Here is a 56,788-nt window from a genome sequence, read left to right as displayed (position 1 = left end):
GCACCAGGTGCGAGAGCACGTCGAGCCACGCGGGCCCCAGTGTCATCGGCAGCATCAGGCCCGACAGGAGCATCATCGGCATCGTCATGGCGTCGACCGCCGGCCCGAACTCTCGGCTCCTGTACGGCGACGGGGGCGGTGCCGGCCGGGGAGGGGCCCGCGGCCGGTGACGGCGAGAAACGCGTCCTGGAGGTCGCGTCGACGCAGCCGCCGTACTTCCGCTTCGGCGCGGCCGGTGTGCCGTCCGTGGCGATCACCGACGAGCCGGCGACGGGACTCGACCCCCGGCCGGGCCGGCCTGCGGGACCTGATCCGGCGCCTGCGCGACGAGCGGGGCACGACGGTACTTCCTGACCATCCACTACCTCGACGAGGCCGACGCCCTCGCCGACCGTGCCGTGATCATCGGCCGTCAGAAGCTCGCGGGCCGCGCCCCGGCCGGGGAGTCGCGCAAGATGCCGCTGCCCCTCGACGACGTCGAGGAGCCGTTGGGGGAGAGGGTGCTCAACTACGCCGTACGAGGCGCCCCGTGAGCCGTGCCGGTGTGATGTCCGTCATGTGAGACGTGACGCGCATTACTTACCGGTCACACGGACCCTCCCGGGCGCTAGGGTCCGCCGGAGAGCCATACGTAAACAGCGGGTAAGCATCACAAGGGGAGTCGTCAGTGGCACGGAAGCTCGCCGTCATCGGGGCCGGTCTCATGGGTTCCGGCATCGCCCAGGTCTCCGCCCAGGCGGGCTGGGACGTCGTCCTGCGCGACGTCACCGACGAGGCACTCAGGCGTGGCACCGACGGCATCAAGGCCTCGTACGACAAGTTCGTGAGCAAGGGCAGGCTGGAGGCGGGCGACGCCGAGGCCGCCCTCGCCCGGATCACCGCGACCACCGACATGGACGCCGCCGCGGACGCCGACGTCGTCGTCGAGGCCGTCTTCGAGAAGCTGGACGTCAAGCACGAGATCTTCCGCACCCTGGACAAGATCGTGCGCCCGGACGCCGTGCTCGCGTCCAACACCTCCGCCATCCCGATCACCAAGATCGCGGCCGGCACGGAGCACCCGGAGCGGGTCGTCGGCACGCACTTCTTCTCGCCGGTCCCGATGATGCAGCTGTGCGAACTGGTCCGCGGCTACAAGACCAGCGACGAGACGCTCGCCACCGCGCGGGAGTTCGCCGAGTCGGTCGGCAAGACCTGCATCGTCGTCAACCGCGACGTGGCCGGCTTCGTCACCACCCGGCTCATCTCGGCGCTCGTCGTCGAGGCCGCCAAGCTGTACGAGTCGGGCGTCGCCTCGGCCGAGGACATCGACCTCGCCTGCAAGCTGGGCTTCGGCCACGCCATGGGCCCGCTGGCCACCGCCGACCTCACCGGTGTCGACATCCTCCTGCACGCCACGAGCAACATCTACACCGAGAGCCAGGACGAGAAGTTCGCCCCACCGGAGCTGATGCGCCGGATGGTTGACGCCGGTGACATCGGACGCAAGAGCGGGCAGGGCTTCTACAAGCACTGAAACGGCGCACACCCCTGAGACATCACACCTCGGGGTGAATTCGGTATCGGTTCGCTTACAAGCAGCAACCGCGCCGCCACAGAAGCAGTCAGACGTTGCACAGCCACCGTCATGGAGTACGTCACCGCACTCACGGGAGCGCATATGCACATCAGGGGCGACCACGCCGAGGTGGTCGTCGGGGGCCGCCTCGACGTCCGCACCGCGGCGGACGCCCGTACGGTCCTGCACTCGGCCGTCGACGACGGCGACGGCGACCTCGTCCTCGACCTGTCCGAACTGGACTCGTGGGACGCCACCGGACTCGGGGTCATCATGGGTGCCCACCGGCGGGCCGGCCGCTGCGGCCGGCGGCTGGTGCTGCGCGGCGTACCGCCGCAGATGCAGCGCCTGCTGGTGGCCACCCGGCTGCACCGGATCCTGGCGATCGAGGGCGGCATCGGCGTGGAGTCCCTGCCCCGGGTGTGACCCCTCGGATGGCGGCGTCACCAGGGCCGGAGGAGACCGGGCAGCTCACGGCGAATCGCCCGACGCACCCAATCCTCACAAGACCGTGACGTCTCGGACCCCATGGCACCCCGGGCTGTCGTGAATACTGACCGACGGTTTAAGGTTCGGTCGCCCGCGTCTGATCCACCCTCGTGCGGGCCCGGACCAGAAGCGACAGCGCGGTGTGCGGCAAGGCCGGGAGGGGCTCTACGCACCCGATGCTTTTGGGGGGCTTGAACCTATGGACCCGAACAACCGGGGACCCGAGGAGTACGGCCACGACGGCGACGGCAACGCGCCGCGCCAGCGCCCGCCCAGGGACTCCCTCACATCCGACTTCGGCCAGCACGCGCCCGCACTCGCCCGCACCGTGCAGCTGGTCTCCGGCGACCTCCTGCTCACCGTCAACCCCGTCGACGGCAGCGAGATAGAACTCTGCCCGCCCGGCGAACGCCCCGGCAGACCCGAGAAGCTGAGCCCGGCCCAGCGCACCGAGGTGGCCCGCGCCGCCGCTCCACCGGTGCCGCCAGGACCGAGCCGGCCCACCCTGCCGCTCCTGGGCCGCCAGGACGAACGCGAGCGCCTGGTAAGGCTGCTCGCCCGCGGCCGCTCCGTGCGCCTCACCGGCCCCGGCGGCTCCGGACGCAGCACACTCCTCGACATCGTCGCCGAGGACTGCGCGGACCTCGCCCCCGACGGCGTCGTCCGCCTGACCGGCTTCCACCGCACCGCGGCCGATCTGCTGCACGACCTCTTCCACGCCGTCCACGGTGCGCCGCTGCACCGGCCGGAACAGGACGAACTTCTCGCCCGCGTCGGGGAGATCGGGGCGGTCGTCGTCCTCGACGACATCGAGATCGGCGGCGCGGCACTCGACGAGCTGCTGGACGCCACCCCCGAGTGCGCCTTCCTCCTCGCCGCCACGCCGGACGTGCCCGCGCCGTCGGCCGAGGCCGCGATCGAGGAGGTCTTCCTCGACGGCCTCGACCGCGCCGGCGGCCTGGAGCTGCTGGAGCACGCCGTCGGGCGGCCGCTCACCGAGGACGAGGCCAACTGGGCCGGCGACCTCTGGTTCGAGTCCGAGGGCCTGCCGCTGCGGTTCGTGCAGGCCGGCGCCCTGCTGCGGCAGCGCGACCGGCTGCGCGCCGGCGCCGACGCACTCGACGAGTTCGGTGTCTTCCAGGACATCCCCGCCGACGAGCCCTTCGACGCCGTCCCGGGTCCGCCCGTCGGCGAGGACGTCCCCCTGCCCTCGCTCGCCGAGGGCGCCGCACCCGCGGCACTGCTCGCCTCCCGGCTCAGCGCCTCCGCCCGCGCCACCCTGCGGTTCGCGGTGGCCCTCGGAGGTGAGGTGCCCCACCAGGCGCACCTGCCCGCCCTGGTCGGCGACACCCACGCCGACGCCGCGCTCGGCGAGTTGCTGGGCTGCGCGCTCGTCTCCCCGGTCGGGGCCCGCTACCGGCTCGCCGCCGGGGTGCAGACCCAGCTGGAGGCCGCCGGATACGCGGACGACCCCGAGGGCCACGCCCTGACCGCCACCCGGCACTACGCCTGGTGGGCCGGGCATCCCTCGGTCACCCCCGAGCGGGTGTGCGTCGAGGCGGACGCCGTGCTCACCGCGCTGAGTTCCCTCGTACCGGCGACGGTGGCGCCCGCCGAGGGTGAGGACAGTCCGGCCGTGCAGCTGGCCCGCGCGGCCGCGCCCGCCTTCGCCGCGGGCCTGCACTGGAGTGCCTGGGAACGGGCGCTGCGCTCCGGCGCGGAGGCCGCCCGGCTCGCCGGGGACGTCGCCGAACAGGCCTACTTCCACCACGAGCTGGGCATCCTCGCCCTCTGCGAGGGGCGGCTGGACCGGGCCCGCGCCGAGCTGGAGGCGTCCATCGGGCTGCGCGGCGCCCTCGCCGACAAGCGCGGTACCGTGGCCGGCCGTCGCGCCCTCGCCCTGGTGACCGACCGGGAGGGCACGGCCCCCGCCGTCCGGACGCCGCTCACGCTCGGCACCACCGCCGGTGACGAGGTGCCCGACGCCCGCCACGAGGAGTCCGTGTCGCCGCCCGGCGGTGTCCCGGCGGTGCCGGCGGACTTCCCGCCTCCGCAACGGCCCGACGGCGCCCCGGACCTCGTCACCCACCGCTCCACGCCCGGAGCGGCGTCCGGGCGCGGCCGGGGCGGCGGTCTGCGCGGCCTCGCCCGGCGCAACCTCGTCGCGACCGGCGCGGGCGCGCTGCTCGTGGCGGTGCTCGGCACGGTCGTGACGCTCGGCGCCACCTCCAGCAACGACGCCGAGAGCCCGTCCGATCAGGTCGGCGTCAACCCGTCGGTGAGCCAGGGCCCCGGCGACGACAGCCTGGGCGCGGACAAGGCGGACCAGGACGACGACGGGGGCAGCGGGGCGACCGGCCGGCCGACGGATCCAGGGCCCGACGGCACCTTCGGCACGACGGACGATCCGACGCCGGAGGACCCGGGCACGGGTTCGGGAGCGGGGGAGCCGTCCGACGAGCCGAGCGGTACGCACCAGCCCGGCGGTGGGTCACCGGGATCGCCTTCGACCTCGCCCTCGAAGCCGCCGTCCACGCCCTCGAAGCCGCCGACGTCCCCCGGGACGCCGACCGGCGGTCCGACGCCGTCCGAGTCGCCCACGACGAGCACCAGCCCGTCGCCCACGCCGACGGACCCGTCGCCGACGGACTCCACCACGGCCGGCAGCCCCGTCACCTCCGGTAGCCCGGCGTCCAGCGCGGCGGGCGCGCCGAGCAGCCCGGAACAGCTGATCTGAGACCGCCGGCACGACAGGGCCGGGTCCGCACGAACGGACCCGGCCCTCGTCGCCGCGCGGCGTTCCGTACGGAACGCCGTCACGGGAAGCCGCTCGGGAAGCGCTCAGAACAGCCGCAGCTTGTCGTCCTCGATCCCCCGCAGGGCGTCGTAGTCCAGCACCTGGCAGCCGATCCCGCGGTCCGCCGCCAGCACGCGTGCCTGCGGCTTGATCTCCTGGGCGGCGAAGATGCCCCGGACCGGCGCCAGATGGGGATCGCGGTTCAGCAGCTCCAGATAGCGGGTGAGCTGTTCCACACCGTCGATCTCGCCGCGCCGCTTGATCTCCACCGCGACGGTCCGGCCGTCGGCGTCCCGGCACAGGATGTCGACCGGGCCGATGGCCGTCATGTACTCGCGGCGGATCAGCGTGTAGCCGTCGCCGAGGGCCTCGATGCGGTCGGCGAGCAGTTCCTGGAGGTGCGCTTCCACGCCGTCCTTGATCAGGCCTGGGTCGACGCCCAGTTCGTGCGAGGAGTCGTGCAGGACTTCTTCCATCGTGATGATCAGCTTCTCGCCCGCCTTGTTGACGACGGTCCAGACGCCGGCCTCCTCACCGGTGCCCTCCTTCAGCGTGCAGGGCGGCGACATCCAGTTCAGGGGCTTGTAGGCCCGGTCGTCCGCGTGGATCGAGACGCTGCCGTCCGCCTTGACCAGGATCAGACGGGGGGCGGTGGGCAGGTGAGCGGTGAGCCGGCCCGCGTAGTCGACGGAGCATCGGGCAATGACGAGACGCATGGTCGGCAACGCTACTCGACGGGCTCCTGTGCACGCGATTCGCCCTGGAAGACCCGTGTTCGCCTCTGGCCGATTGTGTGCCCACCGGGATCTGCCTGTGTGTGCATTCTTCTGGTGCGGTCACCGTCCGTTGCCTACCGTATTAAACGGGAGGTCGTGATGCGTGTACACAGCGTGTTCGCTTTGCGTGCTCCCTCATCTGTCCGGCAACCCCTGCTGGTTGGGGGTGCGAGAGGAGAACCCATGTCGCTCGACGTCTCACCGGCCCTACTCGAACAGGCCGAGCGAGGCGAGGTCGACGAAGCTGAATTCGTCGACTGCGTCCGGACCTCCCTGCCCTACGCATGGGAGATGATCAGCTCCCTGGCGGTCCAGCTGAAGGTGGACGGCGGAGAGTTCGCCGACAACCAGACGCCCCCGCCGGACGAGCAGGCACGTGGGCAGCTGCTGCGTGCGCTCGCGAGTGACGCCATCCGCGGTGCCCTGCAGCGGCACTTCGGTGTGCGGCTGGCCTTCCAGAACTGCCACCGTGTGGCGGTGTTCCCGCTGGACGCCTCGGCGGACGAGAGGCTGGCCCGCTTCACCTCGATCCGGGGCCAACTGCTGAACCAGTCCCCGGAGCTGCGGGACTGCTGAGGGGGGTGAACCGCTTGCTTGCCGCTCCGTACGCGGGAGGTGCGATCTGTACCGGAGCGGCAAGCCTCCCGCGCCGCGAAGGCGTTCACGTCAGCTGAGGCAGCACCTCGGCGCCCAGCCGCCGTACGTTCTCCTCCGTGGCCGCCAGGTCGCCGGAGCCCTCGACGAGCAGGGCGAAGCGGGAGACGCCCGTACGCTCGCTGGTGGCCGCCAGCCGGTCGGCGCAACTCCGGGGGGTGCCCACCGGGTGCAGCCCGCAGAGCAGTTCAGTGTACGCCAGCGGATCGCGCATCCGGCGCTCCCGGCCGTCCACCGTGACATGGGCGTCGAGACCCTGTTTCAGCCATCCCGGCATCGCCTTCAGCAGCGTCTCGGCCGCGTCGCTGCGACTGTCCGCGATCTGGCAGACGCCGGCCGAGACATGGGCCGCGCGGCGGATCTCGTCCCCCGGCCGCCCCGCCGCGCGCGCGTGCTGCCGCCACAGGGCGACCATCTCGGCCTTTTCCTCGTCCCCGACATGCATGCCGAGCAACATCGGCAGCCCGCGCTCGGCGGCCATCCGTACACTCGCCGGGGAGGTGCACGCGACGAGCACCTCCGGTCCCGCGGTCTCCGTCAGGCACTCCGAGGGCCTTGGCACCACGGGGACTTCACGGAAGGCGTAGCGGCCGCCGGGTCCCTCCACCGCCGGCTCGCGCAGCCAGCGCAGGAGCAGGTCCAGTGACTGCGGATACTCCTTCTCGTACGCCTCCAGCCCGGCGCCGAAGACCTCCAGGTCCACCCACGGACCACCGCGCCCGACGCCCAGCGTGAGCCGGCCGCCGCTCGTCACGTGCAGCAGCGCGGCCTGTTCCCCGAGGGCCACCGGGTGCGTGGTGGGCAGCACACTGACCGCCGTACCGACACGGATACGGTGGGTGCGGCCCAGCACCAGGGCGGCCAGAGTGATCGCCGACGGGCAGGTGCCGTACGGCACGAAGTGGTGCTCGGCCAGCCACACCGAGTCGAGCCCCGCCTCCTCGGTGAGCTCCGCCGAGCGGACCGCCCGGTACAGCGCCTCCCCCTGGCCCTGACCCGGGAACTGGGCCGCCAGCACGAATGTTCCTACGCGCATCGCTCTTCCTGCTTCCTTGGCTCCGACACGGAGCTCCCCCACCCGGCATAACCGTCTGACACGTGCCGAGGACACGGCCCGGCGAAGAGATTTGCGGATTGTCGGCAGAATGAACGGCCGGAGAGGGGGACTTGTCAGGTTCGTCGCTTTCCGCGTACCCGTCCGCGGGCCGCGTAGGCTGGACGTGACCCGGTTCCTGTATAGCTCCGTGAGGTGTCCCGTGTCCCCGCGTCGCAACCGCCCGAAGGGTCCCCAGGCCGCCGGCCCGTCCGGCCGGAGCGCCGAGGACGACCCCCGCGGCCGCTACGGCGGCTGGCAGACCTCGCAGGACTGGCAGGGCGAGGACTGGAGCGTGCGCCATGTGGCGGGGGCCAGTTCCGAGGGCAAGACGTACCGCTGCCCCGGCTGCGACCAGCTGATTCCGTCCGCCGTACCGCATGTGGTGGCCTGGCCGGAACACGCGGGGGTGGACGACCGCCGGCACTGGCACAAGGCGTGCTGGAACGCGCGGGACCGCCGCACCACGCGGGTGCAGCGGTCCCGTAACGCGCCGAGGTTCTAGCGGACTCGGTCCTGTGTTCCAGGTGTCGTCCCGGGCGCCGTACGGCACCCGGAGCCGCCCGCCGTCCTACACGTCCCGCCTCTCCAGCAGGGCGTAGGCGCCGGCGAACGCGGCGGCCGTCACACCGAGCATGATCCACAGCGGGTCCCAGCCGGACGGGCCGGACTCGGTCAGCGAGTTGGCGTAGAAGATGCTCAGCTGGTTCGGGATCGAGTACTCGAACAGGGCCTGGCGGACGTCCTCCAGCGAGGACGCGAACATGAACATCGCGATGACCAGCGGGGCCAGCACCGCCGCGATCATGATGGTGATGGCGCCCGCCGAGTGCCGGACGATCGAGCCGACGAGCAGCGAGAGCAGTCCGAGCAGCGCGATGTAGAGCGAGACGCCGACCGTCCCCTTCAGCCACTCCTCGCCCGCGGGCTCCCGGGCGGCGCTCACCATGCCGACCTGTACGAAGGCGACGAGGCCGGCGGCGACCAGCGTGACCACGAAGGCGAGCGCGAAGAACACGATCGCCTTCGCCACGAGCACCCGCGACCGCGGCGGGCACGCGGTCATCGTCGTCCGGATCATCCCGGTGCCGTACTCGGAGGCGGTGGTCAGCACGCCCAGCGTGATGATGCACATGCTGCCGAGCAGCAGTCCGAAGAAGCCGAGGGACAGCGCGGACTCCCCACCGAGATCCGACTCCGTGGAGGTGTTCGCAGCGACCAGCGCTCCGGCGAGCAGCCCGATGCCGACGACCAGCAGCACGAACACGCCCAGCGTCCACATCGTGGAGCGCACCGACTTGATCTTCGTCCACTCCGAGGCGAGCGCGTGCCCGAGATGGGTGCGGACGACGGGGATCGGCGAGGTGTAGCCGGAGTGCTGCGCGCCGGGCGCGGCCTGCGGCATGGGGGGCTGGGGCGTGCTCATCGGGCGTCCTCGGGCTTGGGCTCGTGGGAGGGGGTGGCGGGGGAGGAGGCGGGCGGCTGGGCGGCGGGCGGGGCAGCCGGGGGCTGCCCCGGCGCCGCGGGCTGGGCGGCGTACGGCTGTGGGGCGGCCTGTGCGGCCGCCTGCGGCGCCTGCTGGGCGTACGGGTTCTGCGGGCCCGCGCCGGGCGCGCCGGAGGCGGAGGGAGCGCCGTACGGCCCCGGGGGCACCGCTCCGGACTGGCCCGGCGGCATCGCGAACGGCTGCCCGCCCTGCTGGGGCGGCGGCGGGGCGTACCAGCCAGGCTGGCCCTGGCCCGGCACCGGCATCGGCTGCTGCGCGCCCTGCGGCGACGGCTGCTGGAGCCCGGCCCGCTGGTCGACCGTCGAGCGGTAGTCGACGGCGGCCTGGGTCATCCGCATGTACGCCTCCTCCAGCGAGGCCTGGTGCGGCGACAGCTCCCACAGCCGGACGTCGGTCTCGTGCGCGATGTCGCTGATGCGCGGCAGCGGCAGGCCGGTCACCCGCAGCGCGCCGTCCTGCTCGGGCAGCACATGGGCGCCCGCCTCGGCGAGCGCCGAGGACAGCTTCTCGCGCTGCTGGGGCTCGGTGTCGGGTGTGCGTACGCGCGCGAAGCCCGCGGAGTTGGCCGCGATGAAGTCCCGCACGCTCATGTCGGCGAGCAGCTGCCCACGCCCGATGACGATCAGGTGGTCGGCGGTCAGCGCCATCTCGCTCATCAGGTGCGAGGAGACGAAGACGGTACGGCCCTCCGCCGCGAGCGACTTCATCAGGTTCCGCACCCAGAGGATGCCCTCGGGGTCGAGGCCGTTGACCGGCTCGTCGAAGAGCAGCACCTGCGGGTCGCCGAGCAGCGCGGCGGCGATGCCGAGCCGCTGGCCCATGCCGAGGGAGAAGCCCTTGGAACGCCGCCCGGCCACGTCCTGCAGGCCGACCACGCCGAGCACCTCGTCGACCCGCCGGGCCGGGATGCCGGACAGCTGGGCCAGGGACAGCAGGTGGTTGCGGGCGGTCCGGCCGCCGTGCACCGCCTTGGCGTCCAGCAGGGCGCCGACATGACGGGGCGCGTTCGGCAGCTTGCGGTAGGGGAAGCCGCCGATGGTCACCTTCCCCGCCGTCGGATTGTCCAGCCCGAGGATCATCCGCATCGTCGTCGACTTGCCCGAGCCGTTCGGGCCGAGGAAGCCGGTGACGGCACCGGGCCGCACCCGGAAGGAAAGGTTGTACACCGCGGTCTTGTCGCCGTAGCGCTTGGTCAGGCCGTCTGCCTCGATCATGCTCCGCACCCATCGAATGGTTCAGGACAGCGGGGCACACGCCCCCGTAAGGGTTAGGAGGATACCGAGGCGCTGACGGTTCCCTCCAAGAGCGGGTGAAAGACGGGGCGAACCTCCGGGGTCGCTAAGCGTCCCGCCGCTTCAGCAGCACGTAACCGCCGGTCAGAGCCGCGACCACCCACAGCACCATGATCCCCAGCCCGCCCCAGGGGCCGTACGGACTGTCGTCCCCCACCGGGGTCACCACCTGCATGATCCTGCTGCCCGCCTGGTCGGGCAGGTACTGGCCGAGCTTCTTCGTCGCCGAGACGTTGCCGAGGATGTTGGAGATCAGGAAGAAGAACGGCATCAGGATGCCCAGCGACAGCATCGGCGAGCGCAGCATCGCGGCGACGCCCATCGAGAACATGGCGATGAGGGTCATGTACAGCCCGCCGCCGATCACCGCGCGCAGCACCCCCTGGTCGCCGAGGTCCGCTCTCAGGTCGCCCAGCATGGCCTGCCCGAGGAAGAAGGCGGCGAAGCCGGTGGCCATGCCGACGGCCAGGGCGAGCAGCGTCGCGACAGCGATCTTGCTGAACAGGAAGGTGCCGCGCTGTGGCACGGCGGCCAGCGAGGTGCGGATCATGCCGGAGCTGTACTCGTTCGACACGACGAGCACCCCGAAGACGATCATCGCCAGCTGACCGAGGCTCATGCCCGCGAAGCTGATGAACGTCGCGTCGAAGGAGAGCCGGCCGGCCTCGTCCATGTTCTCGAACTCGCTCCTCGACAGTGCCGAGATCAGCATGCCGAGCGCGATGGTGACGACCACGGCGAGGGACAGCGTCCACACCGTGGACGCGACGGAGCGGATCTTCGTCCACTCCGACCGGATGACCTGGGTCGCCGCCATGTCAGTCCTTCCTCCATCCGTCGCCCCACTGCTGCCCGGCCGCCGGGTCGGCGTGCGCGTGGTACTCCACCGATTCCGCCGTCAGCCGCATGAACGCCTCCTCCAGCGAGGCCTGCTGGGTGCTCAGCTCGTGCAGCACGATCTGGTGCTGCGCCGCCAGCTCCCCGATCCGCTCCGGTTCGCCGGCGTCCACCTCGAAGGCCCCGCTGCCGGTCTCCACCACCGTCAGTCCGGCGCCGTGCAGCACATCGAGGAGCCGTTCCCGCTGCGGGGTGCGGATCCGGACGCAACTGCGCGAGTTCTGCGCGATGAAGTCGGTCATGGACATGTCCGCGAGCAGCCGGCCCTGTCCGATCACGACGAGATGATCGGCCGTCAGCGCCATCTCGCTCATCAGGTGGGAGGAGACGAAGACCGTACGGCCCTGTGCGGCCAGCGTCTTCATCAGCGTGCGGATCCAGTGGATGCCCTCGGGGTCGAGCCCGTTGACCGGCTCGTCGAACATCAGGATCCGCGGGTCGCCGAGCAGCGCGCCCGCGATGCCGAGCCGCTGCCCCATGCCCAGGGAGAAGCCCCTGGCCTTCTTCCTCGCGACCGCGGTGAGGCCGACGGTGTCGAGCACCTCGTGCACCCGCCGGCCGGGGATACCGTTGGCCTGGGCCAGACACAGCAGATGGTGGTAGGCGGAGCGGCCGCCGTGCACGGCCTTGGCGTCGAGCAGGGCGCCGATGCACGTCATCGGGTCCTTGAGCTGGTCGTAGTGCTTGCCGTCGATCCGGACGTCCCCGGCGGTCGGGTGGTCCAGGCCCAGAATCATGCGCATGGTGGTGGACTTGCCCGCGCCGTTGGGACCGAGGAAGCCGGTGACGATGCCCGGTCTGACGGTGAAGGTCAGCTGGTTCACGGCCACCTTCTCGCCGTACCGCTTGGTCAGCCCGGTCAGCTCGATCATGCGGCCACGCTAAAACGGCACAAAGCCCTCTGCCACCTCAGTGGCAGAGGGCTTCGCAGGTGTTCAGCAGCTGTATGCCGGGTGGTTACCGGGACTGCTGCGCGGGCACTCCCCGGGAGACCGGCTCGTCCTCGCCCGGCGTACCGGCCGCGGCCACCGCGGCGCCGGTGAGCGTGGCGAGCATCTCGCGCACGTTCGTCAGCTGGGCGTTGATCGAGTCGCGGCGGTTGGTGAGGGCGGCCAGCTCGCGCTCGGATTCCGAACGGATGCGGTCGGCCTTGGCGTTGGCGTCGGCCACGATGTCCTCGGCCTGGCGCTGGGCGGTCTCCACCGTCTGGCGGGCGCGGCGCTCGGCGTCGGTGCGGAGCTTCTCGGCCTCCAGGCGCAGCTGCTCGGCGCGGTGCTCGATCTCGGCGAGGCGCTTCTCGGCCTTGGCCTGACGGGACGCCAGGTCGCGCTCGGACTGCTCGCGGCGCTTGGCGAGGTTCGTCTCGAAGTCGGCGGCGGCCTGCGCGGCCTTCGCGCGGGTCTCCTCGAAGAGCGCGTCCGCCTCCTCCCGCTTGGACTGCGCGTCCTTCTGCGCCTCGGCGCGCAGCTGGGAGGCGTCGCTCTTGGCCTTCTCGACGATCCGGACGCCCTCGTCCTCGGCCTTGGCCTTGCGCTCCGCCGCGAACGACTCGGCGTCGTTGCGCACCTGCTGGGACGCCGACTCGGCGAGCTCGCGGTGCTGCTCGGCCGCGCGCCGTGCCTCCTCGCGCAGGTCCTTGGCCTCTTCCTCGGCGAGGCGGAGGATCTTCTCGACACGCGCGCCGAGACCCGCGTACGACGGCTCGGCGTCGGTGACGGCGGCCTGGGCGTTCTGCGTCTCGAGGTGGAGTTCCTCGATGCGCTTTTCCAGAGCGGTGATGCGGGAGAGAGCGCTGTCACGGTCGGAGACGAGCTTGGAGATACGTTCGTCCACCTGAGCGCGGTCGTACCCACGCCGCACAAGCTCGAAGCCGTAGGGGGAAGTGTCGCTCATGGGGTTCCTGTCGAATGAGACCGGTGAGGTGATAGGTGGAATCCTAGGGGCCGAAGCGGTGTGTCATCGAGCGGATGCGTGTTTGATCTGGAGAATGACACCCCTTTTGAGTGGCTAACCGCAGGAGTACTTGCCAAAGGGCAAGCCAAAGTCTTGGTCAAAGCACCCGGAACACACCGGAATCGCCCCACGGAGGCTAGCCTTCCGGCGACTTGCCACCCGATCGGGGGGCGCCGACCGTCGCGCCGGCCTTGACCGCGCCGTCCTTGCCCGCTGACGGCGTCTCAAAGGACTCCAGCGCCTCCAGCACGTCCTGCACGCGGGAGATCTCGGCGTTGATGTCCTCGCGGCGGCGCACCAGGACCTCCAGCTCGCGCTTGCCCTCCTCGACCGTGCGCCTGGCCTCCTGGATCGCCTCGGCCTTCAGCTCCTCGGCCTCCTTCACGAGCGCCGACTTCTTCTGCTCGGCCTCCTTCAGCAGGCCCTCCGCCTTCTTGACGGCGGCGATGCGCACCTTGCCGGCCTCGGAGTTGGCCTCCGACACCAGCTCCTTGGCCTTCGCCTGCGCCTTGGCGAGCTGCTCCTCGGCGGCCTTGATGAGCGCGTCGCAGCGGTCGCCGGTCGACTTCATGGTCTCGGCGGCCTCCCGGCGGGCGCGCTCGTGCAACTCCTCGATCTCCGCGGTGATCCGCGCCCGCAGCTCCTCCGCCCGCTCCCTTATGGCGGTCGCGTCCCGGCGCGCGCCGACGAGCAGTTCGTCCGCGTCCGTACGGGCCTTCTCCACCCGCCCGTTGCCCTCGACCGTCGCCTCGGACACCAGCCGGTCGGCCTCCTTGCGGGCCGCGCCCACCATGGTGTCGGCCTGCGCCTCGGCGTCCGCGGTCGTCTTCAGCGCCTGCTGCTGCGCCTCGGTGAGCAGTTTGTCGGCCTCGGCGGTGGTCTCCGTGATGAGCGTGTCGACCTGCTCGGCCGCCTCGGAACGCCGCTTGTTGGCGTCCTTGCGTGCCTCGTCCAGGGTGCGCTCGGCCTCCTCGCGCGCCGCCGTCGTGACCCCCTCCGCCTCCTGGGCGGCCTCCGCCTTGACCCGCTCGGCCTCGGTGCGGATCCGCTCGGCGTGCTGCTGCGCCGACCCGACCGTTCTCGCGGCCTCGGCACGCAGCCGCTCCGCCTCGCCGCTCGCGTCCCCGACCAGCTTCTCGGCCTTCGCGAGCGCCTCGCTGCGCACCCGCTCGGCCTCGGCGACGGTCTCCGTCTGCAGCCGCTCGGCCTCGCTGCGTGCCTCGGTGATGAGGGTGTCCGCCTGCGTCGCGGCGTCCGACCGGATGCGGTTGGCGTCCTCGCGGGCGTCCGCACGCGTGCGTGCCGCCGCCTGGTCGGCCTCGGCGATCGCGTCCGACGCCTCGGTGCGCAGCCGCTGGGCGTGCTCGGCCGCTTCGGCGCGCAGCCGCTCGGCCTCGGCGATCGCCTCCGTCATGGTGCGCTCGGCCAGCGCCTTGGCGGCCTCCGACTCCTCGCTCGCCTCCCGCCGGACCCGGCCCGCGTCCTCGGCGGCGCGCTCCCGCTCGGCGTAGGCGTCGGCCCGGACCCGGTCCGCCTCCTCCTGAGCCTCCCGGCGGGTGCGGTCCGCCGCGTGCTCCGCGGCGTTGCGCAGTCCGGCGATCTCCTCCTGCGCCTGCTCGTGCAGCCCGGCGACCGAGTCGCGCACCTGCTGGGCGTGGAGCTCCGCCGCCGACACCATCTCGGTGGCGCGCCGGTCGGCCTCCTCCACCAGGCGTACGGCCGCCGCCTGCGCCTCCTCCACGCGCTTGCGCGCCGAGGCCAGCAGCTCCTCGCTCTGCTCGCGAGCCCGCTCGCGCTCCTGGTCGGCCTCCTGGCGGGCCGCGCCGAGGAGTTCCTCGGCCTCGCGGCGGCGCCGGGCGGCCTCCTCCTGCGCGGCGGCCAGCGTCTCGGAGGCCTCCTGCGCCAGCCGCTCGGCCGCGGCCTGCGCCTCGGCCCGCACCCGGTCGGCGGTGTCCTGCGCCTCCGACTTCAGCCGCTCGGCCTCCGAAGCGGCCTCCGAGCGCAGGCGTACGGCGACGGCCTCGCCCTCGGCCCGGGACGCGGACGCGTCGGACGCCGCCTCGGCGCGCAGCCGTTCGGCCTCCGCCTCGGCCTGTGCCCGCAGAGTGCGGATCCGCTCGGCCGACTCGGCGCGCAGCCGCTCGCCCTCCTCAGCGGCCTCGCGGCGGATCCGCCCGGCCTCCTCGCGGGCGTCGGTCAGCGCCTGCTCGGCGGCGGCGAGCCGGGTCTCCGCATCCGTGTGCAGCCGCGTCAGCTCCTCGGCGGCCTCCGCGCGGCGGGTCTCCACGGCCCGCTCGGTCTCCTCGCGCAGCTCACGCGCGGCCTGCTCGGCGTCGTTGCGGATGCCCTGGGACTGCTCCAGGACCTCCGCGCGGTGCCGCTCGGCCTCCTTGCGGGTGCGCTCCAGCGTCTCCTCGGCCTGCCGGCGCAGCGTGGTCGCCCGCTCGATGGCCTCGGTGCGGACCTTCTCGCTGTCGGTGGTCGCGCTCTGCCGCAGCTCGTCGGCGTCGGCCTTCGCCTTGGCGAGCAGTTCCTCGGCTGTCCTGGCCGCCTCCTCGATCTGCGCCACGGCCTGCTTGCGGGCCTCCGCGCGGATCTTCTCGCCCTCGTCGACCGCCTCGGCGCGCAGCTGCTCGGCCTCGCCCCGCAGCCGCCGAGCCTCCTCCTGGAGCTCGACGGTCTTGGCGCGGTACTCCTTGGTGTCGTCCTTCGCGGCGCCCTTGAGCTGCTCGGCGATGTCGTGCGCCTCGGCGCGCAGCCGGTCCGCCTCGGTCTCCGCCTCACGGCGGATGCGTTCGGCCTCCTCGGTGGCCGCCCTGGTGGTCTTCTTCGCGTCCTCCGACGCCTTGTTGAGGACCTCCTCGGCGGTCCTCGCCGCCTTGGACAGCTGGCTCGCGGTCTCCTCGGCGGTGGCCGAGCGGGCCTTCTCGCCCGCCTCCGCGACGATCTTCTCGGCCTCGGCGCGGGCGTCCGCGACGACCTGCTCGGCCTCCGCCCTGGTGGCCTCCGCCTCCTTGGTCGCCTCGCTGACGAGCCGGGCGACCTGCTCCTTGGCGGTGCGCGTGCGCGTCTCGTTCGCCGCCTCGGCGCCGGAGAGGGCCTTGGCCGCGGCCTCCTTGGCCTCGGTGACCAGCTTCTCCGCCTCGGACTGCGCCTTGCGCAGCGCCTCCTCGGCCTCCGCCATCCGCGCCTCGGCGGCCCGGCTGAGCTCGGCGGCCTGGCGGCGGGCCGCGTCGGACTCCGAGACGGTCGACGTCCGCAGCTGCTCGGCGTGCTCGGTGGCCTCCTGGGCCTGCGTGGAGGCGGCGTTCAGCAGCCGCTCGGCATCCGTACGGGCCCGGCGCAGCAGTTGCTCGGCCTCCGCGCGGGCGGCCTCGGCCTCGCTCCGCAGACGCTGGCGGGCCTCGGCGGTCAGCCGCTCGGCCTCCGCGCGGGCGGCCGCCATGGCCTGCTCCGCCTCGGTCCTGGACTCCTCCAGCAGGCGCCGGGCCTGCTGCTCGGTGCGGGAACGCAGCTGCTCGGCCCAGGCCACGTTCTCGTTGACGTGGGACTCGACGGTCTGCCGGCGTTCGGCGAGCTCCTGGTCGAGCTGCTGCCGGCGGGAGACGGCCTCGGCGTGCAGCTCGGCCTGGAGGCGGGCCGCCTGCTCGGCGTGCTCCTGGAGGATCCGCTGGGTCTGCGCCCGGGCCTGGCTCAGCTCCCGGTCGGCGTCCGCCCGGATCTGGTCCGCCTGCATCTGGGCGTTGCGCAGCAACTGTTCGGCCTGGTAGCCGATGTCGGCGCTGTCATATGCAGGCCGGGTCATGAGCGTGCGCCGCGCCTCGTGCAGCTTGGCGCGCAGCACCTCGACCTGGTAGCCGAGGTCCTCGGCGTGCTGGATGGCCTTTTCCCGCTCGGTCCTCAGCCGCTTCATCTCGGCTTCGAACCGAGTGAGGTGATCGACGTCAGCCGCCGGCTCTCGCTCCTGGCTCTCGTAGCCCCGCACTGCGCGGTCCCATCCGTCCCCTGGTCGCAAGTCTCTCCAAACGAGCTCCGTCCATCCGCCGAACGGGGCCCCCGGGGAATGGTGTCAGATCAACGGCGGAGCATGGGCTGCTGCCCCGACGCTCGTCCCCCGAAACCCGGACCCCGGCGGTCCTGCCGTCACAGGCGACAGGACCCGGTCGCCCGTCTGGAAGCGACGACCGCCCCCAACCCTACCGGCCCCTATGTACGAGCATCAGTGCTCAGGTGACTCAACAGGCGCCGAAGTGACCAGTTCTGTCAGTACACCGTGACAATCCTTGGGGTGCAGGAAGGTGATCCGTGACCCCATGGAGCCGCGCCGGGGCTCCTCGTACAGAACGCGTACGCCCTTGTCCTTGATCGCGGCCGCGTCCCCGCCGACATCCGCCGTACCGAAGGCGATGTGGTGCACGCCCTCGCCGTTCTTGGCGAGCCACTTCGCGACGGTGGAGTCCTCCCGGGTCGGCTCCAGGAGCTGCAGGTACGAGGAACCGCCGTCGGACGTATCGTTGATCTTGAGCATGGCCTCGCGTACGCCCTGCTCCTCGTTGACCTCGGTGTGGAACACCTCGAAGCCGTAGGTGGTGCGGTAGAACTCGACGGTCGCGTCGAGGTCGTGGCAGGCGATCCCGATGTGGTCGATTCGCGTCAGCATGGATTCAGTGCAACGCGCCGGAGGTGGTTACGCAACGTGCGCGCGATCACACCGACGGCCCGATGACGGGGTGGAGTACCGCTCAGTACATTCGAAGTAAACCCTCGTTCACTCCTCGGCCAGTGCAGGCCGGAAGGGGATCGCAGCTCATGTCTTCTGCAAAGAACGGCTCGACATCCGTCATCGTCGCGGGTGCCCGCACCCCGATGGGGCGGCTGCTCGGTTCGCTGAAGTCCTTCTCCGGAGCCGACCTCGGCGGCTTCGCGATCAAGGCCGCCCTCGACCGTGCGGGGATCGGCGGCGACCAGGTGCAGTACGTGATCATGGGCCAGGTGCTCCAGGCCGGGGCGGGTCAGATCCCGGCACGCCAGGCCGCGGTCAAGGCCGGCATCCCGATGAGCGTCCCGGCGCTGACCGTCAACAAGGTGTGCCTCTCCGGCCTCGACGCCATCGCCCTCGCCGACCAGCTGATCCGCGCCGGCGAGTTCGACATCGTCGTGGCGGGCGGCCAGGAGTCCATGACGAACGCCCCCCACCTGCTGCCGAAGACCCGCGAGGGCTACAAGTACGGCGCCGTGCAGATGCTCGACGCCATGGCCCACGACGGCCTGACCGACTCCTTCGAGAACATCGCGATGGGCGAGTCGACGGAGAAGCACAACACCCGGCTCGGCATCGCCCGCCCGGAGCAGGACGAGATCGCCGCGCTGTCCCACCAGCGCGCCGCCGCCGCACAGAAGAACGGCGTCTTCGAGGCCGAGATCACGCCGGTCGGGATCCCGCAGCGCAAGGGCGAGCCGGTCCTCTTCAGCCAGGACGAGGGCATCCGGGGCGACACCACCGCCGAGTCACTCGGCAAGCTGCGCCCGGCGTTCGCCAAGGACGGCACGATCACCGCGGGCTCGTCCTCGCAGATCTCGGACGGCGCGGCCGCGGTCGTGGTGATGAGCAAGGCGAAGGCCGAGGAGCTCGGTCTGGAGTGGATCGCGGAGATCGGCGCGCACGGCAACGTCGCCGGCCCCGACAACTCGCTGCAGTCCCAGCCGTCCAACGCCATCCGGCACGCCTTGAAGAAGGAGGGCATGGAGGTCTCGGACCTCGACCTGATCGAGATCAACGAGGCCTTCGCCGCGGTCGCCGTGCAGTCGATGAAGGACCTCGGGGTGTCCACCGAAATGGTGAATGTCAACGGCGGGGCCATCGCGCTGGGTCACCCGATCGGGATGTCCGGCGCCCGTCTCGTACTCCACCTGGCGCTGGAGCTGAAGCGGCGCGGCGGCGGGGTCGGCGCGGCCGCGCTGTGCGGTGGCGGCGGCCAGGGTGACGCGCTGATCGTGCGGGTACCGAAGTCCTGAACGGACGTAGGTCTGTCTGTCGGTCTGTCGATTCGGTGAGCTGAACGGAGCTGTGATGCAGGACGTCCCCACGCTGGTGGCCCAGGCGAGGGAGGGCCGGCCGCGTGCCGTGGCCCGCCTCATCTCCCTGGTGGAGGGGGCGTCCCCGCAGCTCAGGGAGGTCATGGAGGCGCTGGCCCCGCTGACCGGCGGGGCGTACGTGGTCGGTCTCACCGGCTCCCCGGGCGTCGGGAAGTCCACCTCGACGTCGGCGCTGGTGACGGCGTACCGCAAGCAGGGCAAGCGGGTCGGCGTCCTGGCGGTCGACCCGTCGTCCCCCTTCTCCGGGGGTGCCCTGCTGGGTGACCGGGTCCGGATGTCGGAGCACGCCTCCGACCCCGGCGTCTACATCCGTTCCATGGCCACCCGCGGCCACCTCGGCGGCCTCGCCTGGGCCGCGCCGCAGGCGATCCGCGTACTGGACGCGGCGGGCTGCGACGTGATCCTGGTCGAGACGGTGGGCGTGGGCCAGTCGGAGGTGGAGATCGCCTCCCAGGCCGACACCTCCGTCGTCCTCCTCGCGCCCGGCATGGGCGACGGCATCCAGGCGGCCAAGGCCGGAATCCTGGAGATCGGCGACGTCTACGTCGTCAACAAGGCGGACCGCGACGGCGCCGACGCCACGGCCCGCGAGCTGAACCACATGCTCGGCCTCGGCGAATCCCGCGCAGCCGGTGACTGGCGCCCACCGATCGTCAAGACGGTCGCGGCGCGGGGCGAGGGAGTCGACGAGGTCGTGGAGGCGCTGGAGAAGCACCGCGCCTGGATGGAGGAACGGGGCGTCCTGACGGAGCGCCGCCGGTCCCGGGCCTCCCGCGAGGTCGAGACCATCGCGGTCACGGCCCTGCGGGAACGCATCGCGGACCTGCACGGCGACCGCCGCCTGAGCGCGCTGGCGGAACGGATAGTGGCCGGCGAACTGGACCCTTACCGGGCGGCGGACGAACTGGTGGCGGGGGTGACGGACGGGGCGTGAGCGCACGGCCGGGGCGGGCGTCTCCACGCCCGTCCTGACGCCACGGCCCGTCCGGCGCCTGAGGACGAGGCCCGTTCAGGGCCGAAGCGGCCTCCAGGAGCGGCAGCCCCCGGAGGACGCCCGCCACACGGACGGTCAGCCGTCCGCGCGGTCGTCGCCGCTGTCGTCGGCGTTGTCGTCCGCGCGGTCCTCGCCCCGGTCGTCGGCGTTGTCGTCCGCGCGGTCCTCGCCCCGGTCGTCGGCGTTGTCGTCCGCACCGTCGTCGGCCTGGTCGTCACTCCGGTCGTCGCCGCTGTCGTCGGCGTGGTCGTCGTCCCGGTCCGCCGTGCCTGGACGACGACGACCGCCCCGTCCAGGTCGTCGCCGAGGACGGCACCCTGGTCGCGGCCAGCGAGGACCTGGAGCACATCAGCGGCACGGGCACCGACGCCGTGCAGCCGCAGCCGCAGCCGCAGCCGCAGCCGCAGCCGCGGACGCCTGCGGGGCGGGAACCGGGCACCTGTTCCGGTGACGACGACGGTGACGACTCCGGCGAGTCCGAGGACTTCGGCGAGTCCGAGGGCTCCGACCGGAGGGACGACTCCGACGACGCCGCGGGAGCCGCCCTCCAGCCGGGCGAGATCGCCGAGGAGGCGTCCCTCACGGACGGCTCCGCGACCATCGACGGCGAGCGGGCGGACTACCGGTTCGCCGAGGTGCGGGTCGAGGTCCCCGGCCAGGGCACCTACACCGTGTACGCGGGCGGTCCGCTGGCCGCCGAGCAGAACGCCGTGAGCACCGCGCAGACCGTGATGCTGATCGGCTTCCCGCTGCTGCTCGGCGTGGTGGCGGGGGTGACCTGGCTGGTGACCGGACGCGCCCTGCGCCCGGTGGAGGGCATCCGCAGCGAGATGGCGGAGATCACCGCCTCCGAGGACCTCTCCCGGCGTGTCCCCGAACCGGGCACCCACGACGAGGTCGCCCGGCTGGCCCGGACCACCAACCAGACGCTGGCCGCGCTGGAGAGCTCGGTGGAACGCCAGCGGCGTCGCACGAACTGCGCAGCCCCATCGCCTCACTGCGCACCCAGCTCGAAGTGGCCGCGGCACACCCGGAGTTGCTGGACCTGGACGGCGCGGTCGAGGACACCGTACGACTGCAAAGACTCGCCGCGGATCTGCTGCTGCTGGCCCGGCTGGACGCGGGGGAGCGGCCCACCGGGGCGCGGGTCGACCTCGCCGAGCTCGTCCGTGAGCAGGCCTCGGGCCGCAAGAGGGTGTCGGTCGAGGCGGACTCCCTCGAAGTGGCCGGATCGCGCGGGCAACTGGGGCGAGTGCTGGCCAATCTGCTGGACAACGCCCAGCGGCACGCGCGTTCGGCGGTCACCGTGGCCGTCCGGCGGGACGGGGACCGGGCGGTCGTCCAGGTCGAGGACGACGGGGACGGCGTGCCCCCGGCGGACCGGGAGCGGATCTTCGAGCGGTTCGTACGGCTGGACGACGCCCGCAGCCGGGACGAGGGCGGCGCGGGTCTGGGCCTCGCCATCGCCCGCGACGTCGCCGCCCGGCACGGCGGCACCCTCACGGTCCATGAGGCGCCGGCAGGCGGAGCCCGGTTCGAACTCCGCCTGCCGCTCGCCCAGGGGTGCCTCAGGGCCTCCTGGTCAGGGACGGCCGCGCTGCCCACGCAGGTGCTCCGCGATGGGCCTCAGCGCCTTGTCCAGCTCCGTGAGGGACTCCGGGGGCAGCAGGTCGATGAAGTGCCGCCGTACGGACGAGACGTGGTGGGGCGCGACCTTCTGCATCGTCTCCATGCCGTGGTCGGTGAGCACCGCGTACAGCCCGCGGCGGTCGGACTCGCAGTTCTCCCGCCGCACCAGGTCGGCGTTCTCCATGCGCGTGATCTGGTGCGAGAGCCGGCTCTTCGACTGCAGGGTCGCGGAGGCGAGGTCGCTCATCCGCATTCGCAAATCGTCCGACTCGGAGAGATTCACGAGGATCTCGTAGTCGTTCATCGTCAGGCCGAACGGCTGCAGGTCCTTTTCGAGCTGGTACGTCAACAGCCTGTTGACCTCCAGGTGGGTGCGCCAGGCACACTGCTCCGCATCGGTCAGCCAGCGCGTGGCCGTCTCGGTCTCCATGAATGAAGTCTACCTAAGAAGTTGAAATGTGAACTACTGAGGGTGGTGTGACAGTGCGCACGCGTTCGACGTCACACTCCGCAGACTACCGCTCACAGCCCGAAGCGACGCTGGAGGTCCCCCAGCTGTCCGGGAAGGCGCGGTGCGCCGGCTTGCGCTCCGTGCCCTCCGGTCACCCCGCCACCACCGGGCACGCCGGCCTGGTGCGGGACCGTCCCCGTGGCCTGCTCGGCCATCAGGGTCTCGGTCGACTGGAGCAGGACCGTACCGGCTCCCACGAACTCGAACTGGTGCTCCTCCCCGGAGGCCCCGCCAAGGCCCGTCATCGCACGTAGACCGCCCATTACGCCCGTCATGTAGCCATGGTCGTAGTGGTGGCACGGTGAGGGGCAGTCGGCCCAGCCGACAAGCGCTTGCGGGTCCACCCGGATCGGCGGCTCCATGAACACCACCGGACCGTTGGATGCGGCCACGAACTTCCCGGTTCCGATGAGCGTGAGAAAGCCCGGCACGATCGACTGCTTCAGCGCGAGAGTTGGCTGAAAAGCGAGGAGGTTGCCCGAGCGAATGGTCAAGTTGCCCTCCTCCAGATCGTAGGAATTCACGTCGAAGGCCCGGTCGGCGAGGAGCATCTTCCCCGAGCCCTCCGCCACGACCCAGTCCGCGGCGTGCAGTGGCGAATGGAACGACGAACGGACAAGACGGTCCAATCGCCCGTGCCCCACGCCGTTGAAGTCGATCGAGCCGTAGTAGGCGATCATCTTCCCCTTCTGCAGGAACCACTGGCTCCCCTTCAGCTCCACGCAGAAGGTGTACGCGTTCACGTTGTCGTCGGCGGGCAGCGTCACCGGGTCGTGCACGACGGGCCCGGCGCCCGCGGTTCCGTAGGTCACAGCTTCTCCTCCGACGCCTGGACGTACACCGCACCGCTGCCGCTCAGCTCCAGCTGGAACGCCTCGCCGGAGCCGCGCCCCACCATGTCCCGCCAGCCCAGCGCGGTCGACAGCTTGTTGCGCACATCCCCGTGGTGGGCGACGTAGGCCTGCGGGTCGACATGCACGGGGCGCTGCGGGCTGATCGGAATCTCGAAGACCCCGCCGTGGGCCATCACCGCCACCGCCCCGTGTCCCTTGAGCGTGGTCGTGAACAGGCCCTGCCCGGTGACCTGCCCGCGCACCATCCCCATGACCCCGCCCTGGGAGCCCATGAACATCGTCCCCTGCTGGAGGCTGCCCTGGAAGGCGAGCAGCCGGTCCGCCTCGACACAGAGGGTGTCCCCTGCGAGGTTGATCACCTGTACGTGATGTCCGCCGTGCCCGAACAGCACGGTGCCGCTGCCCTCGACGGTCATCAGCGGTGTGTCCTCGTTCGCCACCCGGCGCCCGATCATCGACATGAGGCCGCCCTGGCCGCCAGTCATGCTGGGCGTGAAGGACACCTCGCCCTTGTAGGCGAGCATGGCGCCGCGCTGACTGAACAGCCGCTCGCGCGGCATCACGGTCGCCTCGACCATCTTCGAATTGACCTCGCGGAAGCCCATGTCACACATCCCCCGCGATCGTGTTCCGCTCACTGGGCTGCACGTACACGAGCCCGTCCCCCTCGAACCGCATCTGGAAGGCCTCGCCCCCGCCCTCGCCCATCAATGTGCGGAAGGTCACGCCGGACTGGAAGGACTGCCGCAGATTCCCCTGGTGCGCCACATAGGCCCCCGGGTCCACGGTCAGCGGGTACTGCGCGCTCACCCGGAGCACCACCGCCGGCCCGTCCGACATGATCGCCGCCTGCCCGTGCCCTTCCACGGTCGTCGTGAACAGCCCGTTGCCCTGCGAGGCGCCACGCATCCCCGTGAAGGACGTGCCGGTGCGCAGCCCGCCGTCGGTCGCGAGCAGATTGCTGGACTCCACGTACAGCTTGTCGCCCTGGAGACCCACCAGATTGATCTCCGAGGCCCGGTCCGCGAACCAGCAGGTCCCCTGCCCCCTCACCTCCATCAGGGTCATCTGCTCACCGGTGACGCGCCGGGTCACCATCCCCCGTATGCCCTCACCTCCGCCGCTCAGTTTCTTGAAGGCCATCTGCCCGTCGTACGCGACCATCGACCCGTTCTTCGCCTTCACGGCGTCCCCGGTCATGTCGACGGCCAGCACCTTGCTGCCTTGAAGTCGGAACATCGCCACGGATGTGAAGGTATCGGCCGATTGGCTCCGCCGACAGAGTCAGTCGCCCTGGACGGACCCCGACCGCGCCCCTAGGGGGCGCACCCCCGACCCCCCGGCCCCCGGCCCGTGCGGCCGTTTGCCACAATGGCGGAGCGTTTGTGCGTCCGTTCACAAAGCGACACGCCTCGTCAGCGAATCTCCCACCGAAGGTGACCCGTGGATCTCAAGACCGCCACCGCCCTCCGCCGCCTCCGCCTGGTCTCGGCCCCGGAAGCCGTGTCCTTCCTCATCCTGCTGGTCTGCTCGGTGCTGAAGCGGACCACGGAATTCAACGCGGTCCCCGTGATGGGCGCGGTCCACGGCGTCCTGTTCATCCTGTACGTCATCTTCTGGGCGGACGCCTGGAACCGCACCAGGTGGAGCCTCGGCACGGCCGCCCTCTACTTCGCCCTCTCGGTCCTCCCCGGCGGCGGCTTCTTCGCCGAGCGCAAGCTGCGCCGTGAGTCCGAGGACGCGGTGATCGCGGAGCGCGCGCGCAAGGAAGGGGTCGTGAACGCGTGATCGTCGCCTTCTCCGTGACGCCCCTGGGCGTCGGCGAGGACGTGGGGGAGTACGTCGCCGACGCCGTCCGCGTGGTCCGCGAGTCCGGCCTGCCGAACCGTACGGACGCGATGTTCACGTCCGTCGAGGGGGAGTGGGAAGAGGTCATGGACGTCGTCAGGCGTGCCGTCGCCGCCGTCGAGGCGCGGGCGCCGCGGGTGTCCCTGGTCCTCAAGGCGGACATCCGCCCCGGTGTGATGGACGCCCTCACGTCCAAGGTCGAGACGGTGGAACGCCACCTGACGCAGTAGCCGCAGGTCACCGCACCCGCGCGACGGACGGACCCCGGCCCCCAGGGGCCGGGGTTTTCTCACCACCCCCTGCTGGCCGTGGGCCGCGAGATCCACGACCACGAGCGCCAGAACGGCCACGTCGCACTCCTCGGCCAGCTCCTGGCGGGCGCCCAGACCCACCCCGCCCTCGCCCCGGCCACCGCGGCGGGGCTCGACCTGTGGATCACAGAGATCGAGAAGGCCCTGACCAGAGCCCTGTCGGACACTCCCTTCGGCGACTTCACGGAACCCAGGGGCCTCGCACGGGCGGTGGCGGCGTCCTTCGTCGGCATCGAAACCGATTCCGCGCCGTTCCGAGGACGGACGCCCCCCGGGCGCGGCCCCGACGCACACGCACCGCAGGCGCTACAGCCCACCACCGGACAGAAGCCGGCCGCCGCAGGCGTCCAGGGCGCGACCCCGGCCCACCGCCACCCGCCCGCGCCACGGCAAGCCCTACCGAACGCCGGACGGCCGCCGCAGGCACCACACATACCGAAACGCGAGACAGGGCTGACCACGATATGACCGGCGGGTAAGGTCTGGTGACGTGCCGAAGCCGCTCAGCCTCCCCTTCGACCCCATCGCCCGCGCCGACGAGCTCTGGAAGCAGCGCTGGGGCAGCGTCCCGTCCATGGCCGCGATCACCTCGATCATGCGGGCGCACCAGATCCTGCTCGCCGAGGTCGACGCGGTGGTCAAGCCGTACGGCCTGACGTTCGCGCGCTACGAGGCGCTGGTCCTGCTCACCTTCTCCAAGGCGGGCGAACTCCCGATGTCCAAGATCGGCGAGCGGCTCATGGTGCACCCGACCTCCGTCACGAACACCGTCGACCGCCTGGTGAGGTCCGGCCTGGTGGCCAAGCGCCCCAACCCCAACGACGGCCGCGGCACCCTCGCCGTGATCACCGAGAAGGGCCGCGAGGTCGTCGACGCGGCGACGCGTGACCTGATGGCCATGGACTTCGGCCTCGGCGTGTACGACGCCGAGGAGTGCGGAGAGATCTTCGCGATGCTCCGCCCCCTGCGGGTCGCCGCGAGCGACTTCGAGGAGCAGTGACCCCAGGGAAGATCGCCCGGAACCGGCCGTTACGCTCGTTCGCATGAAAAAGAGCGTGCTGACCCGCTACCGCGTCATGGCCTACGTCACCGGTGTGCTCCTGGTCCTGCTGTGCCTGTGCATGATCGCCAAGTACGGCCTGAAGATGGACGGTGCCGCGGACGCCACGCAGGTCGTCTCCATCGCGCACGGCTGGCTGTACGTCCTCTACCTCATCTTCGCCTTCGACCTGGGCTCCAAGGCGAAGTGGCCGATCGCCAAGCAGGTCTGGGTCCTGCTCGCGGGCACGATCCCGACCGCGGCGTTCTTCGTGGAGCGGAAGATCTCGCGCGAGCTCGACGCCATGGTCGCGCAGGACGCGCCGGCCCCGGTGAAGGCGTAGCGACACGCTGAACGACGGCCGCCGTACACACCGGCACAGGGGTGCGGCGGCAGCCGTTCACCCGATTGCTGGGGCGTCCTGACAAATCACCGGCCGGCGGTCGACATTTACTAGGACGTCCTAGTAAATTCGAAGGCATGGACGCTGACGCCATCGAAGAGGGCCGCCGACGCTGGCAGGCCCGGTACGACGCGGCGCGCAAGCGCGACGCGGACTTCACCACGCTCTCCGGCGATCCCGTGGAGCCGCTGTACGGGCCCCGGCCCGGGGACATCTACGAAGGCTTCGAGCGCATCGGCTGGCCGGGGGAGTACCCGTACACGCGGGGCCTGCACCCGACCGGCTACCGAGGGCGTACGTGGACGATCCGGCAGTTCGCCGGCTTCGGCAACGCCGAGCAGACCAACGAGCGCTACAAGATGATCCTCGCGGCCGGCGGCGGTGGCCTCTCGGTCGCCTTCGACATGCCGACCCTGATGGGCCGCGACTCCGACGACCCGCGCTCCCTCGGCGAGGTCGGCCACTGCGGGGTGGCCGTCGACTCGGCCGCCGACATGGACGTCCTCTTCCGTGACATCCCGCTCGGCGACGTCACCACGTCGATGACGATCAGCGGCCCGGCGGTCCCGGTCTTCTGCATGTACCTGGTGGCCGCGGAGCGCCAGGGCGTCGACCCGTCCGTCCTGAACGGCACGCTCCAGACGGACATCTTCAAGGAGTACATCGCCCAGAAGGAGTGGCTCTTCCAGCCCGAGCCGCATCTCCGCCTGATCGGCGACCTGATGGAGTACTGCGCGCAGCGCATCCCGGCGTACAAGCCGCTGTCCGTCTCCGGCTACCACATCCGCGAGGCCGGGGCGACGGCCGCGCAGGAGCTCGCGTACACGCTCGCGGACGGCTTCGGCTACGTCGAACTGGGCCTTTCCCGCGGCCTGGACGTGGACGTCTTCGCCCCCGGCCTGTCCTTCTTCTTCGACGCGCACGTCGACTTCTTCGAGGAGATCGCCAAGTTCCGCGCAGCGCGCCGCATCTGGGCCCGCTGGATGCGCGACGTCTACGGTGCCAAGTCCGACAAGGCCCAGTGGCTGCGCTTCCACACCCAGACCGCCGGTGTCTCCCTCACCGCCCAGCAGCCGTACAACAACGTCGTCCGCACGGCGGTGGAGGCCCTCGCCGCGGTCCTCGGCGGCACGAACTCGCTCCACACCAACGCCCTGGACGAGACCCTGGCACTCCCCTCCGAACAGGCCGCGGAGATCGCCCTGCGCACCCAGCAGGTCCTCATGGAGGAGACCGGCGTCGCCAACGTCGCCGACCCGCTGGGCGGTTCGTGGTACGTCGAGCAGCTGACCGACCGGATCGAGGCCGACGCGGAGAAGATCTTCGACCAGATCAAGGAGCGCGGCCTGCGGGCGCACCCCGACGGGAAGCACCCCATCGGCCCGATCACGTCCGGCATCCTGCGCGGCATCGAGGACGGCTGGTTCACCGGCGAGATCGCCGAGTCCGCGTTCCGCTACCAGCAGTCCCTGGAGAAGGGCGACAAGCGAGTCGTCGGCGTCAACGCCCACACCGGTTCCGTCACCGGCGACCTGGAGATCCTGCGGGTCAGCCACGAGGTGGAGCGCGAGCAGGTACGCGCGCTGTCCGCACGCCGCACGGGCCGCGACGAAGCCGCCGTCACCTCGGCACTCGCCGCGATGCTCGACGCCGCACGGGACGGCTCCAACATGATCGAGCCGATGCTGACGGCCGTCCGCGCGGAAGCCACCCTCGGCGAGATCTGCGACGCCCTGCGCGAGGAGTGGGGCGTGTACACCGAGCCCGCCGGCTTCTAGGGCCGGCCCTCACGGCAGCCGCCCGCACAGCGGTCCGGTCCTCGGCGTAGGCGCCGGGAGCCTGGACCGCTGTCGCCGGCTGTCCGTCGTGAACCCGGGCCCGCCACCGCGGGACTACGTCGTGGCCGCGTCGCGTTCTGCGGCCGTGTCGCGTTCTCCCGGTACGGGGCGCGCCGGGCCCGCGCGTTCGCCTCCCGCCGCCCCCCTTACTGCCGCGCCCTCCGCTGCCGCCCCTTCGGCGGCCGCCGCCCCCGCCAGCCCCAGCAACAGCACCCGCGTCAGCGAGTGCGCCCACTGCGCGTCCGCCGGTTCCGCGCTGACCAGGGAGCGGTGGACGACCGCGCCCGCCACCATGTCGAAGATCAGGTCCGCGGTGCGGGCCGCGTCCCCGGGGTCGGACTCCACCGGCAGTTCTCCGCGTGCCTGCGCCCGGGCCCGCCCCACCGTGACCAGCCGCTTCTGACGGTCCACGATCGTGGCGCGGATGCGCTCGCGCAGCGCCTCGTCCCGCGTCGACTCCGCGACCACCGCCATCAGGCCGCTCTTGGCCTCCGGCCGGTCCAGGATGGCCGCCAGCTGGAGGACCACGCCTTCGACGTCGGCGCCGAGGCTGCCACGGTCGGGGAGGGCCAGTTCGTCGAAGAGTTCCGCCACGGCGTCGACCACCAGCTCGTTCTTGCCCGCCCAGCGGCGGTAGAGCGTCGTCTTCGCAACTCCGGCGCGCGTCGCCACGTCTCCCAAGGTGAGCTTGGACCAGCCGAGTTCCACCAGGGCCGCCCGGGTCGCGGCCAGGATGGCGGTGTCGGCGGCGGCGCTGCGCGGGCGACCCGTGCGGCCGGCGGGGGTGCGGCTCTGCATCCCTCGACCATATCCGGGACCGGATTGGGGGGTATGGGCGCCGGGGTGAGGGAGATCACCAGGGTGGGGTGTCGCCGGAGCGCCCCCTGCCGTTACGCTACGACTCGTAGCGAAAGCTCGTCGGTGGCCTCTGCTCCGTGCGGTACGGGAGCTTTCGTCCTTTATGTGAGCGACGACCACAGGCGTGGGGTGGGGACCCGGCGCCGAACGCACGCTCGGCTTCGGGGGCGCTTTTCACAGACGCCCGGGGAACGGGGGAGGATAGACGCATGCAGCCACGGAACATGTCCATGAGCGGCGTCGTCGACCTCGCCGCGGTCAAGGCGGCCCAGGAGGCCAAGGCGAAGGCCGAGCAGGCGCGCGCCGCAGCGGCGCGCGAGGGCGGCGGCGGGGCCGTCTCCCCGGCCGACCTCGTCATCGACGTCGATGAGGCGGGCTTCGAGCGCGACGTCCTCCAGCGCTCCACCGAGGTCCCGGTCGTCATCGACTTCTGGGCCGAGTGGTGCGAGCCCTGCAAGCAGCTCAGCCCGGTCCTCGAGCGGCTCGCCGTCGAGTACGACGGTCGCTTCCTCCTCGCCAAGATCGACGTCGACGCCAACCAGATGCTGATGCAGCAGTTCGGGATCCAGGGGATCCCGGCGGTCTTCGCGGTCGTCGCGGGCCAGGCGCTGCCGCTCTTCCAGGGGGCGGCCGGTGAGGCGCAGATCCGGCAGACCCTCGACCAGTTGGTCACCGTCGCCGAGCAGCGCTTCGGGCTGACCGGCCTGACCGTCGACCCGGAGGCCGACCCGGGTGGCGGTGAGGCGCCGGCGCAGGCGCCGGCGGGTCCCTACGACGCCGCACTGAACGCCGCCGCGCAGGCGCTGGACGCCGGCGACATGGGCGGTGCCGTCCAGGCGTACAAGAACGTCCTCGCCGACGACCCCGCCAACCCGGAGGCCAAGCTGGGTCTGGCGCAGGCGGAGTTGCTCCAGCGGGTGCAGGGGCTGGACGCGAAGCAGGTGCGCAAGGAGGCGGCCGAGAAGCCGGCCGACGCGCAGGCGCAGATCGCGGCCGCCGACCTGGATCTGGTGGGCGGTCATGTGGAGGACGCCTTCGGGCGGCTCATCGACACCGTGCGCCGTACGGCGGGTGAGGACCGGGATGCCGTACGGCTGCGGCTGCTGGAGCTGTTCGAGGTGGTCGGCGCGGACGATCCGCGGGTGACCGCGGCTCGCCGCGCGCTGGCGCGCGCCCTGTTCTGAGGGGTGCGGGGTCCGGGTCACCCGGTCGGTCGCCGACCGTCCGGGCGCGTGAACCCTGCGTGAGGACATCGTCCGACAGGGCGTCAGGGCGGCCGCGCTTTGCCAAATCTTGGTAATCGCGGCCGCTGTTACTGCGAGTAAGTCGCGGCCATTGTTCTGTCGGATTCTGTCCAGCGATCAATAGTTTTGTCCTGCCCCAGGTTGGCACCCAGAGTCGCTGAGCGAGTCCAGCTGGTCGTGGTTCGGTTATCCGGCCGTTACTAGCGAGTAACGAACCCCCTTGTGCGGGCGGCGAGAATGCACCACGATCGGCGACGCTCGGTCCATTCCCCGTACCCGACATCCAATCGGGCCGCGGGATTTCCTGGGTCCCCACCGAGCAGAGCCGACGTCCCTGACGCCGGCTCTTGGGCAGGGGGGTCTTCGCTTCTTCGGCGAAGCCTGTCCAGCAAGGTTGTGCGTGATGCGTGTCAGGCGCGACCAGTGGTTGTCGCTCGGGGGTGATCGCCGGTGATTCGGGCGCCGTTGTGCGCCGCCGAGCGCGGGCGCTCTCCTTCCCGAGGACGTAGCACTTCTCCCATCCCTGTCCGGTGGCGCCGCCTTCGGGGCGAGCCGGGCCAGGAGATGTACGTCCGAGAAGGAGGAAATATGGAGTCCCAAGTGCGTGGTGGGACCAGATGGAAGCGGTTCGCTGTGGTCATGGTGCCCAGCGTCGCCGCCACGGCGTGCATAGGTGTCGCTCTCGCGCAGGGTGCTCTCGCCGCGTCGTTCAGTGTGTCGGGTCAGTCGTTCAAGGTGAAGGCCAAGGAGCTCAACGGCACGGGCTTCTCGCAGTACGGCGCCATCGACGAGGGCTATACCCTCACCGGTGACAAGGCTCATCACCCCGTGGCCGTTTCGGTCTTCGAGACTGCCCGGATCGAAAACATGTGCCAGTCAGTGGTGACTCCTGGTATCCCGTTCATCGGGTCCGTCACTCTGAAGCTGACCGCGGGTGAGAGCTCCGACGCGAAGCAGCAGGTGACTGCCGACAACCTGTACATCGACGTCGCAGACCTGGGCGCGGACGCCCAGTTCAGGAACATCGACATCGGTGTGGCCGCGGGTGAGATCAGCCGCGGACCAGGCATGAAGAAGTCGGAGATCGCGCAGAAGAAGGCGAACCCGTACGGCTTCGCCCAGCAGGCCGAGTCGGCCAAGCTGACAGACGTGAAGCAGACGGCCTGGGCGACCACGGCCGGCACCTTCACGCTGCCCGGTCTGAAGATGAAGCTGATGACCGGCAGTGGCCCCGGCAAGGAGTGCTACTAAGCACTCGGTGACGGGCGGGGGAGCCGAAGCGGTGCCCCCGCCCGCCCACTCTCCGCGCGCTGCGCACACCCCCCACATCGCAAGACACCCTCACCACAGCAACGCCGCACCAGGGAGCTGTTTTCCATGAGCGCCGAGACTCCTGCCGCCGACGGCCAGTTCAACCGCCGGAGACTGCAGTTCCGCGCCTGGCGGGGTACGAGGCCGTTCTGGGCCGGCCTGCTCGTCATGATCGGCGGTGTACCGATCATGTACTTCCCGTACGCGAACCTTCAGATCGGCCATCTGACGCTGGCGATGTCCACCACCGCGGGCGCCGGATCCCTGATCATCGGCGTGCTGCTCATCGTTCTGGGCTTCACCCTCTGGTTCCAGAAGCACATCCAGATCTTCGCCGGGGTCGCCGCGATCCTGCTGGCACTGGTGTCCATCCCGGTGTCCAACTTCGGCGGTTTCGTCATCGGGTTCCTGCTGTCAATGATCGGCGGCGCCCTGGCGGTTGCATGGGCGCCGGGCACACCGCCGGGGCCGGAGACGGCGAAGAGCACCGAAGAGGTGGACGGCGGCCCCGCGCACGCGATCCCCCAGACGGACGAGGATGCGATGGGGCAGCCGAACGACCTGTCAGGAACGAGCCCGGCCAACGGGGCGAACGGGAGGCACAGTGCCGGCTGACGAGGTGGCCCGCGTGGCCGAAGCAGACGGGCCGCGTGTGAGAACCGGGCCGCGTCACGCGGCACCCAGGAAGCCGCTGTTCACCAGGTTCCACATGCCTGCCGGCAAGGCGATCGCGCTGGCGGCGATGCCGACGGCGGTGCTCATGGGCATGGGGTTCACGCCCAAGCTCGCGCTCGCCGACGAACAGCCGTCGTCCCACAGCCTGTCGGCCGACGAGTACGCCGACCAGGCCGAGCAGTTCAAGGACTGTGTCGCGGCGCTGGACCCCGAGAAGGGCGAGAGCGCGTCGGCCACGCCCTCGCCGTCAGCCTCGGCGAGCGAGAGCGAGTCCGCCGAGCCGGAGCCGGGCCCTTCGGCGTCCTCCGGCGCCGGCTCCTCGGACGGGCCGGGAACGCCGGGCCAGGACTCTTCGTCGGATTCAGGTTCCGACGACGGGGCCCAGCCCGAGCCGGCCCCCTCGTCCTCGGCACCCGGCACGGACAAGGGGGACGAGACCGAGCCGACAGCGCCGAGCCCGTCGGCGTCCGAGAGCGACAAGGACGTACTCGAAACCATCGGCGACGCGATAACCGGCGTCGTGGAGGGCATAGCCGGCGGCGGAGCCAAGGACTCCGAGAGCCCCGCGCCGTCCCCTTCCGCGACGCCGAGCGGGAGCCCCGGATCACAGGCACCGCCCGGGAGTTCAGGCGGCTCGGGTGACTCCGGGAACTCCGGTGGCTCCGACAGCGGCAAGGACACGTCCGACGCCGTGGAGGACGCCGCGGGGAAGGTCACCGACACGGTGGAGGACGCCGTGGGGGATGTGAGCGACGAGGCCACCGGGACCCCCGAGCCCACCGACGAGGCCACCACCACGCCGAGCCCGTCCGCCAGTTCCACGGTGGACCCCGAGGACTGCCCCAAGGCCACGGATGCCGAAGGCGGCGTGGACAATCCCATCGCCGTGGCGGACGACCCCTGGTACCTGGAGGCCAGCTACCTGCACCTGAAGGGCGCGGACTACCAGGGCGTAGTCGAGGTGCGGACCGCCAGCGGCAAGACCAAGAAGGTGCTGAAGTACGTCATCTCGGGTGGCACCATGATCGGCGATCTGCACCAGCTGGTGAGGGACAAGCAGATCGGCAAGACGTATCACGTGCAGGCGGAGAAGGGCTCGGAGTCGACGATCACCGACGGCGACACGGTGATGTACACCGAGAGCATCTCCGGCAACCTGCTCGGCCTGATCCCGCTCACGTTCAGCCCGGAGCATCCGCCCCCGCTGAACCTCCCCGAGATCTACTTCACGAAGGTGAAGGTCACGCAGGCCGCCCAGTTCGGCGGCACCCTGACCATCCCCGGGATGCATGTGTACACCACCGACTGAGCATCCCCACAAGCCCGTTCGGGAGCCGCACAAAGAGCTGTGGCCCGGTTTCCCCGCCTGCGCGGGGGCCGGGCCGCAGTTGTGCGCGGTGGGGGGAGGCTCAGTCGCGGTCCCCGCCGCCCAGGTGGTGCACCCGCACCATGTTCGTCGTGCCCGGGACGCCGGGAGGCGAGCCCGCGGTGATGATCAAGATGTCGCCGGAGTTGTAGCGGCCGAGCTTCGCGACCTCCTGGTCGACCAGCTCGACCATCTCGTCGGTGCTGTTCACGAACGGCACGACGTGGGACTCGACGCCCCAGCTCAGCGCCAGCTGGTTCTGGGTGGACTCGTCCGTGGTGTACGCGATGATCGGCTGGATGGCGCGGTAGCGGCTCAGGCGGCGGGCCGTGTCGCCGGACTTGGTGAAGGCGACCAGGCCCTTGGCGCCGAGGAAGTCGGCGATCTCGGCGGCCGCGCGGGCCACCGAACCGCCCTGCGTGCGCGGCTTCTTGCCGGGGACGAGCGGCTGCAGGCCCTTGGAGAGCAGCTCCTGCTCGGCCGCCTGGACGATCTTCGACATCGTCTTGACGGTCTCGATCGGGTAGGCGCCGACCGAGGACTCCGCGCTCAGCATGACCGCGTCCGCGCCGTCCAGGATCGCGTTGGCCACGTCGGAGGCCTCGGCGCGCGTCGGGCGGGAGTTGGTGATCATCGACTCCATCATCTGGGTCGCGACGATCACCGGCTTGGCGTTGCGCCGGCACAGCTCGATCAGGCGCTTCTGCACCATCGGGACCTTCTCGAGCGGGTACTCGACGGCCAGGTCGCCACGGGCCACCATCACGCCGTCGAACGCCATCACGACGTCCTCCATGTTGGCCACCGCCTGCGGCTTCTCCACCTTGGCGACGACCGGGACGCGCCGGCCCTCCTCGTCCATGACCTTGTGGACGTCGTTGATGTCCTTGGCGTCCCGGACGAAGGAGAGGGCGACCAGGTCGCAGCCCATGCGCAGCGCGAACCGGAGGTCCTCGACGTCCTTCTCGGAGAGAGCCGGGACGTTCACCGCCGCGCCGGGCAGGTTGATGCCCTTGTGGTCGGAGATGACGCCGCCCTCGATGACGATGGTCCGCACCCGCGGGCCCTCGACGTCCAGCACCTTCAGCTCGACGTTGCCGTCGTTGATCAGGATCTGGTCGCCGCGCGAGACATCACCGGGCAGGCCCCTGTAGGTCGTCCCGCAGATCGTCTTGTCGCCGGGGACGTCCTCGGTGGTGATGACGAACTCGTCACCGCGCACCAGCTCCACCGGCCCCTCGGCGAAGGTCGCGAGCCGGATCTTCGGGCCCTGGAGGTCGGCGAGGACACCGATGGCCCGGCCGGTCTCCTTGGCGGCGGCACGGACGCGGTCGTACCGCCCCTGGTGCTCGGCGTGCGTGCCGTGGCTGAAGTTGAAACGGGCAACGTTCATGCCCGCCTCGATCAGCGCGACAAGCTGTTCGTGGGAGTCGACCGCGGGGCCGAGAGTACAGACGATTTTCGAACGGCGCATGGGGCGATCCTATCGGTTTGTTTCGCTACGGAATATTCCGTCTGGCGGAAGATACAAATGGGCGCGCTGGTGCTCAGGTGTTCTTTCCGACCAGTGCAAAGGTCTGTGTCGCGATCTCCAGTTCCTCGTCCGTGGGTACCACGGCCACCGCCACGCGCGCGGACTCCGGCGAAATCAGCCGCGCCTGCTCGCCGCGTACGGCGTTGCGCTCCGGGTCGAGGGCCAGGCCGAGCCCGTCCAGGCCCTGGACGGCCGCCGCGCGCACGGGCGCCGCGTTCTCGCCGACACCGGCGGTGAAGGCCACCGCGTCCACCGTGCCGAGCACCGCGTAATAGGCGCCGATGTACTTCTTCAGGCGGTGAATGTAGATGTCGAAGGCGAGTTCCGCCTCTTCGTCGCCCTCGTCGACCCGGCGCCGGATCTCCCGCATGTCGTTGTCCCCGCACAGGCCGAACAGACCGCTCCTCTTGTTGAGGAGATTGTCGATCTCGTCCATGTCCATTCCGCCGACGCGGGCCAAATGGAAGATGACGGCCGGGTCCAGGTCTCCGGAGCGTGTACCCATCACGAGCCCCTCCAAAGGCGTCAGCCCCATGGAGGTGTCCACGCACCGGCCCTTCTCGACCGCCGAGGCGGAGGCGCCGTTGCCCAGGTGCAGCACGATGACGTTGACCTCGGAGGGGTCCTTGCCCAGCAGCCGCGCGGTCTCGCGGGAGACGTAGGCGTGCGAGGTGCCGTGGAAGCCGTAGCGGCGGATCCGGTGGCGGTCGGCGATCTTCGGGTCGATCGCGTAGCGCGCGGCCGGCTCCGGCATCGTCGTGTGGAACGCGGTGTCGAAGACGGCGACCTGGGGCAGATCGGGGCGGAGCGCCTGGGCGGTGCGGATGCCGGTGAGGTTGGCGGGGTTGTGCAGCGGGGCGACCGGGATCAGCCGCTCGATCTCGGTGAGCACCTCGTCGTCGATGACGGTGGGCTCGGTGAAGAACAGCCCGCCGTGCACCACCCGGTGACCGATCGCGGCCAGTTCGGGGGAGTCGAGGCCCAGGCCGTCCCGGCCGAGTTGCTCGGCCACCGCCTTGAGCGCGGCCTCGTGGTCGGCGATGGGCCCGGTCTTCTCACGGCTGTCGCCGGTGGCGAGGCAACTGTGCTTCAGCCGGGAGGTCTGCTCGCCGATCCGCTCGACGAGGCCCACCGCGAGCCGGCTGCTGTCGCGCATGTCGAGCAGCTGGTACTTCACCGACGAGGAGCCGGAGTTGAGGACGAGGACGCGGGTGGAACTCACAGCTGGGCTGCCTTCTCGCTCGGGGTCTGGGCCTGGATCGCCGTGATGGCGACGGTGTTGACGATGTCCTGGACGAGCGCGCCGCGCGACAGGTCGTTGACCGGCTTGCGCAGACCCTGCAGGACCGGGCCGACGGCGATCGCGCCGGCCGAGCGCTGCACGGCCTTGTAGGTGTTGTTGCCGGTGTTCAGGTCGGGGAAGATCAGCACGCTGGCCTGCCCCGCCACCTCGGAGCCGGGCAGCTTGGTCGCGGCGACGCTCGGCTCGACGGCGGCGTCGTACTGGATCGGTCCCTCGATCTTGAGGTCGGGACGCCGCAGCCGCACCAGCTCGGTCGCCTCGCGTACCTTGTCGACGTCGGCGCCCGAGCCGGACGTGCCCGTGGAGTAGGACAGCATCGCGATCCGCGGTTCCACACCGAAGCGGGCCCCGGTGGACGCCGCCTGGATGGCGATGTCGGCGAGCTGCTCGGCGTCCGGGTCGGGGTTGACCGCGCAGTCGCCGTAGACGAGGACCTTGTCGGCGAGGCACATGAAGAAGACGGACGAGACGATGGAGGCGTCCGGCTTGGTCTTGATGATCTCGAAGGCCGGGCGGATGGTCGCGGCCGTGGAGTGCACGGATCCCGACACCATGCCGTCGGCGAGGCCCTCCTGGACCATCAGGGTGCCGAAGTAGTTGACGTCGGAGACGACGTCGTACGCCAGCTCCACGGTCACGCCCTTGTGGGCGCGCAGGGCGGCGTACTTCGCCGCGAAGGCGTCGCGCAGCTCGCTGGTGGCCGGGTCGATCAGCCGGCAGTCGCCGAGGTCGATACCGAGGTCCGCGGCCTTCTTGCGGATCTGGTCGACGGGACCGAGCAGGGTGAGGTCGCAGACCCCGCGGCGCAGCAGCACCTCGGCGGCGTGCAGCACCCGCTCCTCGGTGCCCTCCGGCAGGACGACCCGCCGGCGGTCAAAGCGGGCCTGCTCCAGCAGCTTGTGCTCGAACATCATCGGCGTCACGCGGTCGCTGCTCGGCGCGCTCACCCGCTTGAGCAGGTCGCCGGTCTCGACGTACCGCTCGAACAGGCCGAGCGCGGTCTCCGCCTTGCGCGGGGTGCCCGCGTTCAGCTTGCCCTCCAGGGAGAACAGCTGTTCCGCGGTGGGGAAGCTGTTGCCGGAGACCGAGAGCACCGGGGTGCCCGGGGCGAGGCGGGCGGCGAGGGTGAGGACGTCGTCGCTCGGCACCTCGTTCAGGGTGAGCAGCACGCCGGCTATCGGCGGGGTGCCCGCGCTGTGCGCGGCGAGCGAGCCGATGACGAGGTCGGCGCGGTCCCCCGGGGTGACGACTAGGCAGCCCGGCGTCAGGGCGGCCAGGAAGTTCGGCAGCATGGCCCCGCCGAAGACGAACCCGAGCGCGTCCCGCGCCAGCCCCGAGTCGTCGCCGAGGAGCACCTTGGCGCCGAGGGTCTGGCCGATCTGGGCGACCGTGGGGGCGGAGAGGGCGGGCTCGTCGGGCAGGACGTAGCAGGGTACGGGCAGCCGGGTGGCGAGCCGGTCGGCGATCTCGTCGCGGTCCTCGCGGGCGACCCGGTTGGTGACCATGGCCAGGACGTCGCAGCCGAGCCCGTCGCAGGCGCGGTAGGCGTTGCGGGTCTCGGCGAGCACGGACTCGGTGGTCTGCTTGCCGCCCACCACCGGGATCACGGACGCGCCGAACTCGTTGGCGAGCCGGGCGTTGAGGGCGAGCTCGTCCGGGAACTGGGTGTCGGCGTAGTCGGTGCCGAGGACGAGGACGACGTCGTAGTCCCGCGCGACCTGGTGGAAGCGGTCGACCAGGGTGGAGACCAGTTCGTCCGTCCCCCGTTCGGCCTGAAGGGCGGAGGCCTCCTGGTAGTCCATGCCGTAGACCGTGGCCGGGTCCTGCGACAGCCGGTAGCGGGCGCGCAGCAGCTCGAAGAGGCGGTCGGGGCCGTCGTGGACGAGGGGGCGGAAGACGCCCACCCGGTCGACCTGCCGGGTCAGGAGCTCCATGACCCCCAGTTCGACCACCTGGCGGCCGTCGCCGCGGTCGATACCGGTCACGTACACGCTGCGCGTCACGCGTGCTCTCCGTTTCGTCTGAAGTGGGGGTCGGTGCGGGTGAATCTTCGGTTCAGCGGCGAATCGGAGGCCCCGGGGCCCTCAGATCGCAAAAATCGCCCGCCAGGGCGAGCGGAACCCTCTTGACAATACCCCTCGGCCTAGATAAGGCGCCCGTCAAGGTGTCATCGCGCTGCGCGCCGGAGGGACGTGAAAGAATCGGCAGTGGCTCACCGGTATCAACAGCGAGCAGGAGACACAGCACGATGCGCATCGGAGTTCTCACCGCAGGCGGCGACTGCCCCGGCCTGAACGCCGTGATCCGGTCGGTCGTGCACCGAGCGGTCGCCCAGTACGGCGACGAGGTGATCGGCTTCGAGGACGGCTACGCGGGCCTGCTGGACGGTCGCTACCGCGGTCTGGACCTCGACTCGGTCAGCGGCATCCTGGCCCGCGGCGGGACCATCCTCGGCTCCTCCCGGCTGGAGCGCGACCGGCTGCGCGAGGCATGCGAGAACGCCTCCGACATGATCCACGAGTTCGGCATCGACGCGCTGATCCCGATCGGTGGCGAGGGCACCCTGACGGCGGCCCGCATGCTGTCCGACGCGGGTCTGCCGGTGGTCGGCGTGCCGAAGACCATCGACAACGACATCTCGTCGACGGACCGCACGTTCGGCTTCGACACCGCGGTGGGGGTCGCCACGGAGGCGATGGACCGCCTGAAGACCACGGCCGAGTCCCACCAGCGGGTGATGGTGGTCGAGGTCATGGGGCGCCACGCCGGCTGGATCGCCCTGGAGTCGGGCATGGCCGCCGGCGCACACGGCATCTGCCTGCCCGAGCGGCCCTTCGACCCCGCCGACCTGGTGAAGATGGTCGAGGAGCGCTTCGCGCGCGGCAAGAAGTTCGCCGTCATCTGCGTCGCCGAGGGCGCGCACCCCACCGAGGGCAGCATGGACTACGGCAAGGGCGAGATCGACCAGTACGGCCACGAGCGCTTCCAGGGCATCGGTACGGCCCTGGCGTACGAACTGGAGCGCCGCCTCGGCAAGGAGGCCAAGCCGGTCATCCTCGGCCACGTCCAGCGCGGCGGCACGCCGACGGCGTACGACCGGGTGCTCGCCACCCGCTTCGGCTGGCACGCGGTGGAGGCGGCGCATCGCGGGGAGTTCGGCCGGATGACCGCGCTGCGCGGTACGGACGTGGTGATGGTGCCGCTGGCGGAGGCGGTCACCGAGCTGAAGACGGTGCCGAAGGACCGCATGGACGAGGCCGAGTCGGTGTTCTAGGCCGCGTCAGGTGCCGCGGCCTGTTCCGGGCCGCGGCGCCACCACGGCCCGCCGGCCCCTTCAGCGCCGCGGCGGCCCGCAGTGCTCCACGGCCGTCCAGAAGTGGTCGATGATCCGGTCGAGGAACTCGCGGCCGTTGTCGCTGCTTTCCCGGCTGCCGCCGCCCCAGCTGAGGGTGGCGACCATCTGCCCCTGGTACGCGCGGTGCAGTTCCTGGAGTACGGACTCCACCACGGCGCGGTCCAGGGGCACCGCCTTGCCCACCGGGCGGACGTATGCCTGCCAGCGGGTGGTCACCGCGCTGTGCAGCAGGTCGGCGAGTTTGTCCTCGCGGCCCGTGACGGCGACGAAGTCGGGCAGTTCGAGGCCGAGGACGTCGGCGAGGGCGGCGGACTGCCGCTCGTTTCCGCGCCAGATGCCGCTCTCCTCCATCCGCAGATACGCGGGGAGTTCGAGGCCGGCGCCGCGGGCGACGTCCTCCGGGGCGAGGCCGCGGGAGATGCGGTGCTCGCGCAGGGTGCGGGGACGGCCGATGAGTTCACCCGGCGAGCACCACAACACGCCCGCGAGGGCGGTGAGTTCGGGGCTGCTGGGGTGGGTGACCCCGCGTTCCCAGGCGATGACGAGGTCCGGGGTGACGTACGGCAGCCCGTACGACGAGCGCATGCCGTAGGCCACGTGCTCGGGCCCCATGCCGAGGCCGGCACGCAGGCGCCGGGCGGCGAGGGCGTTGAACGGGGGGCTGGACGGGGAGGGCCGGTTCGGTCTGGCTGGGGGTTGGCGCACGGGCCACAAGCTAGAGGCGCCGGGGTGTCCTGACTACGGTCCGTTCGGACAGGATCACCGATTGTAGGAACATACGGTTCCCCCCGTGGCCCGGCGACCGGACACCCCCGGCCGCCTCAACCCTTGACCGCCCCGCCCAGCGCGAACCCACTGCCGAGCCGCCGCGCCACCAGCACGTACAGCAGGATCACCGGCGTCGAGTAGATGATTGAGAAGGCCGCCAGCTGTCCGTACACCACGGTCCCGCGATTGCCGAAGAACTCGTTGATGCTCACCGCCGCCGGCATCTGGTCCGGGGTGAGCAGGAGCATGAACGGGACGAAGAAGTTCCCCCACATCATCACGAAGGAGAACACCGTCACCACCGCCACGCCCGGCCCCATCAGCGGCAGCACGATCCGCAGCAGCGACTGGAGCGGGGACGCGCCGTCCGTCCAGGCCGCCTCCTCCAGCTCCTTCGGCACGCCGTCCATGAAGTTCTTCATCAGCCAGATGGCGAAGGGGAGTTGGGAGGCGGCGAAGAAGAAGATCGTGCCCTGCATCGTGTCGATCAGGTTCACCTGCACGAACAGGGCGTACACCGGCACCATGATCGCCGTGATCGGCAGGCTCGTGGCGAAGAGGATCGTCAGCAGGAACGGGCGGTTGAGCCGGGAGCGGAAGCGGGACAGCGGATAGGCGGCGAGGGCGGCGCAGGCCACCGTGAGCAGCGTGCCGCCACCGCACAGGAGCAGGCTGTTGAGCAGCGGTGTGAAGGTGATGTCAGGCGTCAGGACGGCGTCGAAGTTGGCCGTCGTCACGCCGTCCGGAAGCCTCAGCCGCAGACCCGCGCTCGGGTCCAGCGCCGACAGGATCACCCACAGCAGGGGGAGGCAGAACGCCGCGGCCACCACCAGGAGGCCGGTGTCGGCGGCCAGGCGGTGCGTGGCCCTGCGGGAGGAGGGAGTCCGGGGCATGGGTGTCAGACCTCCGTCCGCAGCAGGCGCAGATAGATCACCGAGAACAGCGAACCCACCACGAGCAGCAGCAGAGCGACTGCGGTGCCGTAGCCGATCATGCTCTTCTGGAAGGCCTCCTCGTACATGAAGAGCGGGAGCGTCTGGCTCTTGCCGCCCGGGCCGCCCCGGGTCATCACCCAGATCAGGCCGAAGACGGACAGTGTCTGGAGGGTGATCAGCATCAGGTTGGTGCCGATGGAGCGGCGGATCATCGGCAGGGTGATGTGCCACATACGGCGCCAGCCGCTCGCACCGTCCACCTCGGCGGCCTCCGTGATCTCCTTCGGGATCTCACCCAGCGCCGCCGAGTAGACCAGCATCGAGAACGCCGTGCCCCGCCACACGTTCGCGAACGACACCGCCAGGATCGGGAGCGTGAACAGCCAGTTCTGGGAGGGGAGATGGAGCCAGTCCAGGATGGCGTTCAGGGTGCCCTCGCGGCGGAAGAAGGCGTAGAGGAGGAAGCCGGCGACGACCTCCGGCAGGACCCACGCCGTGACGACGATGCCGCCCGTGAGCGTGCGGATCGACCTCGAGGCGCGCTGCATCAGGGCCGCCAGCGCGAGACCCAGCGTGTTCTGGCCGATCAGGGCCGAGACGACCGTGAAGACGAGGGTCAGCCACACCGCGTTCAGGAAGGCCTCGTCCCCGAACGCGGTGCGGAAGTTCTCGAAGCCGATGAACGACTCCGCCGCCTGGCCGGTCAGCTGGAGGTCGGTGAACGCGATGTAGGCGCAGTACCCGATCGGCCCTGCCAGGAAGAGGAGCAGCAGCACCACGGCGGGGGACAGGGGCAGGGCCCGCAGCAGGGAGCGGGAGAGCGGGTGGTGCTTCGCAGGCGAGTCCGGGGGGAGGGGTCCCGGCCTCCTGGTGAGGCCGGGACCGGGGCCCGTCGCGGGGGCGGTCGTCATGAGCTGCGGTTCACTTCCGGATCACCTGGTCGTCCGTCGCCGATCTCAGCTCCTCGTCGTAGGCCTTCGCCGCCTCCTCGACCGACATCTCGCCCGTGGTCACGCCCTCCATCGCCTCCTGGATCGCGGTGGAGACCTTCGGGTACGCCGGGAAGGCGGGCCGGTAGTGGGTGGTGGCGACCAGGTCGGTGAAGAACTTGATGCCGGGCTGGGCCTCGACGTAGGCGGGGTCGGCGGCGACGTCCTCGCGGACCGCGATGCCCGAGTTGGCGACGTACCACTTCTGGGCGTTCGTCTTCGTCTGCATCGTCTTGATGAACTCGAAGGCGAGGTCCGGGTTGCCGGCCTTGGCGGGGATCGCCCAGGTCCAGCCGCCGGACATGCTCACCTTCCCCGGTGCCTGGCCGTTCTGGGTGGGCATGGCGGCGAGGCCCAGCTTGTCCGACCACTCGGGCCACTCGTGGCCGCTGCCCTCCAGCCAGTCCTGCGGGAGCCAGGAGCCGTCGAGGTTGATGCCGAGTCTGCCCTCGGGCAGCAGCTCACCGCGGACGCGGGTGGCGAAGTTGGGGTCGAGGGCGTCGGCGACGTCCGGGCCGAGCTTCTCCTTGTAGACCGTCTCGACGAAGGTGAGGGCGTCCTTGAAGCCCTCGCTGCCGGCGATCCACTTCTTGGACTGCTCGTCGTAGAGGGGGTCGGCCGTGCCGTCGTTCGTGCCGTAGAGCAGCATCTGGAAGCCCTGCATGGTGGCGGCCTCGCCGGCGGGCTTGCCGGTGTAGACGTTGAGGGGGGTGACACCGGGGACCTTCCGCTTGATCGTGCGGGCGGCCTCCAGGACGTCGTCCCAGGTCTTCGGCTGCCAGTCGGCGGGCAGGCCGGCCTTCTCGAAGACGGCCTTGTCGAACCACAGGCCCCGGGTGTCCGTGCCGTCCGGGATGCCGTACGTCTTCCCGTCCTCGCCCCTGGCCGCGGCCTTCGCCGTGTCGATGAACTGGTTCCAGTCCTGCCACTCGGCGAGGTACGGGTCGAGGGGTGTGAGGTAGCCGCTGGTGATGTCCGAGTTGATGAGAAAGGTGTCCTCGTAGACCAGGTCCGGCGCGGTCTTGGGGGAGCGGAGCATCTGCTGGAGCTTGGTGTAGTACTCCGAGTCCGGGGCCTTGATCGGGACGAGTTCGACCTTCTTGCCGGGGTTGGCCTTCTCGAACTGCTTCTTGATGTCCGCGAGGAAGGTGTCCATCACCTTGACGGAGTTGTCCGTGGACTGTTTGAACGAGACCTTCACCGTGTCCGGATCGCTCCCCGCTCCTCCGCCGCATGCGGTGAGGGTGCCCGCGGCGACAGCGAGGGCGAGGACGGCGGGGAGGGAGGCTTTGGGGCGCACGAGCATGACCTCCTGGGGCCTACGTCGTTGTGGCCTGGGGGTGTGGCCCGGTGAACGTATGAGGAGTGGTCTAGTCAGGTCAATGACTCTGCGTCGGATTGACCTGACATTCTGCTGTCCGGGCCTGTCCAGGCCCGCTGTTCCCGCACCCACCGGTACACCAGTTCCGGCCGTCCCACCTGTCCGTACAGCGGGCTGCGGCCCGCTCTTCCCGCGTCCACCAGGTGTTCCAGGTAACGGCGGGCCGTGATGCGGGAGATGCCCACCGCCTCGGCCACCCCCGCCGCGGTCAGGCCCTCCTCGGCCTCGCGCAGTGCCGAGGTCACGCGCTCCAGCGTCGGTCCGCTCAGGCCCTTGGGCAACGCCGCGGGGCCCGGCGCCCGCAGCGTCGCCAGGGCGCGGTCGACCTCGTCCTGGCCGCTGGCCTCGCCCGCCGCGCCCCGGAACTGCGCGTACCGCACCAGACGGTCCCGAAGTGTGCCGAAGGTGAAGGGCTTCAGTACGTACTGCACGACACCCAGCGACACCCCCTCCCGCACCACCGCCAGGTCCCGGGCCGACGTCACCGCTATCACGTCCGCGTGATGGCCCGCCGCCCGCAGCGACCGCGCCAGCTGCAAGCCGTGCACGTCCGGCAGGTGCAGATCCAGCAGGAGCAGATCGACCGGCGTGCGCTCCAGGACCCGCCGCGCCTGAGCACCCGTGCGGGCCTTCCCCACCGCTACGAAGCCGGGAACGCGCCCGACGTAGAGCACATGCGCGTCCGCGGCCACGGGATCGTCCTCGACGACCAGTACCCGGATCGGTTCCTGCTGGGTCATGCGTGATCTCCCGCGCCCGCACCGGCAGTGTCCGCCGTGACACCGGACCCACCGCCCGCCCGGCCCTGCTCCGACAGCGGCAACCGCACCTCGAACTCCGCTCCTCCGTCACCGGCCTGCGACACCGACAGCGTCCCCGCGTGCCGGTGCACCGCCTGCCGGACCAGGGCGAGGCCAAGACCCCGTCCCCCGGGCCCGGACGGCTTGGTCGTGAAGCCCTTCTGGAAGGCCCGCTCGGCGTGCTCCGGGGCCAGGCCCTCACCGGTGTCCGCCACCCGCAGGACCAGCTCGCCGCCCGCCGTGTACGCCGTCACCGTCACCGTCACCCGCGCCCGTGCGCTGCCCTGCGCCGCGTCCACCGCGTTGTCGATCAGGTTGCCCAGGATGGTCACCAGGTCCCGTGCGGGCAGCGGCGGCGGCAGCAGCCCGTCGTCCAGTCCGCTGTCCTGCGACACCACGAGCTCCACACCCCGCTCGTTCGCCTGCGCCGTCTTGCCGAGGAGCAGGGCCGCCAGCACCGGCTCGCTGACCGCCGCGACGACCTGGTCGGTGAGGGCCTGGGCCAGCTCCAGCTCCGCCGTGGCGAAGGCGACGGCCTCCTCGGCCCGGCCCAGTTCGATCAGCGAGACGACCGTGTGCAGGCGGTTCGCCGCCTCGTGCGCCTGGGAGCGCAGCGCCTGCGTGAAACCCCGTTCCGAGTCCAGTTCGCCCATCAGCGACTGGAGTTCCGTCACGTCCCGCAACGTCACGACCGTCCCGCACCGCTCGCCGCCCGACACCGGTGACGTGTTGACCACCAGCACCCGGTCAGCCGTCAGGTGGACCTCGTCCACCCGTGGCTCCGCGGACAGCAGCGCGCCCGTCAGCGGCGCCGGCAGCCCCAGACCGGCCACCGAACGGCCCACCACGTCGCCGGGCATGCCGAGCAGCTCCCGCCCGCCGTCGTTGATCAGCGCCACCCGGTACTGGCCGTCGAGCATCAGCAGTCCCTCCCGCACGGCGTGCAGGGCGGCCTGGTGGTAGTCGTGCATCCGGCTCAGTTCGGTCGCGTTCATGCCGTGGGTGTGGCGGCGCAGGCGGGCGTTGACGACGTACGTGCCGACGGCGCCGAGCGCCAGGGCGCCGCCCGCGGTGCCGATCAGGGCGGTGAGCTGGCCCCGGACCCGCTCGCTGATCGCCTCGACCCGGATGCCCGCGCTGACCAGGCCGACGATGCGCGGGCCGTCCTGGACGGGGGTGACCGCGCGGACGGACGGGCCGAGGGTGCCGGTGTAGGTCTCGGTGAAGGACTCGCCCCGCAGGGCGGGCTCGATGTGGCCCAGGAACCGGCCGCCGATCTGTGCCGGGTCGGGGTGGGTCCAGCGGATCCCCCGCGGGTCCATGATCGTGACGAAGTCGACGTCCGTGTCGCGCATGACGCTCAGGGCGTACGGCTGGAGCGGCGCCGTCGGGTCGGAGGTGCGGATCGCCTCCCGCACCGACGGGGAGTCGGCGATCGCGCGGGCCACCGCCATCGCCTGGCGGCCCGCCGCGTCCTCGGCCTGGTTGCGGTCGCTGACGTAGGTGAACAGCGCGTAACCGGCGACGAGCACCGCGATCAGCACGGCCTGCATGGCGAACAGCTGGCCGGCCAGGCTACGGGCTCTCGGGACCGGGATGCGCATGCCGTCAGTGTGCCCCGCCGGTCACGTGTGAACTAAATGAACGGAAGGGTGACCGCCCTCACAGCTCGGGAGATAGTCACGGCATTCCTTCGTCCGCGGGCCCCCGCCCCGGACCTTCCCCCGGACGTGAGCCGCACGCCGGTGATGCCGATGACGTCGTCAAGGAGGGCAGTCGTGACCAGCACAGCCGACACGGCACCTGCCACACCCCGCGCCAGGCGGGACCGCACCCACTATCTCTACATCGCGGTGATCGTCGCGGTCGCGCTCGGCATCGCCGTGGGCCTGGCCGCCCCGGACTTCGCCGTCGAGCTGAAGCCCATCGGTACCGGCTTCGTGAACCTGATCAAGATGATGATCTCGCCGATCATCTTCTGCACGATCGTGCTGGGTATCGGCTCCGTACGCCAGGCCGCCAAGGTCGGCGCGGTCGGCGGTATCGCCCTCGTCTACTTCCTGGTCATGTCACTGGTGGCGCTCGCCATCGGCCTGGTCGTCGGCAACATCCTCGACCCGGGCACCGGCCTCGCCCTCACCGACGCCGTGCGCGAGACCGGTCAGGCGCAGGTGGACGCGGAGGCCAAGAGCACCAGCGACTTCCTGCTCGGCATCATCCCGACCACCATCGTCTCCGCCTTCACCGAGGGCGAGGTGCTCCAGGCCCTGCTCATCGCCCTGCTCGCCGGCTTCGCGCTGCAGGCCATGGGCTCCGCCGGGCAGCCGATCCTGCGCGGCATCGAGCACATCCAGCGGCTCGTCTTCCGCATCCTCGCGATGATCATGTGGGCCGCCCCGATCGGTGCCTTCGGCGCGATCGCCGCCGTCACCGGCTCCGCCGGCCTCGACGCCCTGAAGAGCCTCGCCGTTCTGATGCTCGGCTTCTACGTCACCTGCCTGCTGTTCGTCTGCCTCGTGCTCGGCGCGCTGCTGCGGCTCGTCTCCGGCCTGAACATCCTCACGCTGTTCAAGTACCTGGGCCGTGAGTTCCTGCTGATCCTGTCCACCTCCTCCTCCGAGTCCGCGCTGCCGCGGCTCATCGCGAAGATGGAGCACCTGGGCGTCAGCAAGCCCGTCGTCGGCATCACCGTCCCGACCGGCTACTCCTTCAACCTCGACGGCACCATGATCTACATGACCATGGCGTCCCTGTTCATCGCCGACGCCATGGGCACGCCGATGAGTATCGGCGAGCAGGTTTCGCTGCTGCTCTTCCTGCTGGTCGCCTCGAAGGGCGCCGCCGGTGTGACGGGCGCGGGCCTGGCCACCCTCGCGGGCGGGCTGCAGTCCCACAAGCCCGCCCTGGTGGACGGCGTCGGCCTGATCGTCGGCATCGACCGCTTCATGAGCGAGGCCCGCGCCCTGACCAACTTCGCGGGCAACGCCGTCGCCACCGTGCTGATCGGCACCTGGACCAAGGAGATCGACAGGGAGCGGGTGAACGAGGTGCTCGCGGGCCGGCTGCCGTTCGACGAGAAGACGCTGCTGGACGACGCCCACGGCGGCGGCGCCGGCGGCGACGCCGAGATGCGGGAACAGCGCGGAGACGGCCACGTCGAAGGCGAGAAGGAACTGGCGAAGGCCTGATCCCTCGCCCCTCCCCGGGCTGCTCCCCCATACGCCCGGGCGGCTGAGACGCTCCCCCCGTCGCTCAGCCGCCCGGGCCCACCTCTGCCCGGTCTTCCGTCGCCTTGAGGCGGTGCGCTGCCGTGACGCCGACGTCAGGGCCTACGTTCGTGGGCATGCGAATCGGCGAGCTGGCCGAACGGGCCGGGACCACCACGCGCACGCTCCGGTACTACGAGGCGCGCGGGCTGCTGCCCGCGCGCCGGTGCTGAGCGCGGTGGCGGCTCAGGAGGGGGAGCGGCTGAAGGTGGTGCAGCTGGACGTGGACCGCAATCCGGAGATCACCCGCGCCTACCAGGTGCTGTCGATGCCGGCCGTCATGGTGTTCCGCGGCGGCGAGCCGGTGCGGTCGATGGTGGGGGCCCGGCCGAAGCGGCGGCTCCTGGAGGAGATCGCGGACGCGCTGTGAACCGCACGGCGCGCTGGGCGGACGTGCCGGAGCAGAGAAATCCCCCGGGCAATTGCGCCCGGGGGATTTCTCTGCGTATATTCAATGGTTCGCGACTTCGGGAAATAGGGTCGCAAAGAAGCTCAGTGAACACAGTATATGCGGGCGGGAGCGGAATTGTCAAACATGGATTCGTCAAACGTCGACTTTCCAGACGATGAAATGCGCCGCGAGCAGGAATTCATCGACGGGCTGTACGCGCGCGTCGACGTGCTGCGTGGCGACGCCGAGGCCTCCGTCACCGACGCGCTCGCGCAGGGCGACAAGCCGATGCAGGCACGCCTGGAGCGGGACATCCTGGTCGCCGAGCGGTCCGGCCTGCTCGCCGCGCTGAACGCGGTGGACGGCTCGCTCTGCTTCGGCCGGATCGACCTCGCCTCCGGTGCCGGCCACCACATCGGCCGGATCGGTCTGCGGGCCGGCGGCCCCGAGCGCACCCCGATCCTGATCGACTGGCGGGCCGAGGTCGCCCGCCCCTTCTACCTGGCCACCGGGCACACCCCGATGGGGCTCAGCCGCCGCAGGCACATCGCCACCGAGGGCCGTCGCGTCACCGCCCTGCACGACGAGTTCCTCGACGTCGGCGACGACACCCGCACCGGATACGAGGACCCCAGCGGGGACGCGGTCCTGCTCGCCGCATTGAACTCCGCCCGCACCGGGCGGATGACCGACATCGTGCAGACCATCCAGGCCGAGCAGGACGAGATCATCCGTGCCCCGCACCGCGGTGTCCTGGTCGTCGAGGGCGGCCCCGGCACCGGCAAGACGGCGGTGGCCCTGCACCGGGCGGCGTACCTGCTGTACGAGCACCGGGAACTGCTCGCCAAGCGGGCCGTCCTGATCGTCGGCCCCAACCCCGCCTTCCTCGGCTACATCGGCGAGGTGCTGCCTTCGCTCGGCGAGACGGGCGTGCTGCTGGCCACGGTCGGCGAGCTCTTCCCCGGCGTGAGGGCGACGGCGGCCGACACCCCGGAGGCGGCCGCGGTCAAGGGCCGCGCGGCGATGGCCGACGTGCTCGCCGGCGTCGTACGGGAACGGCAGGCGCTGCCCGACCCGGTGATCGCCATCGAGCACGACCGCGAGGTCCTGATGCTCGACGACGGCCTCGTCGGCGTCGCCCGCGAGCGGACCCGCGCCGCCGGGCTGCCGCACAACGCCGCGCGCGAGCACTTCGAGGGGCACATCCTCAACACGCTCACCGAGCTGTACGCCGAGCGGGTCGGCACCGACCCCTACGACGGCTCCAACCTCCTCGACCCCAGTGACATCACCCAGATCCGCGACGACATCGCCGAGAACCCGGAAGTCTGGTCCGCCATCGACCGGCTGTGGCCGGTTTTGACTCCGCAGCGGCTGGTCGCCGACTTCCTCGCGGCGCCCGAGGGGTACGTCGCGGACGCCGATGCGGCGGCGATCCGGCGGCCGGTGACGCGCGCGTGGACCGTCGCGGACGTGCCGCTGCTCGACGAGGCGGCCGAGCTGCTCGGCGAGGACGACCGCGCGGCGCGGGCGCGGGCGGAGCGGGAACGGGAGCGGCAGGTGTCGTACGCGCAAGGTGTGCTGGACGTCTCCTACGCGTCCCGGACGTACGAGTTCGAGGACAAGGAGGACGGCGACCCCGACGGTTCGGAGGTGCTCTCCGCGCACGACATCATCGACGCCGAGCGGTTCGCCGAGCGGCACGAGGAGGACGACCACCGCAGTGCCGCGGAACGGGCGGCTGCCGACCGTACCTGGGCGTTCGGGCACATCATCGTCGACGAGGCGCAGGAGCTGTCGCCGATGGCGTGGCGGCTGCTGATGCGCCGCAGCCCGACGCGGTCGATGACGCTGGTCGGGGATCCGGCGCAGACGGCGCAGGCGGCGGGGGCCGGCTCCTGGTCGAAGATCCTCCAGCCCTATGTCCAGGACCGCTGGGAGCACACCCGCCTCGGCGTCAACTACCGCACGCCCGCCGAGATCATGGACCTCGCGGCGGCGGTCGTACGGGCGCAGGACCCGGACTTCGAACCGCCGAGTTCCGTGCGCTCCACAGGGGTACGTCCCTGGATCCGCGCGACGGACGACCTGCCCGGCGCGGTCGCCAAGGCGGTCGAGGAGCTCACCCCGGCCGAGGGCCGGCTGGCCGTCATCGCGCCGCGCGCACTGCACCGGCGGCTCGCCGCCCAGCTGGACGGTGTGACGGCGGGCGCCGAGCCGGACCTGACGCACACGGTCGTCCTCCTGGAGCCGCGTCAGGCCAAAGGCCTGGAGTTCGACTCCGTGCTGGTCGTCGAGCCGGGCCGGTACGGCACGAGCGATCTGTACGTCGCCCTGACCCGCGCGACCCAGCGGCTGGGCGTACTGCACACGGGCCCGCTGCCGCGAGGTCTGACGGAGCCGTCCCCGGCGTCCGCCTGACGGCCCTGGCGGTCCGCCGCGGACCCCGGCCGGTGCGCCCCACCACCCGACCGGACGGCCGGGCGGTGGGGCGGGCGCGGCGCCGGCTACGACGGCTGCAGCCAGACCGTCGCCAGCGGCGGCAGCGTCAGCCGGACGCTGGCCGGGTGGCCGTGCCAGGGGAGGGCTTCCGGCTTGAGCGGGTCGGGGTTCGTCACGTCGCTGCCGCCGTAGCGGGCGGCGTCCGTGTTCAGCGTCTCGTGCCAGGCAGGGATCTCGTCGGGGACGCCCACCCGGTAGTCGTGGCGGACCACCGGGGAGAAGTTGCTGATCGCCAGCAGTGGGGTGCCCGTGGCGTCGTGGCGGAGGAAGGCCAGGACGTTGTCCTCGGCGGCGTCGCCGACGATCCACCGGAAGCCCTCGGGACGGGTGTCGCGCTGCCACAGGGCCGGCGAGTGCCGGTAGACGGCGTTGAGGTCGCGGACCAGGTCGCGCACGCCGCGGTGGTCGGCCTCGGCGCCGTACTGCGGGTCGAGCAGCCACCAGTCCGGACCGTGCGCCTCGGACCACTCCGCGCCCTGCGCGAACTCCTGGCCCATGAACAGCAGCTGCTTGCCCGGGTGGGCCCACATGAAGCCCAGGTAGGCGCGGTGGTTGGCGCGCTGCTGCCACCAGTCGCCCGGCATCTTCGACACCAGCGACCGCTTGCCGTGCACCACCTCGTCGTGGGAGATCGGCAGGACGTAGTTCTCGCTGTACGCGTACACCATCGAGAACGTCATCTCGTGGTGGTGGTACTTGCGGTGCACCGGCTCCTTGCTCATGTACTGAAGCGAGTCGTGCATCCAGCCCATGTTCCACTTCAGGCCGAAGCCCAGGCCGCCGAACCCGCTCGGACCCTTGTGGTGGGTGGCCCGGGTGACGCCGTCCCACGCCGTGGACTCCTCGGCGATCGTGACGACGCCGGGCGCCCGGCGGTACACCGTCGCGTTCATCTCCTGGAGGAACGCCACCGCGTCCAGGTTCTCCCGGCCGCCGTGCTCGTTCGGCGTCCACTGGCCGGGCTCGCGCGAGTAGTCGAGGTAGAGCATCGAGGCGACGGCGTCCACGCGCAGCCCGTCGATGTGGAACTCCTCGCACCAGTACACGGCGTTGGCGACCAGGAAGTTGCGCACCTCCTTGCGGCCGAAGTCGAACTCCAGCGTCCCCCAGTCGGGATGGGCCGCACGGAGCGGATCGGCGTGCTCGTACAGCGGGCGCCCGTCGAACTCGGCCAGCGCCCAGTCGTCCCGCGGGAAGTGGGCCGGCACCCAGTCCATGAGGACGCCGATGCCCGCCTGGTGCAGGGCGTCGACGAGGTACCGGAAGTCGTCCGGGGTCCCCAGGCGGGCCGTGGGCGCGTAGAAGCCGGTGACCTGGTAGCCCCAGGAGCCGCCGAAGGGGTGCTCGGCGACCGGCATCAGCTCGACGTGGGTGAAGCCCAGGTCCTTGACGTAGGCGGGAAGCTCCTCCGCCAGCTGACGGTACGTCAGCCCCGGGCGCCATGAGGCGAGGTGCACCTCGTACACGGAGAGCGGCGCCTCGTGGGCGGGGACCTCTCCGCGCCGCTCCAGCCACGCCGCGTCGCCCCACTCGTGGCGTGAGGCGGTCACGATGGACGAGGTGTCCGGCGGGGCCTGGGTGCGGCGGGCCATCGGGTCCGCGCGCAGGGTCTTCGAACCGTCGGGCCGGGTGATCTCGAACTTGTACAGCTCGCCCTCGCCGATGCCGGGCACGAAGAGTTCCCAGACGCCGGTGCCGCCCAGCGAGCGCATCGGGAATCCGGTGCCCTCCCAGTAGTTGAAGCCGCCGGCCAGGCTCACACCGCGCGCGTTCGGCGCCCACACCGTGAAACGGGTGCCGGCCACGCCCTGGTGCGTCATCGGCTCGGCACCCAGCGCCCGCCACAGCTGCTCGTGCCGGCCCTCGCCGATCAGATGCAGGTCGAGGTCGCCGAGGGCGGGCAGGAACCGGTACGGGTCGTCGGTGTCCTGGACCGTGCTCCCGTACGCCACGCTGAGCCGGTAGTCGGGGACCTCGGTGAACGGCAGCAGCGCGGAGAAGAAGCCGTCGCCGTCGTCGTGCAGCTCGGCCCTGCGGTCGCCGGCGACGACCGTGACGGACAGGGCGTAGGGGCGGAAGACGCGGACGATCACGCCACCGTCCGGTGCCGGGTGCGCGCCGAGGACGGAGTGCGGGTCGTGGTGGGCGCCGGTGAGCAGCCGCCCGCGGTCGGCGGGGCCGAGGGCGGGGGAGACCGGCGTGGGCGGAGCCTTCTCGGCGACGGCAGCCCTGGCCGGGGCGGTGGGCCCGGCGTCCGGAGCCTTCGCGGCCGTCGTCGCCTTCCTGGCGGGCGTGGCCTTCTTCGTGGACGCGCGCTTCGCGGCGGTGGTCGGCCGCTCCGCCGCCGTGGCCTTCTTCTCGGCGGCGGTCCTCTTCACCGGCGCTGTCGTGCTCGTCGCCGTCTTCGCCGTGGCCTTCTTCGTGACGCTCTTCCCGGCCGCGGTCTTCTTGGCGGGCGCCTTCTTCGCTGCCGCGGGAGCCTTCTTGGCCGCCGCCTTCCCGGAAGCAGCCGCCTTCTCGCCGGTGGCCGTCGTCCTGCCGGTGGCCGCCTTCACCGCGGCCTTCTTCGTGACTGCCTTCTTCGTGACCGCCTTCTTCGCGGCGGTCCTCCCGGCGGATGTCTTCCCGGCCGATGTCTTCTCGTCCGCGGTCTTCTTCGTGGTCGCCTTCTTCGCCGTAGCCTTCGTCGGTGCGGCTGTCTCCTGCGGCGCGGTCGCCTGTTTGGGCACGGCGGCCTTCTCCTGGTGGGCCGTGGTCTCCCCGGCCGTGATGTTCGGGTCGGAACCGCTGGACGAGGAGGTGGTACGGGGGGTCACGGGCGGAGCCTCCTGGGAGGGTCAGGTCGGTCGGGTCGAGGCGAGGCGCCGTATCGCCGACAGCGGCACGGGGAGCCAGTCGGGGCGGTGCCGGGCCTCGTAGACGACCTCGTAAACGGCCTTGTCGGTCTCATGGGCACGCAGCAGCACCGGGTCGGTCCGTGGATCACGGCCGGCCGCATCGGCGTATCCGGAGCAGTAGGCGGCCCGGCAGTGCTCCGCCCAGCCCGGCACCGACGGGTGCGCGGAGTGGGCCGCGTAGTCGAAGGAGCGCAGCATCCCGGCGATGTCCCGCGCGGCGGGCTGCGGCATCCGCCGTTCGGCGAGCGGCCGGGCCGGTTCGCCCTCGAAGTCGATCAGCGACCACTCGCCGGCCGGCGAGCGCAGGCACTGCCCGAGGTGCAGATCGCCGTGGACGCGCTGGGCGGTCCAGGTGTGGCCCTCGGCGGCGAGGCCGGCCAGCGCCTCGAACGCGGAGCGCAGTCCGGGGACGTACGGCCGGAGCGCGGGCACCGCCTGTGCGGCGAGGCCGAGGCGTGCGAGCATGCCGTCGACCATCGAGCGCAGCTGGGTGTGGCCGAGGGTCACGGTCGGCAGCGCGCGGGCCAGTGCCGTGTGCACCTCGGCGGTGGCCCGGCCGAGGGCGCGCGCCTCGGCACTGAAGTCCTCGCCCTTGGCCAGCTCGCGCAGGGCCAGCTCCCAGCCGTCGGTGGCGCCCTGGACGTAGGGCTGGAGGACACCGAGGACGTACGACTGCCCGGCCAGCTCCGCGCCCAGCCATGCCGTCGGCGCGGGCACCCGGGGGCAGCCCTCGCGGGCCAGCGCTCGCGGCAGCTCCAGGTCCGGGTTGACGCCGGGCACGATGCGGCGGAGCAGCTTCAGAATGAACGTATCTCCGTATATCACCGACGAGTTGGACTGCTCGGCGGTGACCGCGCGGCTGACCAGGCCGGGCCGGATCTCCCGGCGCGGGTCCCGCTCGAAGCGCAGGTCGCCGATGCGGGCCTGGGTGCGGAGCGCCTCCAGGAGCACCTCGGCGGGCCGGGGGTCGTACAGGGCCTCGTACACCGTCCGCCCGGCGAGGGGACCGCCGGTGACGTGTCCGATCAGCGCGGGTGCCAGCCGGGGTGGCAGCGCCTCGCGCACTCCTATGAGGAGCTGGTAGCAGTCGCCGGGGGCCGGGGCGGCGGCGTGGCCGGTGCCCTGGACCGGTGCGGACGGCTGGTGGACCCGCACCAGCAGGTGGTAGAGGCCGAGTTTGCCGCCGGCCGGCAGCAGTTCGGTCGCCGCGACCGGCGTGAACCCGGTGACCGGACGTCCCTTGCCGGCGAACCAGCGCTGCCGTGGCAGCCAGTCCCGCAGCAGCGGATCCAGTGACGCGAGAAGGCCGGGGCCGGCCGTGGCGGGGCGGGTGACGGCTTCCGACATGGCGTGCGTCCTTTCCCCTTCTCCGGTTCGCCCTCGAGGGCGCTGTCAGCCGGTGTCGGCTCACGCGGGCGGACGGGGTGTTACTGATGCGTGCCCCGGGCGGGACGGGAGAAACCGCCCCGCCCCGGGCTGACTAGGCGGCGTCCTTGCGGAGCCGGAACCAGTAGAAGCCGTGCCCCGCGAGGGTGAGCAAGTACGGCAGTTCACCGATGGCGGGGAACCGCACCCCGCCGATCAGCTCGACCGGGTGGCATCCGCTGAAGGCGCGCAGGTCGAGTTCGGTCGGCTGCGGGAAGCGCGAGAAGTTGTGCACGCACAGCACGAGGTCGTCGCCGTGCTCCCGCAGGAACGCCAGTACGGCCGGGTTGGAGGACTGCAGTTCGGTGTACGAGCCGAGCCCGAAGGCGGGGTTCTGCTTGCGGATCTCGATCATCCGGCGGGTCCAGTGCAGCAGCGACGAGGGCGACGCCATGGCCGCCTCGACGTTGGTGACCTGGTAGCCGTAGACCGGGTCCATGATGGCCGGAAGGAACAGGCGGCCCGGATCGCAGGACGAGAAGCCCGCGTTGCGGTCCGGCGTCCACTGCATCGGCGTGCGCACCGCGTCGCGGTCGCCGAGCCAGATGTTGTCGCCCATGCCGATCTCGTCGCCGTAGTACAGGATCGGGCTGCCGGGGAGCGACATCAGCAACGCGGTGAACAGCTCGATCTGGTTGCGGTCGTTGTCCAGGAGCGGGGCGAGGCGCCGGCGGATGCCGATGTTGGCGCGCATGCGCGGGTCCTTGGCGTACTCCGCGTACATGTAGTCGCGCTCTTCGTCGGTGACCATCTCGAGCGTGAGTTCGTCGTGGTTGCGCAGGAAGATGCCCCACTGGCAGTTGGAGGGGATCGCCGGGGTCTTGGCGAGGATCTCCGAGACCGGGTAGCGGGATTCCCGGCGCACGGCCATGAAGATGCGCGGCATGACGGGGAAGTGGAACGCCATGTGGCATTCGTCGCCGCCGGAGGAGTAGTCGCCGAAGTAGTCGACGACGTCCTCCGGCCACTGGTTGGCCTCCGCCAGCAGCACCGTGTCCGGATAGTGGGCGTCGATCTCCTTGCGCACCCGTTTCAGGAGCTCATGAGTTGCCGGAAGGTTTTCGCAGTTGGTGCCCTCCTCCGCGTAGAGGTAGGGCACGGCGTCCAGGCGGAAGCCGTCGATGCCCAGGTCCAGCCAGAACCGCAGCGCCGACAGGATCTCCTCCTGGACGGCCGGGTTCTCGTAGTTGAGGTCCGGCTGGTGGGAGAAGAACCGGTGGAAGAAGTACTGCTTGCGGACCGGGTCGAA

Annotated in this window: 46 protein-coding genes and 6 pseudogenes (1 of these 52 cut by a window edge); 25 read left to right on the top strand and 27 right to left on the bottom strand. The window is 71.1% G+C overall.

The window, feature by feature from the left end; all coding sequences use genetic code 11:
• A pseudogene (locus ACGF8A_RS07490) lies at positions 1-115 on the bottom strand (ABC transporter permease) (its annotated part extends 149 nt beyond the left edge of the window); the annotation flags it as partial.
• A 283-nt stretch (positions 116-398) separates the two neighbouring features.
• Between ACGF8A_RS07490 and ACGF8A_RS07485 the strand changes: the two are divergent.
• The 4 genes from ACGF8A_RS07485 (at position 399) to ACGF8A_RS07470 (ending at position 4,784) form a co-directional block, all read left to right on the top strand.
• On the top strand, positions 399-533 hold the full coding sequence (locus ACGF8A_RS07485; RefSeq protein ID WP_393105250.1) for a hypothetical protein: 135 nt from the start codon (positions 399-401) through the stop codon (positions 531-533).
• Positions 534-667: 134 nt separating this feature from the next.
• Positions 668-1,516 (top strand): 3-hydroxyacyl-CoA dehydrogenase family protein, encoded by an 849-nt coding sequence (locus ACGF8A_RS07480; RefSeq protein WP_393105248.1) that lies wholly within the window; start codon positions 668-670, stop codon positions 1,514-1,516.
• A 144-nt stretch (positions 1,517-1,660) separates the two neighbouring features.
• Positions 1,661-1,984 (top strand): STAS domain-containing protein, encoded by a 324-nt coding sequence (locus ACGF8A_RS07475; protein WP_365452203.1) that lies wholly within the window; start codon positions 1,661-1,663, stop codon positions 1,982-1,984.
• Between the two features lie 262 nt (positions 1,985-2,246).
• Positions 2,247-4,784, top strand: a complete 2,538-nt coding sequence (locus ACGF8A_RS07470) for an ATP-binding protein (RefSeq protein WP_393105246.1) — start codon at positions 2,247-2,249, stop codon at positions 4,782-4,784.
• Between the two features lie 104 nt (positions 4,785-4,888).
• Here ACGF8A_RS07470 and nucS read toward each other — a convergent pair whose 3' ends face one another.
• Positions 4,889-5,560: an endonuclease NucS gene (gene nucS / locus ACGF8A_RS07465; protein WP_393105244.1), complete on the bottom strand. Its 672-nt coding sequence runs from the start codon at positions 5,558-5,560 to the stop codon at positions 4,889-4,891.
• A gap of 243 nt (positions 5,561-5,803) precedes the next feature.
• Here nucS and ACGF8A_RS07460 point away from each other — a divergent pair, with 243 nt between their 5' ends.
• Positions 5,804-6,196 carry an SCO5389 family protein gene (locus tag ACGF8A_RS07460; protein WP_393105241.1) on the top strand — a complete coding sequence of 131 codons (393 nt, stop codon included), beginning with the start codon at positions 5,804-5,806 and terminating at the stop codon, positions 6,194-6,196.
• 85 nt (positions 6,197-6,281) lie between these two features.
• On the opposite strand, the gene ACGF8A_RS07455 is transcribed toward ACGF8A_RS07460, so the two are convergent.
• On the bottom strand, positions 6,282-7,310 hold the full coding sequence (locus tag ACGF8A_RS07455; RefSeq protein ID WP_393105239.1) for an LLM class flavin-dependent oxidoreductase: 1,029 nt from the start codon (positions 7,308-7,310) through the stop codon (positions 6,282-6,284).
• 220 nt (positions 7,311-7,530) lie between these two features.
• Between ACGF8A_RS07455 and ACGF8A_RS07450 the strand changes: the two genes are divergently transcribed.
• On the top strand, positions 7,531-7,872 hold the full coding sequence (locus tag ACGF8A_RS07450; RefSeq protein WP_393105237.1) for an ATP/GTP-binding protein: 342 nt from the start codon (positions 7,531-7,533) through the stop codon (positions 7,870-7,872).
• 66 nt (positions 7,873-7,938) lie between these two features.
• Here ACGF8A_RS07450 and ACGF8A_RS07445 read toward each other — a convergent pair whose 3' ends face one another.
• From ACGF8A_RS07445 to mce, 7 genes are all read right to left on the bottom strand, one after another.
• Positions 7,939-8,793: an ABC transporter permease subunit gene (locus ACGF8A_RS07445; protein ID WP_393105235.1), complete on the bottom strand. Its 855-nt coding sequence runs from the start codon at positions 8,791-8,793 to the stop codon at positions 7,939-7,941.
• Positions 8,790-10,088 carry an ABC transporter ATP-binding protein gene (locus tag ACGF8A_RS07440; protein ID WP_393105233.1) on the bottom strand — a complete coding sequence of 433 codons (1,299 nt, stop codon included), beginning with the start codon at positions 10,086-10,088 and terminating at the stop codon, positions 8,790-8,792. The genes ACGF8A_RS07445 and ACGF8A_RS07440 overlap by 4 nt, the downstream gene beginning before the upstream one ends.
• A gap of 124 nt (positions 10,089-10,212) precedes the next feature.
• Positions 10,213-10,983 carry an ABC transporter permease gene (locus ACGF8A_RS07435; protein ID WP_393105231.1) on the bottom strand — a complete coding sequence of 257 codons (771 nt, stop codon included), beginning with the start codon at positions 10,981-10,983 and terminating at the stop codon, positions 10,213-10,215.
• A 1-nt stretch (position 10,984) separates the two neighbouring features.
• A complete protein-coding gene (locus ACGF8A_RS07430; RefSeq protein WP_393105229.1) occupies positions 10,985-11,935 on the bottom strand; it encodes an ATP-binding cassette domain-containing protein in 951 nt (316 codons plus the stop codon).
• Between the two features lie 85 nt (positions 11,936-12,020).
• Complete coding sequence (locus ACGF8A_RS07425) at positions 12,021-12,956, bottom strand: cellulose-binding protein (RefSeq protein ID WP_393105227.1); 936 nt, start codon at positions 12,954-12,956, stop codon at positions 12,021-12,023.
• Positions 12,957-13,152: 196 nt separating this feature from the next.
• Positions 13,153-17,001, bottom strand: a complete 3,849-nt coding sequence (gene scy / locus ACGF8A_RS07420) for a polarized growth protein Scy (protein WP_393105225.1) — start codon at positions 16,999-17,001, stop codon at positions 13,153-13,155.
• 234 nt (positions 17,002-17,235) lie between these two features.
• Positions 17,236-17,676: a methylmalonyl-CoA epimerase gene (gene mce / locus ACGF8A_RS07415; RefSeq protein WP_393105223.1), complete on the bottom strand. Its 441-nt coding sequence runs from the start codon at positions 17,674-17,676 to the stop codon at positions 17,236-17,238.
• A 149-nt stretch (positions 17,677-17,825) separates the two neighbouring features.
• On the opposite strand from mce, the gene ACGF8A_RS07410 reads away from it, so the two are divergent.
• The 4 genes and pseudogenes from ACGF8A_RS07410 to ACGF8A_RS07395 all read left to right on the top strand — a co-directional run.
• A complete protein-coding gene (locus ACGF8A_RS07410; RefSeq protein WP_393105221.1) occupies positions 17,826-19,031 on the top strand; it encodes an acetyl-CoA C-acetyltransferase in 1,206 nt (401 codons plus the stop codon).
• A gap of 55 nt (positions 19,032-19,086) precedes the next feature.
• Positions 19,087-20,046 (top strand): methylmalonyl Co-A mutase-associated GTPase MeaB, encoded by a 960-nt coding sequence (meaB, locus tag ACGF8A_RS07405; RefSeq protein ID WP_393105219.1) that lies wholly within the window; start codon positions 19,087-19,089, stop codon positions 20,044-20,046.
• Positions 20,047-20,837: 791 nt separating this feature from the next.
• Positions 20,838-20,990, top strand: a pseudogene (locus tag ACGF8A_RS07400) (two-component sensor histidine kinase); the annotation flags it as partial.
• Positions 20,991-21,121: 131 nt separating this feature from the next.
• Positions 21,122-21,610, top strand: a pseudogene (locus ACGF8A_RS07395) (sensor histidine kinase); the annotation flags it as partial.
• A 78-nt stretch (positions 21,611-21,688) separates the two neighbouring features.
• On the opposite strand, the gene ACGF8A_RS07390 reads toward ACGF8A_RS07395, so the two are convergent.
• The 4 genes from ACGF8A_RS07390 to ACGF8A_RS07375 all read right to left on the bottom strand — a co-directional run bounded on the left by ACGF8A_RS07390 (position 21,689) and on the right by ACGF8A_RS07375 (position 24,339).
• The gene (locus ACGF8A_RS07390; protein ID WP_393105217.1) at positions 21,689-22,165 is read right to left on the bottom strand and encodes a MarR family winged helix-turn-helix transcriptional regulator; all 477 of its coding nucleotides are present in this window, start codon (positions 22,163-22,165) and stop codon (positions 21,689-21,691) included.
• 92 nt (positions 22,166-22,257) lie between these two features.
• Positions 22,258-23,058 carry an AIM24 family protein gene (locus tag ACGF8A_RS07385; protein WP_393105215.1) on the bottom strand — a complete coding sequence of 267 codons (801 nt, stop codon included), beginning with the start codon at positions 23,056-23,058 and terminating at the stop codon, positions 22,258-22,260.
• A complete protein-coding gene (locus ACGF8A_RS07380) occupies positions 23,055-23,705 on the bottom strand; it encodes an AIM24 family protein (protein ID WP_393105213.1) in 651 nt (216 codons plus the stop codon). The genes ACGF8A_RS07385 and ACGF8A_RS07380 overlap by 4 nt, the downstream gene beginning before the upstream one ends.
• Before the next feature lies 1 nt (position 23,706).
• Positions 23,707-24,339, bottom strand: a complete 633-nt coding sequence (locus ACGF8A_RS07375; protein ID WP_393105211.1) for an AIM24 family protein — start codon at positions 24,337-24,339, stop codon at positions 23,707-23,709.
• A gap of 204 nt (positions 24,340-24,543) precedes the next feature.
• Here ACGF8A_RS07375 and ACGF8A_RS07370 point away from each other — a divergent pair, with 204 nt between their 5' ends.
• From ACGF8A_RS07370 to ACGF8A_RS07345, 6 genes and pseudogenes are all read left to right on the top strand, one after another.
• Positions 24,544-24,888, top strand: a complete 345-nt coding sequence (locus ACGF8A_RS07370) for a DUF3817 domain-containing protein (protein ID WP_393105209.1) — start codon at positions 24,544-24,546, stop codon at positions 24,886-24,888.
• Positions 24,885-25,178 carry an MTH1187 family thiamine-binding protein gene (locus tag ACGF8A_RS07365; protein WP_393105207.1) on the top strand — a complete coding sequence of 98 codons (294 nt, stop codon included), beginning with the start codon at positions 24,885-24,887 and terminating at the stop codon, positions 25,176-25,178. Before ACGF8A_RS07370 ends, ACGF8A_RS07365 begins: the two co-directional genes overlap by 4 nt.
• A 69-nt stretch (positions 25,179-25,247) precedes the next feature.
• Positions 25,248-25,496, top strand: a pseudogene (locus ACGF8A_RS07360) (TetR/AcrR family transcriptional regulator); the annotation flags it as partial.
• A gap of 253 nt (positions 25,497-25,749) precedes the next feature.
• On the top strand, positions 25,750-26,259 hold the full coding sequence (locus ACGF8A_RS07355; protein ID WP_393105205.1) for a MarR family winged helix-turn-helix transcriptional regulator: 510 nt from the start codon (positions 25,750-25,752) through the stop codon (positions 26,257-26,259).
• Positions 26,260-26,302: 43 nt separating this feature from the next.
• Entirely contained in the window at positions 26,303-26,641 is a 339-nt protein-coding gene (locus tag ACGF8A_RS07350; RefSeq protein WP_393105203.1) for a DUF3817 domain-containing protein, read from the top strand.
• 137 nt (positions 26,642-26,778) lie between these two features.
• Positions 26,779-28,479: a methylmalonyl-CoA mutase gene (locus ACGF8A_RS07345; RefSeq protein WP_393105201.1), complete on the top strand. Its 1,701-nt coding sequence runs from the start codon at positions 26,779-26,781 to the stop codon at positions 28,477-28,479.
• A gap of 114 nt (positions 28,480-28,593) precedes the next feature.
• Here the strand turns inward: ACGF8A_RS07345 and ACGF8A_RS07340 are convergent, their stop codons facing one another.
• Positions 28,594-29,337 (bottom strand): TetR/AcrR family transcriptional regulator, encoded by a 744-nt coding sequence (locus tag ACGF8A_RS07340; RefSeq protein ID WP_393105199.1) that lies wholly within the window; start codon positions 29,335-29,337, stop codon positions 28,594-28,596.
• A gap of 269 nt (positions 29,338-29,606) precedes the next feature.
• Between ACGF8A_RS07340 and ACGF8A_RS07335 the strand changes: the two genes are divergently transcribed.
• From ACGF8A_RS07335 to ACGF8A_RS07320, 4 genes are all read left to right on the top strand, one after another.
• A complete protein-coding gene (locus ACGF8A_RS07335) occupies positions 29,607-30,581 on the top strand; it encodes a tetratricopeptide repeat protein (RefSeq protein ID WP_393105197.1) in 975 nt (324 codons plus the stop codon).
• A 648-nt stretch (positions 30,582-31,229) separates the two neighbouring features.
• The gene (locus ACGF8A_RS07330) at positions 31,230-31,892 is read left to right on the top strand and encodes a DUF6230 family protein (RefSeq protein ID WP_393105195.1); all 663 of its coding nucleotides are present in this window, start codon (positions 31,230-31,232) and stop codon (positions 31,890-31,892) included.
• 126 nt (positions 31,893-32,018) lie between these two features.
• The gene (locus ACGF8A_RS07325; protein WP_393105193.1) at positions 32,019-32,567 is read left to right on the top strand and encodes a DUF6114 domain-containing protein; all 549 of its coding nucleotides are present in this window, start codon (positions 32,019-32,021) and stop codon (positions 32,565-32,567) included.
• Entirely contained in the window at positions 32,557-33,936 is a 1,380-nt protein-coding gene (locus ACGF8A_RS07320) for a hypothetical protein (RefSeq protein WP_393105191.1), read from the top strand. Before ACGF8A_RS07325 ends, ACGF8A_RS07320 begins: the two co-directional genes overlap by 11 nt.
• A 100-nt stretch (positions 33,937-34,036) precedes the next feature.
• On the opposite strand, the gene pyk is transcribed toward ACGF8A_RS07320, so the two are convergent.
• From pyk to pta, 3 genes are all read right to left on the bottom strand, one after another.
• Positions 34,037-35,467 (bottom strand): pyruvate kinase, encoded by a 1,431-nt coding sequence (pyk, locus tag ACGF8A_RS07315; protein WP_393105189.1) that lies wholly within the window; start codon positions 35,465-35,467, stop codon positions 34,037-34,039.
• Between the two features lie 73 nt (positions 35,468-35,540).
• Positions 35,541-36,749 carry an acetate kinase gene (locus ACGF8A_RS07310; RefSeq protein WP_393105187.1) on the bottom strand — a complete coding sequence of 403 codons (1,209 nt, stop codon included), beginning with the start codon at positions 36,747-36,749 and terminating at the stop codon, positions 35,541-35,543.
• Entirely contained in the window at positions 36,746-38,833 is a 2,088-nt protein-coding gene (pta, locus tag ACGF8A_RS07305) for a phosphate acetyltransferase (RefSeq protein ID WP_393105185.1), read from the bottom strand. Before pta ends, ACGF8A_RS07310 begins: the two co-directional genes overlap by 4 nt.
• Positions 38,834-39,078: 245 nt before the next feature.
• Here pta and ACGF8A_RS07300 point away from each other — a divergent pair, with 245 nt between their 5' ends.
• The gene (locus ACGF8A_RS07300; RefSeq protein ID WP_393105183.1) at positions 39,079-40,104 is read left to right on the top strand and encodes an ATP-dependent 6-phosphofructokinase; all 1,026 of its coding nucleotides are present in this window, start codon (positions 39,079-39,081) and stop codon (positions 40,102-40,104) included.
• A gap of 60 nt (positions 40,105-40,164) precedes the next feature.
• On the opposite strand, the gene ACGF8A_RS07295 is transcribed toward ACGF8A_RS07300, so the two are convergent.
• The 6 genes from ACGF8A_RS07295 to ACGF8A_RS07270 form a co-directional block, all read right to left on the bottom strand.
• The gene (locus tag ACGF8A_RS07295) at positions 40,165-40,899 is read right to left on the bottom strand and encodes a helix-turn-helix domain-containing protein (RefSeq protein WP_393105181.1); all 735 of its coding nucleotides are present in this window, start codon (positions 40,897-40,899) and stop codon (positions 40,165-40,167) included.
• Between the two features lie 107 nt (positions 40,900-41,006).
• Positions 41,007-41,846: a carbohydrate ABC transporter permease gene (locus ACGF8A_RS07290; protein ID WP_393105179.1), complete on the bottom strand. Its 840-nt coding sequence runs from the start codon at positions 41,844-41,846 to the stop codon at positions 41,007-41,009.
• A gap of 5 nt (positions 41,847-41,851) precedes the next feature.
• The gene (locus tag ACGF8A_RS07285; RefSeq protein WP_393105177.1) at positions 41,852-42,799 is read right to left on the bottom strand and encodes a carbohydrate ABC transporter permease; all 948 of its coding nucleotides are present in this window, start codon (positions 42,797-42,799) and stop codon (positions 41,852-41,854) included.
• A 10-nt stretch (positions 42,800-42,809) separates the two neighbouring features.
• Positions 42,810-44,183, bottom strand: coding sequence for an extracellular solute-binding protein (locus ACGF8A_RS07280; RefSeq protein ID WP_393105175.1), 1,374 nt, complete (start codon positions 44,181-44,183; stop codon positions 42,810-42,812).
• 68 nt (positions 44,184-44,251) lie between these two features.
• Positions 44,252-44,998 (bottom strand): response regulator, encoded by a 747-nt coding sequence (locus ACGF8A_RS07275; protein WP_393105173.1) that lies wholly within the window; start codon positions 44,996-44,998, stop codon positions 44,252-44,254.
• Positions 44,995-46,662 carry an ATP-binding protein gene (locus ACGF8A_RS07270; RefSeq protein ID WP_393105171.1) on the bottom strand — a complete coding sequence of 556 codons (1,668 nt, stop codon included), beginning with the start codon at positions 46,660-46,662 and terminating at the stop codon, positions 44,995-44,997. The genes ACGF8A_RS07275 and ACGF8A_RS07270 overlap by 4 nt, the downstream gene beginning before the upstream one ends.
• 174 nt (positions 46,663-46,836) lie before the next feature.
• Between ACGF8A_RS07270 and ACGF8A_RS07265 the strand changes: the two genes are divergently transcribed.
• The 4 genes and pseudogenes from ACGF8A_RS07265 to ACGF8A_RS07250 all read left to right on the top strand — a co-directional run bounded on the left by ACGF8A_RS07265 (position 46,837) and on the right by ACGF8A_RS07250 (position 51,136).
• Positions 46,837-48,246 (top strand): cation:dicarboxylate symporter family transporter, encoded by a 1,410-nt coding sequence (locus ACGF8A_RS07265; RefSeq protein WP_393105169.1) that lies wholly within the window; start codon positions 46,837-46,839, stop codon positions 48,244-48,246.
• 155 nt (positions 48,247-48,401) lie between these two features.
• A pseudogene (locus ACGF8A_RS07260) lies at positions 48,402-48,491 on the top strand (MerR family DNA-binding transcriptional regulator); the annotation flags it as partial.
• Positions 48,488-48,694: pseudogene (locus tag ACGF8A_RS07255) on the top strand (thioredoxin family protein); the annotation flags it as partial. The pseudogenes ACGF8A_RS07260 and ACGF8A_RS07255, both read left to right, overlap by 4 nt.
• A gap of 201 nt (positions 48,695-48,895) precedes the next feature.
• Positions 48,896-51,136 (top strand): HelD family protein, encoded by a 2,241-nt coding sequence (locus tag ACGF8A_RS07250; RefSeq protein WP_393105167.1) that lies wholly within the window; start codon positions 48,896-48,898, stop codon positions 51,134-51,136.
• A gap of 86 nt (positions 51,137-51,222) precedes the next feature.
• Here the strand turns inward: ACGF8A_RS07250 and glgB are convergent, their stop codons facing one another.
• From glgB to treS, 3 genes are all read right to left on the bottom strand, one after another.
• A complete protein-coding gene (glgB, locus tag ACGF8A_RS07245) occupies positions 51,223-54,033 on the bottom strand; it encodes a 1,4-alpha-glucan branching enzyme (RefSeq protein ID WP_393105165.1) in 2,811 nt (936 codons plus the stop codon).
• A gap of 21 nt (positions 54,034-54,054) precedes the next feature.
• Positions 54,055-55,461, bottom strand: a complete 1,407-nt coding sequence (locus ACGF8A_RS07240; protein WP_393105163.1) for a maltokinase — start codon at positions 55,459-55,461, stop codon at positions 54,055-54,057.
• 133 nt (positions 55,462-55,594) lie between these two features.
• On the bottom strand, positions 55,595-56,788 hold a 1,194-nt coding region (treS, locus tag ACGF8A_RS07235), incomplete at its 5' end, for a maltose alpha-D-glucosyltransferase (RefSeq protein WP_393105161.1).

Source organism: Streptomyces sp. NPDC047706 (genome assembly GCF_043204795.1).
In the GTDB taxonomy this organism is placed as follows: Bacteria; Actinomycetota; Actinomycetes; order Streptomycetales; family Streptomycetaceae; genus Streptomyces.
This window is presented reverse-complemented; position numbering and strand designations above follow the sequence as displayed.

What these genes read in the sequence shown, in the direction of transcription:
- ACGF8A_RS07475 (WP_365452203.1), top strand. Translation starts at nt 1,661, where the DNA reads ATGCACATCAGGGGCGACCACGCCGAGGTGGTCGTCGGGGGCCGCCTC.
- ACGF8A_RS07470 (WP_393105246.1), top strand. Translation starts at nt 2,247, where the DNA reads ATGGACCCGAACAACCGGGGACCCGAGGAGTACGGCCACGACGGCGAC.
- nucS (WP_393105244.1), bottom strand. Translation starts at nt 5,560, where the DNA reads ATGCGTCTCGTCATTGCCCGATGCTCCGTCGACTACGCGGGCCGGCTC.
- ACGF8A_RS07460 (WP_393105241.1), top strand. Translation starts at nt 5,804, where the DNA reads ATGTCGCTCGACGTCTCACCGGCCCTACTCGAACAGGCCGAGCGAGGC.
- ACGF8A_RS07455 (WP_393105239.1), bottom strand. Translation starts at nt 7,310, where the DNA reads ATGCGCGTAGGAACATTCGTGCTGGCGGCCCAGTTCCCGGGTCAGGGC.
- ACGF8A_RS07445 (WP_393105235.1), bottom strand. Translation starts at nt 8,793, where the DNA reads ATGAGCACGCCCCAGCCCCCCATGCCGCAGGCCGCGCCCGGCGCGCAG.
- ACGF8A_RS07440 (WP_393105233.1), bottom strand. Translation starts at nt 10,088, where the DNA reads ATGATCGAGGCAGACGGCCTGACCAAGCGCTACGGCGACAAGACCGCG.
- ACGF8A_RS07435 (WP_393105231.1), bottom strand. Translation starts at nt 10,983, where the DNA reads ATGGCGGCGACCCAGGTCATCCGGTCGGAGTGGACGAAGATCCGCTCC.
- ACGF8A_RS07430 (WP_393105229.1), bottom strand. Translation starts at nt 11,935, where the DNA reads ATGATCGAGCTGACCGGGCTGACCAAGCGGTACGGCGAGAAGGTGGCC.
- ACGF8A_RS07425 (WP_393105227.1), bottom strand. Translation starts at nt 12,956, where the DNA reads ATGAGCGACACTTCCCCCTACGGCTTCGAGCTTGTGCGGCGTGGGTAC.
- mce (WP_393105223.1), bottom strand. Translation starts at nt 17,676, where the DNA reads ATGCTGACGCGAATCGACCACATCGGGATCGCCTGCCACGACCTCGAC.
- ACGF8A_RS07410 (WP_393105221.1), top strand. Translation starts at nt 17,826, where the DNA reads ATGTCTTCTGCAAAGAACGGCTCGACATCCGTCATCGTCGCGGGTGCC.
- meaB (WP_393105219.1), top strand. Translation starts at nt 19,087, where the DNA reads ATGCAGGACGTCCCCACGCTGGTGGCCCAGGCGAGGGAGGGCCGGCCG.
- ACGF8A_RS07390 (WP_393105217.1), bottom strand. Translation starts at nt 22,165, where the DNA reads ATGGAGACCGAGACGGCCACGCGCTGGCTGACCGATGCGGAGCAGTGT.
- ACGF8A_RS07380 (WP_393105213.1), bottom strand. Translation starts at nt 23,705, where the DNA reads ATGGGCTTCCGCGAGGTCAATTCGAAGATGGTCGAGGCGACCGTGATG.
- ACGF8A_RS07375 (WP_393105211.1), bottom strand. Translation starts at nt 24,339, where the DNA reads ATGTTCCGACTTCAAGGCAGCAAGGTGCTGGCCGTCGACATGACCGGG.
- ACGF8A_RS07350 (WP_393105203.1), top strand. Translation starts at nt 26,303, where the DNA reads ATGAAAAAGAGCGTGCTGACCCGCTACCGCGTCATGGCCTACGTCACC.
- ACGF8A_RS07345 (WP_393105201.1), top strand. Translation starts at nt 26,779, where the DNA reads ATGGACGCTGACGCCATCGAAGAGGGCCGCCGACGCTGGCAGGCCCGG.
- ACGF8A_RS07340 (WP_393105199.1), bottom strand. Translation starts at nt 29,337, where the DNA reads ATGCAGAGCCGCACCCCCGCCGGCCGCACGGGTCGCCCGCGCAGCGCC.
- ACGF8A_RS07335 (WP_393105197.1), top strand. Translation starts at nt 29,607, where the DNA reads ATGCAGCCACGGAACATGTCCATGAGCGGCGTCGTCGACCTCGCCGCG.
- ACGF8A_RS07330 (WP_393105195.1), top strand. Translation starts at nt 31,230, where the DNA reads ATGGAGTCCCAAGTGCGTGGTGGGACCAGATGGAAGCGGTTCGCTGTG.
- ACGF8A_RS07325 (WP_393105193.1), top strand. Translation starts at nt 32,019, where the DNA reads ATGAGCGCCGAGACTCCTGCCGCCGACGGCCAGTTCAACCGCCGGAGA.
- pyk (WP_393105189.1), bottom strand. Translation starts at nt 35,467, where the DNA reads ATGCGCCGTTCGAAAATCGTCTGTACTCTCGGCCCCGCGGTCGACTCC.
- ACGF8A_RS07300 (WP_393105183.1), top strand. Translation starts at nt 39,079, where the DNA reads ATGCGCATCGGAGTTCTCACCGCAGGCGGCGACTGCCCCGGCCTGAAC.
- ACGF8A_RS07290 (WP_393105179.1), bottom strand. Translation starts at nt 41,846, where the DNA reads ATGCCCCGGACTCCCTCCTCCCGCAGGGCCACGCACCGCCTGGCCGCC.
- ACGF8A_RS07285 (WP_393105177.1), bottom strand. Translation starts at nt 42,799, where the DNA reads ATGACGACCGCCCCCGCGACGGGCCCCGGTCCCGGCCTCACCAGGAGG.
- ACGF8A_RS07280 (WP_393105175.1), bottom strand. Translation starts at nt 44,183, where the DNA reads ATGCTCGTGCGCCCCAAAGCCTCCCTCCCCGCCGTCCTCGCCCTCGCT.
- ACGF8A_RS07275 (WP_393105173.1), bottom strand. Translation starts at nt 44,998, where the DNA reads ATGACCCAGCAGGAACCGATCCGGGTACTGGTCGTCGAGGACGATCCC.
- ACGF8A_RS07270 (WP_393105171.1), bottom strand. Translation starts at nt 46,662, where the DNA reads ATGCGCATCCCGGTCCCGAGAGCCCGTAGCCTGGCCGGCCAGCTGTTC.
- ACGF8A_RS07250 (WP_393105167.1), top strand. Translation starts at nt 48,896, where the DNA reads ATGCGCCGCGAGCAGGAATTCATCGACGGGCTGTACGCGCGCGTCGAC.
- ACGF8A_RS07240 (WP_393105163.1), bottom strand. Translation starts at nt 55,461, where the DNA reads ATGTCGGAAGCCGTCACCCGCCCCGCCACGGCCGGCCCCGGCCTTCTC.